This window comes from Microcoleus sp. Pol14D4, assembly GCF_036701245.1.
In the GTDB taxonomy this organism is placed as follows: domain Bacteria; phylum Cyanobacteriota; class Cyanobacteriia; order Cyanobacteriales; family Microcoleaceae; genus Microcoleus.
On sequence record NZ_JAUBQM010000030.1, the window covers coordinates 1 to 57671 of the forward strand.

Genomic DNA, 57671 nt, shown 5'->3' on the forward strand with positions numbered 1-57671 from the left:
TTGGGTCATTACTCAAAACAATTTGAAGGAATATAGCTTCAGCTTATCACCCTTCTCTCAAGAATGAAATAGCCCTGAAGTTGACCTATTTCTCGATTTAGAAAATTATGAATGTATTGTGATGTTTAAAGAAACTTGAATTTATCATGAGTGAGTCTCCAAGCAGAAGCCGACCTCAATCCAGCCTAACAGGAATTACCAGAAACGAGGGAACTGTTATCTCCGCGAATTGCCATCTCCAATAAGCTCGATATAACTCCCTTGGGGGCTGCGATACTTCGCCTCCCCGCAGTAAAAATCTTTTTTCCCCAAACAAAAAGCGCCCCTATTACTAGGAGCGCTTTTTGTTAATCGATAGCTAAAACTTAGCCATTGATAGAAGGAGCAACCATTGCGACTGGAGTGACTTCACTAGCAGCCAAGTCGAGCGGGAAGTTGTGAGCGTTGCGCTCGTGCATGACTTCCATACCCAAGTTAGCGCGGTTGATCACATCAGCCCAAGTATTGATCACACGACCTTGAGAGTCGATAATCGATTGGTTGAAGTTGAAACCGTTCAAGTTGAAAGCCATCGTGGAGATACCCAAAGCGGTAAACCAGATGCCGACTACTGGCCATGCACCTAACAAGAAGTGCAAGGAACGGCTGTTGTTGAAGGAAGCGTATTGGAAAATCAAACGACCGAAGTAGCCGTGGGCTGCCACGATGTTGTAGGTTTCTTCTTCTTGACCGAATTTGTAACCGTAGTTTTGCGATTCGGTTTCGGTTGTTTCGCGAACCAAGGAAGAGGTAACTAGAGAACCGTGCATGGCGGAGAACAAAGAACCACCGAAGACACCAGCAACTCCCAACATGTGGAACGGGTGCATCAGGATGTTGTGCTCTGCTTGGAACACGATCATGAAGTTGAAGGTGCCGGAGATACCCAAGGGCATACCGTCAGAGAAAGAACCTTGACCGATGGGGTAGATCAAGAATACTGCGGTTGCTGCTGCAACAGGTGCAGAGTAAGCGACGCAGATCCAAGGACGCATACCCAAGCGGTAGGACAGTTCCCATTCGCGACCCATGTAGCAGAAAACGCCAATGAGGAAGTGGAAGATTACCAATTGGTAAGGGCCGCCGTTGTACAACCACTCATCGAGGGAAGCTGCTTCCCAGATTGGGTAGAAGTGCAAGCCGATGGCGTTGGATGAGGGAACAACTGCACCTGTGATGATGTTGTTGCCGTACATTAAGGAACCTGCTACTGGTTCGCGGATGCCGTCGATGTCCACTGGTGGGGCTGCGATGAAGGCGATGATGTAGCAAATTGTGGCGCTCAGGAGGGTAGGAATCATCAAGACTCCGAACCAACCTACATAAATGCGGTTGTCGGTTGATGTTACCCACTCGCAAAAGCGTTCCCAGACGTTGGCGCTTTCGCGCTGCTGTAAGGTTGTTGTCATTTGTTTATGATTGCTGTATTTGGTTTTCAATGTTCGGATGATGTTTCTATTATTAACGGTGTTGTTAAGGTTTGTAAAGGGGTTTGACGACAGTTTAGCTGATGACTGCGATTAGGAAAGCTGATGTCAGGAGAGACAGGGCCGATCGCCCGATCGCGAAAAGATATGGCAGCGTGCTCTTCGGCGCACCTCAAGCCTAACGAACGGGAGCTATGGGAGGTGGAGAAGGTAGAGGAACAGGAGCGAGGACAGGTGGAGAGACTGGCCTGCGAGCAGGTGGAGAAATCCTGAACTGCTGGAGTTGTTGCGGGGTGAGCGATCGCAAAATTCTCAGTCCGAGAGTGTCTCTGGAGATGCTTAAAGCGTAGGATGGCTCCAAATACGGGCGGAAATTTGATTTGTTGTTCAAATAGCTTTCCATGAAAGCTAGGGTGAGTCCGCTGAGATAGCGGCGGGCTAAAGCTGGTTCGGGCCCGATGACCTCTGGTGGTGGCAGAAAGAGGCTTTGAGGGGAATCCTCGATCGTTGAGAAGTGAGTCCCGTTGTTCATCAGCACCAGATATTTGTTGGGCGATGTCAGCCATGTGAACGGTTGAATTTGTTCGAGCAAAGCGGGGGCGACGGTATCGGCGCTGCCTGCGATTAGCATGACTGGGATTTGGATCTTGCTGAGGTTTGTTTCTCCCAGAATGCTGCTGACGATCGGGTTAACGGCGATCGCAGCTTTGATGCGCGGGTCGCCGAAATTGTACTGGTTGCGCTCTAGGCCGCGGGCGCGGCACTGCAACAGTAGGGAGAGGTTCCAACTATCGTTTTCGACTCCGCAATCTTTGTCTAGCTGTGCAAAATTAATCCCCGCCCCGGCTAATGCTAAAGCCGTATAGCCCCCGAAAGACTGGCCGATGACACCCACCCGCTGCAAGTCGAGCTGCCCTTTATAGGCAGGATTGGTGGTAGAAAGTTGGGTTAAATAATCGAGCAAGTCTTTGATGTCGAGGGGGCGGTTGATAAATTCTGCTGGTTCTGCTACTTCATTCGCTCTGCCTGTTACTAAGTTTTGGATTTGTTGGGCGTTGCTGCCGGGGTGTTCGGGGACGGCGACCGCAAAGCCGTAGGAGGCTAGGTGTTTGGCTAAATACTCGAAGGAAAGGCGATCGGAACCTAAACCGTGGGAAATTACTACTACTGGAGCCGGTTGCGGGCTGCCCTGTGGCAGGTAAATGTCCATATCAAATGTGCGATCGCGATTTGGACTCGTCAAAGTTACCGATGATTTTTTCCAAGTATAGGGGCCCGGTAGCTGGGGCTGCAGCATTGCGGCAGGCGGTATGGCGGGTTCTAAAGCTGCTTGTGCTTCGGACAACTGGGCGACTCCGGCGATCGTCTGATTGGAACGGTTGATCAGCGATGTCAGCTCGTTGGCGATACCCAAGGCGCGGGCGATGTCAATCCTGATGCCATAGGTGGGGAATTTTCGCAGCACGTTGAGAATTGTCAGGCCTTCTGGATCTGAGGCTGCTAAAATCAGGGCGGCTCGGATGGCATAAAATCCGGGCTGCCGAGCTTTGGTTTGAATTACTCGGCCCAAGCGTCTCAGCAGCACTTCTCCTTGAGGCGTGTAAAGGAATTGGGCGATCGTCACCTGGCTGATTTCAGCTTTCGCTTGCAGGGCGCTGCGAATGTCAGCTAGCTGAGATTCTTTGATGTACTGAGCGAAGCCGTCCAAGTTCGAGTCTATTTTGCCTTGTTTAGCGAAGAGTGCCAGAGATTCGATGGGAACTGATTCTTCTAGCGGCCCGTAAGTTACGTAAATTCGCTCGGCACCCATTGCCGGTGCGGCAGTGCAAACAGCAGTGAATGCAAACAATCCTAGGTATTTTGGGGCGATCGACCGCCGAGCGCGAAGGGCAGCAGTGGAGAGGCTCGAAAACAGACAGTTCATAACTTTCACACCTAGGACTTCTAATAATTAGTCGGTGAAACGATGTAAATTGTTTCGCCACTTTTTAATGCCGAAAATCGCTCTGTTGGTTCGGATGCTTCTGAAATTAGGTTATCTTGGGAAGCATAGCCTTGAGAGCAATTTTCTGATTTGACAAGACTAGCTGAAATTTAAAATTCAACGCCGAGGGGTCAAACCTGTTGGAATGCCCATTGATTATTTTTTCAGCTATCGGGACTTAGACAAAAACTGAAGCCAAAATAGCTTCCAACCCAAATAGAGAAAAACTTTTAGCTCGAATGGGCATGAATCTAGTTATACCAAAGGTTTCAGGCATTTTTAGGCGATCGGCCTCTTTCTATTGCCAGCGAGGGGTTGGGGATCCTAAAGTGGCTCGAAAATGTTTAAGTCCCATTATTATGCAAGATATTTTCGATCGAGTTTGTAAGTACAGCCTGAGTGAGAGAATTTATGATGTTCAATGCAACTGCTATCCTGATTGACGCTTTTGTGCAAGAGCTGCAGGCCGGCTACCGTCGCACCTACGGCAAGTACAAGCCTGACTACCCTGAAATTATCGCCTGGGCAGGGACTATGGCTCTGGAAAATATCGCTAACTGCGATGCTCTGTACCACAATGTGGAACACACCATGCTCGTGGCTTTGGTGGGACAAGAAATTCTCCGGGGCAAGCATATTCGCGAAGGGGGAGTGTCGCCGGAAGATTGGCTGCACTACCTGATTTCGCTGCTGTGCCACGATATCGGCTACGTCAAAGGTGTTTGTCGCCAAGACCAAGAAGCTGTGGGACTCTACGCTACGGGTATTGACGGGGGTATGGTTTCGGTGCCGATCGGCGCAACTTCTGCCAGTTTAACTCCTTATCATGTCGATCGAGGAAAACTCGTAATTGACGAACGCTTCGGCGGCCACACATTAATTGATGCCGAACAAATCAAGCGCAATATTGAATTGACGCGCTTCCCAGTTCCTGCTAGCGAAACTCATCAAGACAGAAACAATTACTCTGGACTCGCTAGGGCCGCCGATTTGATCGGTCAGTTGAGCGATCCCAATTACCTGCGAAAAATAAGTGCCCTGTTCTACGAATTTGAGGAAGTCGGCACTAATAAAATCTTGGGATACAAGTCTCCGGGAGATTTGCGGCAAAATTACGCCAAGTTTTATTGGAATGGAGTTTTTCCTTACATTCCAGCAGCTTTGAACTACTTGGAATTGACCCAGGGAGGCAAACAGATTATTGCCAATCTCTATGCCAACGTATTTCAGGTTGAACACGCTGAACCGATCGCTTTCAACAAGACAAACGCTCATGAATTAATCACATCCCGCGCCGCCGGGAATTTGAACGGCGAAAAAGATAGTGATAACATTCAAGCTCCCTCCGGGGAAAACAAGAAATTTAGCGACTTTTTCGATTTGAATTTGTGATGAATTAACCAGCCTTATGCTGAAGCAAATCAAGCGAGCCAGAATTAGGAGTTTTTTTAATCTAGTTGCTGACTCGTCTTTTTATTAGCTATAATAGAGCTAATAAAGCGATGTGTGTTAAGGAGAGTTACGTCATGGCAAATAACAACATTGAAGTCGTTTTTAGCTTTGATACTACTGGAAGTATGTACCCTTGTTTGACGCAAGTTCGTCGGAAAATTAAAGAGACGGTAACGAGACTGCTAGATGAAATTCCTGGCATTCGCATTGGCATTATAGCTCACGGGGACTATTGCGATGCTGGCAGCACTTACGTAACTAAACACCTTGATTTGTCAGGCGATGTCGGCACAATTTGCAATTTTGTTCAAAATGTAGAGCCAACTGGCGGTGGCGATGCTCCAGAATGTTATGAATTAGTCTTGCACGAAGCTCAGTCACTTTCTTGGACTCCAACTAATTCCAAAACATTGGTACTAATTGGCGACGACATCCCGCACGCACCCGCTCAAACTCCTCAAAAACTTAACTGGCGTCAGGAAGTAGATAAGTTAACACAGATGGGAATTGCCGTTTACGGCATCCAAGCTCTCAACCGTCACCACGCCACTTTATTTTATAAAGAACTAGCCGAAAAATCAGGGGGTTTTCACCTCAATCTCGACCAATTTTCATACATTACAGATTTATTTTTAGCAGTTTGTTACCAACAGTCATCTAACGAACAACTACAAGCTTACGAACAAGAAGTTGTCAGTCAAGGTCGCATGAATCGCGGATTAAACAAGATGTTTGATACCATGCTCAAGCGGGAAGGCATGGCTGTTTACGAATCCGCAGAATTGCGAGCGGTAAAACCGGGGAGATTTCAGATTCTAGAAGTTGACAGCGAGATTTCAATTAAAGCTTTTGTTCTGGAGAATGGTTTGACTTTTAAAACTGGGCGCGGGTTTTATGAATTTACTAAAACAGAAACTATCCAAGGTAAGAAAGAAATTGTGCTAATGGAGCGTTCGACAGGGGATTTGTTTGAAGGAGAAGCAGCGCGAGAAATGTTGGGTTTGCCAATGGGCGAGACAGTCCGCATCAAACCGAGTAATCTAGAAAAGTATGCGGTTTTTGTGCAAAGTACCTCTGCGAATCGCAAGCTGATAGGGGGAACTCGTTTCCTTTATGAAGTTGAAGATTGGGATCGTTAATTAATCTTAAATGTCCAAATAACAACCGCAGATCGATGTAGATAAGGTTAAAATCTGTATTGTCTGAGTTTGTGTTATGGTCTGCGGTTAAAAAATATACACTTTCAAATTAATATGCAACCCGAAATAGAGCAGCAAATTCAACAGTTGAGGCAGCAGCTACAGGAAGCTAGCTATGCTTATTATGTTCTCGATGCGCCGATCGTGCCAGATGAAGTGTACGATCGACTTTACCGCCAGTTGCAAGAATTAGAATCAGATTATCCGGAATTAATTACTGCGGAAAGCCCGACTCAGCGGGTGGGAGAACAGCCTGCTACTCAATTTTTTAGCGTCAAACACAATATTCCTCTCTACAGTTTGGAAAATGCTTTTAATTTTGAAGAATTTGCTAAATGGCAGGAACGCTGGCAAAGAGCAGCACCTCCCGTAACCCCCGGTCAAGAGGGAAATTCACCCCCCCTAACCCCCCCTTATCAAAGGGGGGGACAAGAGGGAATAACATCTTCAATTAGCAATCAGGAAAACAGGGAAACTACTCCCCCCCTTAGCAAGGGGGGGTTGGGGGGGGTTTCCTATGTTTGCGAGTTAAAAATTGACGGTTCTGCTTTAGCGTTAACCTATGAAAATGGAGTTTTAGTTCGCGGTGCGACGCGGGGAGACGGCATTGCGGGAGAGGAAATTACTCAAAATGTTAAGACTATTCGCTCGATTCCTTTAAAGCTCAATTTAGATAATCCGCCGCCTGTTGTGGAAGTGCGGGGAGAGGCTTTTTTGTCTTTAGCTGTGTTTGAGGAAATTAATCGGGAACGGGAAAAAGCGGGGGAACAATTGTTTGCTAATCCTCGCAATGCTGCGGCGGGTACGCTGCGGCAGTTGGATTCTAAAATTGTGGATAAGCGACGGTTGGATTTCTTTGCTTATACTCTGCATTTAGATCGGGGTAACGAGGGTAACACGCAGTGGGATTCGTTGGAATTGTTGCGAAGAATGGGGTTTAAGGTGAATCCCTATCGCAAAATTTGCTATTCTTTGGATGAGGTTCGCGAGTATTACGAATATTGGGATACTGAGCGGCGGAATTTGCCTTACATGACGGATGGGGTTGTTGTTAAGATTAATTCGGTTGTGCTGCAAAAACAATTGGGTTTTACTCAGAGGTTTCCGCGTTGGGCGATCGCCCTGAAGTATCCCGCTGCCGAAGTGCCTACAATAGTAGAAGCTGTCACCGTACAAGTAGGGAGAACCGGGGCTCTGACCCCTGTAGCGGAACTCAAACCGGTGCAGTTGGCTGGAACGACGGTTTCGCGGGCTTCTCTCCACAACAGCGATCGACTTTCCGATCTGAACCTGCACATTGGCGATACTGTAATTGTCAGAAAAGCTGGGGAAATTATACCAGAAGTTGTGCGAGTTTTGCCGGAACTTCGCCCCCAAAATGCTCAACTTTTCCAAATGCCTAGTTGCTGTCCCGAATGCGAACAGCCTGTGGTTCGGGAAAAGGGGGAGGCCGTTACTCGCTGCATCAATACCTCTTGTCCGGCGATTTTGAGGGGTTCGCTGATTCATTTTTGCAGCCGGGATGCTCTGGATATTAACGGTGTTGGGGAAAAGTTGGTGCAGCAGATGGTTGATAGCAATCTGGTGCATTCTGCGGCGGATTTGTACGATTTGACTGCGGAAAGATTGATGAGTTTGGAACGCATGGGTAAGAAGTTAGCAGAAAAGTTGGTAAGTGCGATCGCCCAATCGAAAAATCAACCTTATTCGCGCGTACTTTACGGCTTGGGCATCCGCCACGTCGGCACAGTCAACGCTCAATTGCTGACAGAAAGGTTTGCAAATGTGGAAGAGTTAGCAGCGGTATCGGCGGCCTCGATTGAGGGGGTTTACGGCATCGGCCCGGAAATTGCTCAAGCTGTTTATCAGTGGTTTCGAGTTCCGGCAAATCAAAGTTTAATTGCACGGTTGAAAACTGCGGGCTTGCAATTGCAGTCAGAAGTAAAAAATCAAAATTTAGCTAGCACAAATTTACAATTTGCAGGCAAAACTTTTGTACTGACTGGAACTTTGCCCACTTTGAAACGAGATGAAGCTAAAGATTTGATTCAAAAAGCAGGAGGTAAAGTCACAAGTTCTGTGAGTGCTAAAACAGACTATGTGGTTGTGGGAGAAGATGCGGGTTCTAAGTTAGAAAAAGCTCAATCTTTGGGAATCGAACTACTTTCGGAAGCTGAGTTATTGGAACTTCTTGCAGGTTGAAATGATTGGTGAAAGTCAATATATCTCTCTTTGCTCTTTCTCTGCGCCCTCTGCGGCCTCTGCGGTTCGCAAAAAAACCTGATTCACTTGGGTCGTTTTCAAAGAAAATCCCCAACAATTCTATTACCCTCGGTGTAAAATAGCCGATCGCGAATTGGGCAATACCTCAAAAGGCATAGAAATCGCGGTCGCACTTGCTGAATATACATACTTCCCCGGCGGTGCTGTCCGAATCGGTTGTCGGTACAGGCTAGTTTTGCTAAAATTTGATAAAGTTTGCAATAGCGATGGCAATTGCCAGCTTAGCCAAATCCCAGCAATCATAGGAGATACATTATGTCTGAAATTCCAGCAGAACAAACACAAACAAACTTGACAACTCCAGAAATAACTACCGAAAGCTCAATTTCTGGGGTGGAAAACGTGAAAAATAGTTTGGGAAATGTCCTAAATAGTTGGAAATTGAAAGTAGGATTAGGAGTTGCTGTACTGTTTGCAGTGTCGTTATTTGCATTCTACTGGCAGCATATGATTGCAGTCGTAGGTATGAAGAGTTGGTCGGCGCGATCGGGAGCTAACCCAATCGAATGTATGGTAAGAGATACTAATAACGACGAGTATGTCAGTTGCAGCGCCCTCCTCGACCAGCAGATTGTCCCTCTTGAGTGCAGTTCGAGTTTGTTCAATATCGGCTGTCGAGTCAATTACGGAACTGCAGCACCAAATCCGAGACAAAACAGCCCTAGATCTTAGATAGAGCATCTCCGGGTTTGTGATAATTTTTGACTTGCTCTGACTGAAATACGGATACAATCCCCACAGGAGTCGCGGTGAGAAAAAAAGTTTGGACGTTAGTTCAAGCCCCCAGATTCATCTGTGGGGTTGTATTTAAAATCTAAAATTTAATTAATTGCCTGTAATAACCTATCATAAAACCTCTTCGTATTGAGGACTTTAGTTCTCATAAAACTCGCTGGGACTTTAGTCCTCATTTCAACCTAGAATGGTTAATTTTACCCAAAACGAGCTAAAGTATGGCAGCTTACCAAGGACTTCCAATTAGAGTGAAACTGCTCCAGTAGTAAGGATGAGAAAAATCTTGGTTTTCTTGTTGTAGGTTAGTCGGTAAATTCAAGTTGCCCGCTGTTGTAACTAACTGCCCGTTTGCGAGCCGAACTTTACGAGCAATCATCGCCTGTTGAGCAAGTTGCAGAGTTTCTGCCTTAGTTGTAGCTCCTCGCAACTGGTGGTAAAATTCGCTCATCAGCCCCAAAGTGCCTCCATCGTCAACATACCACAAACTCCCTAAAGCAGATTTTGCGCCGGATTTGACTGCTAAACCTCCAAAACCTAACTCGGCTTCCCGATCGCCCAAAGCAGTTCTACAAGCACTCAATACTAACAAGTCTACCTGCGGATTGCGCCAATTCAAACTCTCCATGCGATCGATCTGCAATTTGGAATTCCATAGTTGAATGTAGGAATTGCTTGGTTTTCCCGGTTTGAATTCAGCGTGAGTTGCTAGGTGAACGATCCGAAATCCTCCCTTGGCGTGTGCCGAGTTGAGATTATCTAAAGTGAAAGTAGAATTGAGGAAAGATGGGCTCTGCCACTGAGCCGAAATCGCCTGCAATTCGATCGGCACACTGGGCAAGGGGTTTTGATCGACAAATTCTGACCTTCCCATTGCTAGCACGGTGGCGTCTCTAACAGCTTTATAATCGGTATTAGTCGAACTAAAACTTGGAATTAGGCTGAAACTGTATTTTTCAATCAAGAACCCTTTACCGTCGTGTAAAGCGGCAAAGGGCAGGCTCCGCAATCCGGGATCGACTGACAGTAATAAAGTTTGAATTCCTAAGTTTTCTAAGTCTTTTTCTAGGGGTGCGATCGCCCATTTATATAATTGCTGGGCGGTGGCTAGATAAGTGGTAGTAGTGCGTTTTGCGGGATTCGTGATTTCATTGCGAAACTCCTGGACGGTGGGGAATAAAGCTGCTCTATTGGCTTCTGGAACGCTGTAGTGAATCGGTCGCCCGACGGGAGGAACTAAAATTAGTTCCAGTCGATCTTCTCGCGACACTATGTAGATAATACCAGACCGCTTGCCGATTTGCCGTTCGATATTTTTTAAAGTTTGTTGAAAGGTCGAAATCAAGACATTTTCATCTGGAAGGTTGGGTTTTACCCCCAAGTATTCTCCAAATTCTTGATTCCTCATTTCTTCAATTCCCCAGATTATATTCTGTATGTCGTTGACTTCAAAAAGTCGATCGGGAGACGGAAGATATCCCAGAACTAAATTAGAAGTAGGGTTGACTGTTCGCGGTTGTTTTGATTCTGGTGGAGATGGTAGGATGTCGGCGGGTAATTGACTGGTGATACTTTGATCGATGGTTAAAACTCGATCGGCTACACTACCGGGCTTGTCTAGCGATGAATTTTTGCCACGGCGTTGCAAGTCTCCTGCATCTAGGGTTGATGGTTGCCGTGCCGGTTTTGTTGTGGCTGCGGGCGATGCTGGTGTTGCTGGTGTGGGGACGGGCGCGATCGAGTTTAAGAACTCTTGTACAGATTCTAGGGCTGACGTTACCTGCTGATTTTCCTGCTGAAATCTCGGCTGATTGATGACCGTTTGCTGATTTTCCTGCTGAAATCTCGGCTGATTGATGACCGTTAGTTGCTGATTTTCCTGCTGAATTGCTTCCGTTACCTGCTGATTTGTTCCAGTTGTCAGGGGAATTGTCGGCGGAATTGTTTGTGGAACGGTTTCCGTTGTCAGCGGAATTGTTGGCGGAATTGTTGGCGGAACAGTTTCCGTTGTCAGGGGAATTGTCGGAGGAATTGTTTGTGGAACAGTTTGCGGAACGGTTTGCGGAATTGTCGGCGGAACTGTTTCCGCTGTCAGGGGAATTGTCGGCGGAATTGTTTGTGGAACGGTTGGCGGAACGGTTTGCGGAATTGTCGGCGGACCTGTTTCCGTTGTCAGGGGAATTGTCGGCGGAATTGTTTGTGGAACGGTTTGCGGAACGGTTTGCGGAACGGTTTGCGGAACGGTTGGCGGAACGGTTGGCGGAACGGTTTGCGGAACGGTTGGCGGAACGGTTTGCGGAACGGTTGGCGGAATTGTCGGCGGAATTGTCGGCGGAATTGTTTGTGGAACGGTTGGCGGAACGGTTGGCGGAATTGTTGGCGGAATTGTTGGCGTCGGGTCGATCGCATCATCAGTCGAAAATGCAATATTACCAACACTACTAGAACGCGGAAACGACTGCGATGTAATGGTAGATTGTCCCGTTGTAATTGCACCCGCCGTACCGTTGCTAGCAGCATCCCCCACCACAAACGGTTGAATCGGCGTCCCTCCATCTCCCCCAGCGTGTGTAATTGCGATATTTCCGCCACCTGTGCCGCCAGCAGTAGAAATGCTAGCAAATCCCGTCGGCGAAAGTGGTGTGGAAAAAGCACCCGTAGCGCGGAAAAAATTGCCTGTTATTGCTGTGACATCGCCACCGGTGCCGCCACTACCGCCTTGGGCATTGATAAACTCTACTTGAATATCGCCGATCGGATCTAAGAACACATTGCCGGCATTTCCGACTATACCGCTAGAGTTAATTTGTGCGGCCGTAATTGAAGTTATCGCCTTAACCGTTATGTTTCCGCCACTGTTGCCCGATGTATTCAAATTGCCTGCGGTGAAATTGTTACCGCTTGTAAAGAGAATTTCTCCGCCATTAGCAGTAATATTTTTAACACTTATATCGCCCTTGGCAGTAATATCGACTTTGGTGGCGGTGACATCTCCCGATAAATTGACTTTTTCCGTGTTTGATGCCGTCAATTGTTGCGCGTTAATTGTCGAGTTTCCTGTCACACTGCCAGCATTGTCGATCGCAAGATTTCCTAACTTGCTGGTGGCGCCCACCGCACCGTTGAAAGTGATGCTGCCGCTACCGGAGGCTAGAGTTAAGTTGCGGGCATTAATGCTGTCACTGTCGATCGCCCCCAAAGTAATATTTCCCCCTGCGGTACTAAATACCGCATCCTTTGTCAAAACCAAAGCATTGCTAATATTAATGTTGCCGTTATTCGTCGTAACATTCCCGCCTAATTTAGTATTTAAAGCCGTAACGTTAAAACCAGAATTGCTTTTAACATTTCCGACAAATTCCGCATTCGATGAAGTAACATTCAAAACGGACAATGGCGTTGTTTCGCCGATATTTCCTTGCAGCAGCACATTACCATTCGTCGCATCTAAGCCCAACAGATGATTGCCGTCGATCGCACCTTTTATATTAATACTACCAACGCTGCTTTTGAGATTAACCTGGTTTCCTAGTTGAACGTTGCCAGTCAAATCTATATTGTTAGTTGTATTGATGCCATAGTTCAAATTAATGCTTGAACCTTGGAGAGCAACACTGCTGTTGTCAAGTCCGGTGATAGTTCCATCAAGTGCGATCGTACCAGTTCCCGTTTGAATATTTACTGCGTCTAAAAATGTGAGATTATAGGGAATACTAATATTGGCGCTGCTATCCGATCGCCCGATGGCGATCGAGCTAAATCCATTTTGAATCAAATTAAGTTCCGATGCAGTCAAATCTAAAGCGCTAGTATTGTTATCAATTCCGCCAACAACAATATTTTGTCCGGCTGTTGCGGGTTGCAGCCTTAACGCGCCAGTACCAGAAACATTCCCAGAAAAATCTATTTCACCTGCCGTTAAAGTCAGCGGGTTACTACCTGCCGATAAACTAGAACCGAAAGCAATAGTTGCATCTCCGAGTGTAAAATTTACGGGCGCTTTTAATGTCACCGGGCCGCTAAAACTAATGTTATCATTAGTTGTGGCGATATTTCCGCTAACCGCAACAGTTCCCCCGCCATTTTGAATAAATGCACCGTCTAAGTTCAGGTTTTTCTCAATATTCAGATTTACCTTATTGGCAATTGTGAGCGTCCCGTCATTGGTGGTTGTTACAGTTCCTTTGAGATTAATATTGTCAGCAGAAATACCGAGATTGCCAGCTACGTCAACTGTCTTGTTGAAAGTAATTTCGCTGCCTGAAAGAACCGATTTTTTGGCAACAGTGACAGCATCGGCATAAGTTTGACTGCCAGTTGTAGTGACATTGCCACCTAAAGATATCTTGCTGTTGGCAGTTAAATTAGTGAGAGGAGTTGTTTCGCCGATCGCACTTGTGAAGGTAAGATTACCGCTAGCCGCCTTCACAGTCAAATCGCTGGTACCATCAACAGTATTATTGAAAGTAATGCTGTCACCTGAAAGAATCGGATTGTTGGCAATTGTCACTGCATCTCCGTAGGTTTGAGCGCCGATTGTAGTGACATTTCCCTTGACTTGAGTTGTGCCGCCAGCATCTGTAGTCAAACTCGCGGCATTGACTGTTTGATTAAATGCGGTTGTTCCTGTAGAATTAGCTGTTAAATTGCCGATCGCCTTTGAACTCCCAACTGCACTATTGAATGTAACATCACCAGTAGTCCCATCCACAGTCAAATCGCTGCCGATGTTATTGGAGTTAACAGTATTGTTGAAAGTAATGCCGTTGCCTGAGAGAGTAGGATTCTTGGCAATTGTCACAGCATCTCCGTAGGTTTGACTGCCGGTTGTCTTGACATCGCCATTGAGTGTCGTTGTGCCGCCAGCATCTGTAGTCAAACTCGCGACATTGACTGTTTGATTAAATGCAGTTGTTCCTGTAGAGTTAGCTGTTAAATTGCCGATCGCCTTTGAACTCCCAACTGCACTATTGAATGTAACATCACCAGTAGTCCCATCCACAGTCAAATCGCTGCCGATGTTATTGGAGTTAACAGTATTGTTGAAAGTAATGCCGTTGCCTGAGAGAGTAGGATTCTTGGCAATTGTCACAGCATCTCCGTAGGTTTGACTGCCGGTTGTCTTGACATCGCCATTGAGTGTCGTTGTGCCGCCAGCATCTGTCGTCAAACTCGCGGCATTGACTGTTTGATTAAATGCAGTTGTTCCTGTAGAGTTAGCGGTAATATTTCCTAATGCTGTGGTATTGCCAACTGCACCGTTGAATGTAATATTACCGCTCACCGCGTTCGCAGTCAAATCGCTGGTGCCGTCCACAGTATTATTGAAAGTAACGTCGCTGGCTGTGAGAGTCGGATTATTGGCAATTGTGACAGCATCTCCATAAGTTTGACTGCCTGTGGTAGTGACATTGGCATTTAGTTCAGTTTTGCCGCCAGCATTGGTAGTGAAACTGGTAGCCGTGACAGCATTAAATGTAGCTGTACCAGAACTATTGACGGTGATATTTCCTAATGGTGCGGTATTGCCTATTGCCGATTTAACTAAAAAGTTTACTGTACCTGTTTCTAAAGTGAGATTGCCGCTGCCATCAATATTATTGTTAAACACAATATTGCCACCTGCTGAATTGCCATTGCTGACTAAGACACTATTTCCAACTAAGGTTTTGCCGTTAATTGTGATATTTTGAGATTGGGTAGTAATATTGCCATTCAGGTTATTAGTTGTAGCATTCAGAGTAATTGAAGCATTATCAGTTCCCGAAATCGATTGATTGGGATTGACAAAAATAGTGCCTTGAGTGTTGAAAGTAACAGGATCTGCAAAAGATACTGGCAAATTCTCTACAGTGATATTGCCTGTAGTAGTGTTCCCTCCGAAAACAATGGCACTAAAGCCATTACGCAATGAGGATAAAAACGGTGTTCCTATATCGATCGCCTGTGGATCGTCACCAAGTCCAGCCTGGAAGCGAATTCCTACATTCGGCGAAAACGGCACAATTGAAAAAGTGCCTTTACTCTGGGCGGAACCTGCTCCCGAAAAGCCAATCTCATTGCCGCTAATACTAATATTTCCAGTACCTGGCAATCCATTAGCATCAATGCTATTTATCCCAACTTCATTGGGAGTTGCGATCGCGATATCTCCGCCGGCACCGGAACTAGAACTAGAATTAACTACTCCTGAGTATGCAAAAATGTTGCCTGTTTTGCCCGTGAGTGTGATGTTTCCACCATTGCCAGCAGTAGAACTGGAGTTAAGATTGCTAGCATTAATATTGTTGGCACTTAGTGTAATTGGCCCACCATTTCCGGTACTGGATGTGGTATCAATTGCCCCTGCCGTCGTATCAATATTGCCATTGTTGCTGGTAAGGGCGATCGCCCGTCCGGGATTCGTAATATCGCCCGTGGAAATATCCCCAGTTGTGGTGATACTTATAGCGCCTGTACTGGTAATATTGGTATTTGCATCTACTGTAAGTGCAGCCAAGGGATTAGTGCCACCTACAGGCCCATTAAAACTTACAGTGCCAGTAGTAATGTTTAATTGATTGTTGCCGTAAATATTGCCATCAACAGTCCCGCCAAAGGTAATCTCTCCACTTTTCGCGGTTCCTGAAGTTGTGATGTTTGTAATGGATTGAGTGAGGATGACTTTTGTTGGGAAACTGATAATGCTACCACTTCCAGTTTGAGCAGAGGCATTAATATTACCACTAAGGGTAATATTGCTCGTACTCGGATTAAAAGTAATTGTTCCTGCTGTACTGCTGCTAGCAGTTGAATTTGTACTGGAATTAATCCCACCTGTTGTAATGCCACCTGGAGCCGTTAGGGAAATTGCTCCTCCATTTCCTGACACAGAAGAGGAATCTAATAATTTGCCAGTGGTGTCAATCGCGCCTATTCCTCCGGTAGAGAGGGTAATATTCCCTCCCGTACCTGCACCTGATGAAGCGGAATTTAGACTAGCCGCAATGTTACCACCAATAGTAGAAAGTGCGATCGCGCCTCCATTTCCTGACTGAGAAGCGGAATTTACATCGGCAGTAATGTTACCACCAGCAGTGGAAAGTGCGATCGCCCCCCCATTTCCTGACTGAGAAGCGGAATTCAGATAGCCATTAGAGGTGTCAATCGCGCCTGTTCCTCCGGTGACAGAGAAGGCGATCTTTCCTGCCGTACCTGCACCAGAGGAAAGGGAACCCACAACACCAGTAGTAATGTTACCACCAGCAGTGGAAAGTGCGATATCACCCCCATTTCCTGATTGGGAAGTGGAATAGAGAGTTCCAGCAGTCGTGTCGATCGCGCCTGTTCCTCCGGTGACAGAGAGGGTGATTTTTCCTGCGGGTTGACCACCGGAAATCATAGAACCAGTAGTAATGTTACCACCAGCAGTGGAAAGTGCGATCGCGCCCCCAGTTCCTAATGATGAAGAGGACTCCACAGATCCAGCAGTCGTGTCGATCGCACCCGTTCCCCCAGTAACAGAAAGGGTGATGTCCCCTCCCGTACCTGCAGTCGAATTGGAAAGAATGCCGCCAGTATTAATGTTACCACCAGCCGTTGAAATGGCGATCGCTCCTCCATTTGCTGCTGAAATGGATTGGGAATTAATGTTTCCCAAAGAGGTGTTGATATCATTGGTACTGGTAAGGGTAATATTTCCGCCCCTAGTAGTAATGTTGGCATTGACTGATATTGCATTACTAGCATTTAACGCGATCGCACCATTGCCCTGATTAGCAATAGGTTGATTAACAGTAATATTATTATTCGCTTGCAGCGTCAGAGAATTACTATTATTCCAAGCAACGGGAGCACTTACTGTAATGTCGCCTAAACTGGCAAAACCCGATGCAGTGGAAATAGTGACATTGCTTAAACCTAGTTGCGTTTGCAGCGTCCCGTTATTGATTGTAGAAGTAGCCCCTGACGGAGTAAATGCTCCCCCTGCTAAAGTTCCGCCTGCATCCGCACCTGCGCTAATAGTGATATCAGTAGGATCTAATAATAAAGTGCCAGCAATCCCAAAGGTCGATCGCAAATCAACTAATCCTTGAAAATCCAGCGATTGCTTTCCCGACACTTCCACAAAGCCGCCATTCCCAGAACCCAAGCCACCTCTGGCGGTAATATTTCCATTAAAGCGAGTAGTTTCATCAGCCCAAACTATAACTCGCCCGCCATTCCCGTTACTAATAGCATCAGCATTAATCGTCGAGTCGCTGCTAACAAAAGTCCGCAAAGCATTGGCTACCGTCCCCAAACCCTGATAATCTCCCCCAATCTGTACATTACCGCCGCCGTTAATCCCAGAAGCATCGATCTTGCCTGCAATAACTCCTACTTTGTCCCCTAAAATATTTACAGTACCGCCAGTGTCGCCAGAGACGTTGAGACTGCCGGATGCGATCGCAGTTCCCGCACTTACCGGCACAGAAACATTCCCTGTCAACACAACTTCGCCATTAGGATTTACCGTCAAACCCGTCGCCTGTGCCACACCTTGTCCAGTCAGCAACTCCGGCAAAGATAACACGGGCTGCGTCCAATTGTTCGGCAACGAACCTTGGTTAGCTGTCGGCTGAATATCCAAGCTCAATAAATTTCCAGCTTGACTAATTCGCACCAAATTGTTACCTGGTACCGCGCTGATGAGAATATTGCCGCTAGGCGCAGTTAGCTGACCCTTATTGACAACCGTACCGCCAATCAAAGTTAGATTTTGACCTGGTGTCACCGTCAGATTGCCTGTATTGACAATACTTCCACCTTGCAAATTTGTAAACGCAAAACTGTTCGGATTCCCGATAAAAGTTGCCCAATTGTTATTGCCGATGGCACTAAACCACTGATTGTTTCCAAAACCAATCCCGGTCGCCGTAGTAGCATTAAAAGAGCCCGGCACGTTCAGACTCGCATTCGGTCCGAAAATCATGCCTGCCGGATTCATCAAAAATAAATTAGAATTGCCACCCGTAACTTGAATTAAGCCATTTATTAAAGAAGGATTACCTCCAGTAATCCTTCCCAAAATATTTTGAATATTGGGATTCGTCAGAAAGTTAGCCGTTTGACCTTCGCTGAGGCCAAACTGAGTAAAACTGTGAAAAAGATTAGCCCCATCTCCGCTGAATGCCCCCCCGGAAATGTCGTAGCGGTTGCCGTTGGGAGTAACAACTGTGTTAGTGCCGTCCGCTGCCGGGGCGATGGGTTGCGCGTTTGCCGAACCCGCCGCTGCACTCAGCCAGCTAACAATGAATAACCATCCGAGCAAATGCAGTCTGTTGGCTGTCATTGTGTTTAAAGATTCTGCTTAAAGTGCGATCGTATTTCTTTATCTTATTTTTACTCATAAAAATTCCTCATGTCAATAGGAGCCACCTATTTTGGGCTGCCGAATAATTAGGATGGGACCAGGAAATGTATGTGTTTAATTACTAGAATTTACGTATAAACAGTTTTTTTACTACAAGTCAGGCGCGGGAAATGAAACTTGGTTTATTGTTTCCACTTTCACTGCTTCCCTCACGCAATTATCTTAAAAAACATGGTTTATGCGTCCGGGACTGTGGGGGAAAATATGGCGCGGAATGCGAGAGTTAGGGGTTTAAAAAAATTGGAAGTTTAGTCAAAACTACGTAAGTTCCGATCGCCTGTTATACAGCTTGCTTAGAGTGGCCAAAAAGTCGCTCAAATTCCTACTCGCAGTCGCCGCCACTTCCTTCTGCATCGGCAGAGCAGCTTGCAGCCCGCTTTCAGGAACAACGAACCCAACAGCCGACTTTCTGTCAAAAACTTTATATTTTATGGATGAACTTTACCAAAACTTTATAAAGGTAGAGTAAAATTTTTATGTATTTTTGATGAAAGCCAATATTTGCAAGTATTGCACTCAACTTTAGACCGTTACCGAAACTAAGTAAATGTAGTAGGTTGGAAGTCTAGGCAGGATGAAAATCTTGCTCTGACAGATTAAACTGTGTCAATCTGGTGTCAGTGAAAACTCTTAGAAGAAGCACTCATTTACTCCAAAACACCCTTAAGTGAGATCTATATGTAGATTCACTGGTGTGGAGCCTCTTCTTTAGGTTTGACGATCGTCCTAAATATAGCAGGCTCGCGATCGTCGATTCGCGTCACGGGAACATGGCATTTTGTGCATTTTGTGCCTTACTACCTAACAATACTGGAGGAATCAGGGTTATGACTACCTTAACGCTAGTCAAAAAAACATCTTTTACAGTCGTCAGCTTGGCAACCACAATGTTGCTCAGCATCTGCACGCCCGTCCGAGCTTTCATGTTTGGCACTGGCGGCATCCAGTTCGATCGAGATACAAAGATCGACTTTAGATTTAACAACTCTCGCAGCCCTTACCAGTCAAGCTTGTGGGTGGCCCAAGCTGAGTCAGGAAACAATGGCTACACCAACATCGCCCGGCTGTTTTACGAGACTAAACCCTCAGATAACGGCTCTGCCAACAACTGGGAAGCAACATTCGGCAACGCAGTCACCTCGGACAACGGCTCCATCACCCAAACCTTCACATTTTTGCAGGATCAAATTTATGCCCTGCTACTGTGGAGCGACACGGGTACCGGCAAGCCTTTCGAGCAATACGTCTCCTCGAGTACCTTCATGAACAGCCCCCAATGGTGGGCCGCCGGCACCCAGTTCCGAAGAGAGGAATGTCTGGTGGCGGGATGTCAGCTTGCTGTGTTTGGTGACTTTATGCTCGACTACAACTCCAGCGACTCATTTGCAAACGTCAACGGCGGTAAAGGGCCAGAGCAATTTTCATCGCTCGCAATGGCCGAACTGGCTAATGGCAAACAAATCTCCTTTGACGATGCCAAACCAGGAACCGAGCTTGACTTCAAAGACTTCACCGTGTCGGCTGAGTTAGTCTCCGAACCTGTCCCCGAACCTCTCACAGTGTTCGGGACTATTGTGGGGATCGGGGCTTTGGCTGCAGCTCGCAGGAAAAAAAAGCGAGGGCAGCAACCATAAAAATGACTATTAACCAGCCCCATACAAATCTAAATAGTGCGTCTGTTCAGTGGTACTCTGAGAAATAGCATTTCTAAATGTTAAGACTTTTTCCATAACGGGAAAAATAGCATCCTAACAAAGGCACTATTCATGGTATCCACCGCAGAAAAAACGAACGTAGGCTACATCACCCAAATCATCGGGCCAGTTGTAGACGTAAAATTCCCAGGCGGCAAACTGCCCCAAATCTATAACGCTCTCACAATTTCCGGCAAAAACGAAGCAGGTCAAGACGTTGCCGTTACCTGCGAAGTTCAACAACTGCTCGGAGACAGCCAAGTGCGCGCCGTTTCCATGAGTACCACCGACGGTTTGGTGCGTGGTATGGAAGTAGTAGATACCGGGGAAGCGATCCAAGTTCCCGTCGGAATCCCAACTCTGGGTCGGATTTTTAACGTCATCGGTCAACCCGTAGACAACCTCGGCCCGGTCAATACTTCCGAAAGTATGCCCATCCACCGCAACCCGCCGGCTTTCACCGAACTGGAAACCAAGCCTTCGGTGTTTGAAACAGGGATCAAGGTGATTGACCTGCTCGCGCCCTACCGTCGGGGTGGCAAAATCGGTTTGTTCGGCGGCGCAGGCGTCGGCAAAACCGTGATTATGATGGAACTCGTGAACAACATCGCCAAGGCTCACGGTGGCGTGTCCGTGTTCGGTGGTGTGGGCGAGCGCACCCGCGAAGGTAATGACCTCTACAAAGAAATGATCGAGTCGGGGGTTATTGACGAAGAAGACCGCAGCAAGTCAAAAATTGCTCTGGTTTACGGTCAAATGAACGAACCGCCTGGTGCTCGGATGCGCGTGGGCCTGTCGGCTCTGGCGATGGCCGAATACTTCCGTGATGTCAGCAAGCAAGACGTGCTGCTGTTCATTGACAATATCTTCCGGTTTGTGCAAGCGGGTTCTGAGGTATCGGCTCTGTTGGGTCGGATGCCTTCGGCTGTGGGATATCAGCCGACTCTCGGTACAGACATGGGCGACTTGCAAGAACGGATTACTTCGACTACCGAAGGTTCGATTACTTCGGTTCAAGCTGTGTACGTACCTGCGGATGACTTGACTGACCCCGCACCGGCTACGACTTTTGCTCACTTGGACGCTACAACTGTGTTGTCTCGCGGTTTGGCTGCGAAAGGGATTTATCCTGCAGTTGACCCGCTGGATTCTACGTCTACGATGTTGCAAGTTAGCGTTGTCGGCGAAGAGCACTATGGTGTTGCTCGTCAGGTGCAGTCTACTCTGCAACGCTACAAGGAATTGCAAGACATTATTGCAATTTTGGGCTTGGACGAGCTGTCGGAAGATGACCGCTTGACAGTTTCTCGCGCTCGCAAAATTGAACGTTTCTTGTCTCAACCGTTCTTTGTGGCTGAAGTGTTCACCGGTTCCCCCGGCAAGTACGTCAAGCTGGCAGACACCATTAAGGGCTTCCAGATGATTTTGGCTGGCGAACTTGATGAATTACCGGAACAAGCTTTCTATTTGGTGGGCGATATCAACGAGGCGATCGCCAAAGCTGAAAAAATGAAAGCTGACGCCAAGTAATTTTAGTCATGAGTCAGTAGTCAGTCGTCATGAGTCATGAGTCAGTAGTTATTAGTTATTTGTTATTAGTTATTGGTTATTGGTAACAACTGACAACTGACAACTGACAACTGACAACTGATAACTGATAACTGACAACTGACAACTGACAACCGACAACTGACAACCGACAACTGACAATTTATGACATTAACTGTGCGCGTAGTGGCCCCAGACAAAACTGTTTGGGATTCTAATGCTGAAGAAGTAATTCTGCCGAGCACCACAGGCCAATTGGGTATCTTGAGCGGTCACGCTCCGATGTTGACAGCTTTGGATACCGGAGTGATGCGCGTCCGTCCCGGCAAGGAATGGGTGTCTATTGCTCTGATGGGCGGCTTTGCAGAAATCCAAGAAAACAAAGTTACTATTCTTGTCAACGGCGCTGAAAAAGGCGAAACCATTGATAAAGAAGCTGCTCGTACTGCTTACACCGAAGCAGAAGCTCGTTTGGAAAAGGCTACTAGCGGCACTTTGCAAGAGCAAATTCAAGCTAAGCAAGCAATCAAACGCGCGAGAGCTCGTTTCCAAGCTGCCGGCGGCACGCTCTAGCTCTCAGGGTAAGGACATAGTGCTTTTGTAGTAGGGACACAACATTGTTGTGTCCCTACTGTTTTTCTCGCGTTGTGTCCCTACTGTTTTCCTAAACTCCCGCCTCGGACAATAGAGATTGCATTGTTTCCCAAGATAACCCCTGCTGAAGATAGCGGGGGTTATTTGGATTGTAGGGACTCTCCACGCGATCGACACTGACAATTTTTGCTTCCTCCGGCAAAACAGGAACCTCTGGATCGAAAGCGGTCGATCGCGTCAAAGAGCTAGAAAAGCCTTTAAAAATAGCAATTTCATCGAATTCGCCGTCTATTTCGGCCTTGACGATTAAAACTTCGTGCGATCGTTTTACCGTGTATTGTTCCAAACGGCGAGCAATAGAGTCAGCCATAGCAAATCTCACTTTCCTGAAATTTGCTACAATATAGCTTAATTTTGCGCCTAATTTCAGCGACAGACAGCTAATTTTTTATTTTTAATTATACCTTTTTTAACAGTAGGAAGTAAGCGGACATAATATAAATCCTGTAAAAAACATCTGCAATGTTTTCATCCGGGAAAACATACTTGTCGGATATTCTATGAGCCACAGAAAGATTGGGTTTCAATTATCGATAGTTGTCCCGTTGAATTTTTATTAAACAGCGTTGGGCTTGGGATATACGCTGCTATTTATGTTATTTTTTTGCTTGGAATTAGCTCCGATCGGTGGCAAGTAAAAGCTAATAAATAACTGTTTACTAGGCTAAAATTCTAGTTAGTGGCTCAATTTTATAGCCTTTGGGAGATCGCGAAAAATATATGTGCTTATTTGTCGTTTGAGTCACAGTAAAATGCAAAAAATCTGCCGTGTCGGTGTTTAAAATTTCTGATGCCGAAACAGAACAAAGCATTGAACTAAAACAGGAAACTGCTGCTGAATTTCAAAAAGGTCTGGAGCTTTATTTCGAGCAAAATTTTCCTTAATCGCAAAAATTATTCAGTAAGATTTGCGAAAGAAATCCTCAAGATAGGTTAGCAGCAATTTACTGCCAGCGCTCTCTAAAGAATGGAATGTATGGAGTGCCTGAAGGATGGTCGGGAATAGAAGCTTTGGATGAAAAGTAGTGATACAGATATATTGTATGTGAACATCGGTAGGGATAGGGCAATACCTTGTCCGGCGCGGAGAGTAGGACAAGGTATTGCCGTGTCCGTATGGTTCGCTTTGACTTTTAATAATTTGGTAAAAGATTAAGGATTGTAGAAACTAGATCGGGTCTTCCTTGGGTAAGTTGTGTTTAAGTACAAAATGGTTTATAATTTTTACCACTGCTCAGCCTTCGCTCCAAGTATTAACTGGGTTTTTCAACCTAAAGTAATGTTATGTCCACTCTTTCTCTCAAGCACTTAGTGGCAAAACTTTCAAGAAAAGCAACGCTGCAAACCGTACTCATAGTTCCGTTTGTCTTGCAAGTATTTGCAGCGGTGGGTATTGTGGGGTATTTATCATTTAGGAACTCTCAAAGAGCAGTAAATGACCTTGCGGATCAGTTGATGGGGGAGGTTAGCAATCGCATCGAGCAAAATTTGAGAACTTATCTGCAAACTCCGCACCAAATCAATCAAAGCAAGCTGGATGCAGTGAAACTGGGTTTTGTGAACATGAAAGACTTGTCAGCTTGGGAAAAGTATCTGTGGCGGCAAGTGCAATTATATCCCTATATCAATTTTACGTCGATCGCTAATCAAGATGGAGAATATCGCACCGGCGAAAAGATGTCGAACGGCACTTTATTGATTAACGCATCGGGCCCTTCTACAAATTTTGATTTTTATTCTTACAATACTAATGATACGGGCGATCGCACCACAGTAGCAGCCTCTGTCAAAAACTTCGACATCCGACAGCACCCTTCCTACGCCTATGCCGCTCTAGCAATTAAACCAACTTGGAGTTCAGTTTATATATCCTTCCTAGAACCCACATTGATCCTCAGCGCGCTGCAACCAGTTTACAACAGCCAGAAACAGCTAGAAGGAGTATTAATTGCTGCGTTGCGTCTCGACAGTATCGGTCAATTTTTAAACAGCCTCAAAATAGGCAAATCTGGTCAAACTTTTATTATCGAAAGAAACGGCACGCTGCTGGCAACTTCCACACCAGAAAAACCTTTCCGCACCAAAAACGGTAAAAAAGAACTATTTAAAGTTACAGAAAGCAGCGACCCAGTAACGCAAACTACAGCTAAATATTTAGAAAATCACTTTCACAACTTGCACCAAATTACAAAATCGCAGCAAATAAATGTTGAGATAAACGGCCAGCAGAAATTTTTAAAAGTCCTGCCCTTCCAAGACGACAAGGGTTTAGATTTGCTGATTGTCGTTGTCGTTCCCGAAGCAGACTTTATGGAACAAATTCAGGCCGGCAACCGAACTACAGTGTTGCTATGTCTTGCAGCTTTGGGCATGGCAAGTGTGTTAGGACTTCTCACTTCTCGCTGGATTATCCAACCTCTTCTAAAATTAAAAAATGCAGCAATAGCTTTGTCTGAAGGACAATTTGACCAAACTGTAAAGCTCGATCGTTCCGACGAGTTGGGCGTACTTGCCGCTGCTTTTAACAGCATGGCAGCACAATTGCAAGCATCATTTACTGCCTTAGAAACTAAAAATACCGAATTGCAGCGACTCGACAAACTGAAAGACGAATTCTTAGCCAATACTTCCCACGAACTCCGCACTCCCCTCAACGGCATTATTGGGATTGCAGAATCTTTAATAGACGGTGCTACGGGACAACTGCCAGAATCTACAAATTTTAACTTAGCTTTGATTTCCTCATCGGGCAAAAGATTGTCTTCTTTAATTAACGATCTTTTAGATTTTTCTCAGCTCAAACACAAAACTATAGAACTGCAAATTAAGTCCGTCGGTCTTCGAGAAATAGTCTCTGTAATTGTTACTCTGTCTCAGCCATTAGTAGGCAAAAAAAACTTGCAATTGATTAACTCAGTTGCTCCTGAATTGCCGCCAATAGCAGCCGACGAGAATCGCTTGCAGCAAATACTTTACAACTTAATCGGCAATGCGATTAAATTTACCGAAAGTGGTCGAATAGAAATTTCCGCAGAATTGGTAACGGGCAGCGCACAATCACCGTCTAATTCCCAATTAGCCATTACTGTATCTGATACGGGCATTGGCATCCCCGAAGATAAATTAGACCGAATTTTTGAATCCTTTGAACAAGCTGACGGTTCTACTGCTAGAGAATATGGCGGCACTGGTTTAGGGTTAACGGTTGCCAAGCAATTAGTTGAATTGCACGGAGGGCAAATAGGGGTATCTTCAACTGTAGGCGTCGGTTCCCAATTCATCTTTACTTTGCCCGTATCTGAGAGTCAGCCAGATTTTAGTAGCATACAGCCGCGTTTAACCGAGGGTTCTCCCATTTTAATCACTCCTGAATTCGCAGGCAAATCCTCTATAATAAATTCTCAGCTATCAGACAATAGCGACTTCCTAGAAAGTGAAAAGCTCAAAGTTTTGGTGGTCGATGATGAACCCATTAATATTCAGGTCATTATCAACAGTCTTTCTCTAGCAAACTATGAGATAACTCAAGCGAGCAATGGCTTAGAAGCTTTAAATCTGATTGAATCAGGATTTAAGCCAGACTTAATTTTACTCGACGTAATGATGCCGCAGATGACGGGCTATGAAGTGTGTCGAGAAGTTCGCAAAAAATACTCACCTTTAGAAATGCCGATTCTGATGTTGACGGCTAAAAATCAAACTACTGACTTGGTAGAAGCTTTTAACTTAGAAGCCAATGATTATGTAACTAAACCTTTTATAAAAAAGGAATTGTTGGCGAGAATTAACACGCAAATCCGCCTAGCGAAACTGAATGCAGCCTACGGCAGGTTTGTGCCACACGATTTTCTAAACTTGCTGGAAAAGCCGAGTATTATTGAAGTAAAATTAGGCGAAAATCAGGAAAGAGATATGACCGTGCTGTTTGCTGATATTCGTTCGTTTACGGCGCTTTCAGAAAATATGACACCGCCGGAAAATTTTGCATTTATTAACACTTACTTGGGAAGGGTTAGCCCTGCAATCAGGAAAAATAACGGGTTTATTGACAAATACATTGGGGATGCAGTCATGGCACTGTTTCCTACATCTCCATCTGATGGCGTGCGAGCAGCAATTGATATGCAAAAAGAAGTGAATATTTACAACCAGCAGCGAGAAAAAAATGGTCTGTGTCCGATCGCGATCGGCGTCGGTTTACACGCGGGGAATTTGATGTTGGGTACAATTGGCGAGCGAGAACGGATGGAAAGTACGGTGATTGCTGATGCGGTGAATCTCGCGTCTCGTTTGGAAGGATTGACTAAGGTTTACGGCGCGGGCATTCTAGTTAGCGGTGCAATTATCGATCGCCTAGACGATCCAGAAAAATATAAGTACAGATTTGTCGATCGAGTAACGGTGAAAGGAAAGACAAATGCTGTGTCGGTGTTTGAAATTTACGAAACAGAAACAGAGCAGAGCATTGTACTTAAGCAGCAAACGGCGGAGGTTTTTCAAGAAGCTCTCAATTTTTACTACGACCAAAAATTTGTTGTCGCCCAAAAAGTATTTCAGAATATTTTACAAATCAATCCGGACGATCGGGTAGCAATGCTGTATTTCAAACGAGCTCGCAAGTATCGAATGTACGGAGTGCCGGAGGGGTGGTGCGGGGTGGAAACTTCGACGGAGAAATAGGGCGCGCACTGCACGCCCTAATCTCTTTAAAAGATGCTTGCACCAACTTTAAAATATAGTTGTACAAACTCCTAATTTATTCCAAGTTTTGGGGCCGACAATGCCGTCCGCAACGATTTTTTGTTGCTTTTGAAAATTGATGACTGCTTGTTCGGTTTTCGGGCCGAATCCTCCATCAGTATTTACAGAAAATCCGCTGGTGTGCAAGAGCCGCTGGAGGTAGCGAACGTCCTCATTTTGGGTGACGCCATCGTTGCGTTTGAGTAGGGGAAAATAACGGCAGGGAGGTAATTCCATGTGAATTGCATTTGTGGTTTGCATAGTTTGAGTCTCCATTGGTTGTTTGCAAGTTGTTTAAAAGCAGGGCAGCGGGGAAAAGATGTTAATTAATAGTCCTGAAGGCACTTTTGACGGGCATAAACGAGGTTTCGGCTTCGCTCAATCACCAGATTTTTTAGCGTTTCTGGGGGCGTAAAGGAAGTATTGCTGTGAAAAAACCCAGTTTCTTGCTACCCGTGCACCTAGGATTAGTTAACTTGGATTTAACATCCCGGTTCACCTGTATAACAAGCGCCTAATAGACTCCAAGTTTGAGGGCCGACAATGCCATCAACAGCAATCTTATTTTCCTTTTGAAATTTGATGACTGCTTGTTCAGTTTTTGGGCCAAAGAATCCATCAGTTGCGACGGGATATCCGTTTTTAACTAAGGATTGTTGGAGATAGCGCACGTTTTGATTGGCAGTGGTGCTATTATTGCGTTGCAGTGTGGGCAGTGAATAGCAAAGAGGCAATTGAGCGTAAATTGAATTTGTGGTTTGCATGGTTTGATTGGGGATTAGTGGTTTGCAAGTCCTTTGAACTTGCTATTCCCCAGTTGTAGCTGTGGGGGGAAGTGCTTTAACAGTCACTTTTTATAGTGACGCTTATCTGGGGTAGCTCAGATGAGTGACAGGCAGCTATCAAATCCGTTTTGTATAAAATAATTGTCAAAGGCAAACAGCAGCGACTTTCGATTTTTTATCAACTTTTAGCATCTTTGCCATCAGCCCCAGACCATAAGTAAGGCGGGGCCGAAAAACGCCCCTATGTAAACGAGGGCAAAGTCTCCAAAGGCTCTCTACTGGCTGACTTAAAGCTGTTTACATAGTGTTGCATTATGCTGTTTAATTCCGTATACCTACTTACCTGTACGGCTGTTGGTGTCGGGATGGATAGGCAGATTGAGGTAGAGAAAGCGAGTCAATCAATCCTGTCACGGTGTAATCGCTGCACTCTTATATAAGCTGAGTAAGGGTATTTTATATAGAGAAGGCAAAAATACTGTATTTAAAGCTAGTTAACTATTTGATCGGAAATGGCGATCGGGAAAATTGCTCTGGGGTTTGGACTTTAACTTAGAAGTGATATCGTAGTATCGGTAGATAGTAGATTTCCGGCTGTCAAACAACTTGAGAATTGAATCAATGACAATTTCTGTAACTATCGGGTTAAAGTCGGAAATAAAGTCCTCGGCATTTAGATTTTCTTGAAAAAATTCCTTGGCTCGATCGCACTGATAGCGCATTTCGTCAAAGCCAACCATTTTTACCACAAACGTTGTCAGGGGCGAACTCTCCAAATCGGTATTAGAGGTGCTTTTAGCCCGCCCATTTTCTAATAAATTCAATACTTCGGCTTCTAAACTAATTTTAGGTTGATAAGGTTTGTCTATTTCTGGAAAAAAGCTTTCTAGGCGCACGCAGTTAGGAGCCTGATCCGGAATTCCTCCCATCATCATCGCCAGAGAAACCTCAATCCCCAAATCCGAAGAAAGAGCTTCTAGTAGGGCTAGGGCAGACAGTTTGCACCCCAAATAAAGCTTCGCAATTTCGAGATTGTACTTAGCAGTCATTTCCCAACGCTGATATGTGCGATCGTCTGGATATCCCTCAAACTGCCGGAAAATTATTTCTGGCTTGAGATAATTCAGAAAACCTTCCATCTTGAGCAAAGCAACTCGGTAGTCGCGAATCGTGTAAAAACCGCAGCAGATGAGATTGTGATTGGTTTCCGGCAGTAAATTCCAGGTATTTGCCAAAAAATGGGCTGAACTATGGTGAGCAAAACTCATCACATCCCGGTTAGAAATTCGCACAGCTTTTTTGACCGTTTCCCGCATTTCCTCATCATTCAAACTGAGGTTAAATCGGCTATTTATTGCTTGCAAGCGGTCATAAAGGCGCTGGCTTACCGTTACTCCGGACTCGGCTGCGCGAAACGGAATGGTTGCTTCAATGCAGCCTGCAATTTGAAGCAATTGCTCGCGTTTGAGAAATGGTTCTAGAGCTTTTGCGGCTACGACAGCGCTGAGAAATTCGTTTTGTCCGGCGAAAGGATTGAGGACTTCGCCCGGTACAAAATTGAATACCAGCATTACCATCTCGAAGATAGCATCCGCTGGCAGTTCCGATCGATCCCTAATTTGTAGTTGTTTGTTAACCTCTTTTGCAACAGGAGTGATGTAGTAGCTGACGTTAAAGTTAATGCTGCGATCGACTTGCACGTAGACAGTATCGTGAAATAAAGCTGCCAAAACCTCGATCGCGTCTTCATCTCCCCCCACCTCAAAAATATGTTCGGGAGTGTGAAAAAACCGCCAGGGCCCCACCATCGGCTGAACAATCAGTTCGGCAATCCGAGCGAGTTCACTGGGTTCGACATTTGCTTCCAGGCGATCGAGCGCCCAAATCAGCCTTTCTAAGCACTGTAAGTAGGCTTGTTTGCTATCCATCACAGTCTTTCCCCATAACATTGCTGTCAGTCGATTTTAGATTTTAGATTTTAGATTTTAGATTTTCTCGACAGATGAATCTGGAAGCTGGAACCTTAGTCTAAAATTTTTAGATCTCCACGACTGGAGTCCACGGCTTATATCCGTTTTTGGGGGGTTACGTCAGCCACCCTGCTGTTAGTTTGATTTTGTCCTAGATGCGCCCCGGCTGTTTTTATTTGAGATTTATGAGCTTTTTGTGGAATACTTTAGCTGCAATTGAGAAGCGAAACACTAACTTAAACTACACTTAATTTCCGGTAGCTGACCTCCCCTGTTTTCCTAATCTAATTAGCACAAAGTATGACAAGTAAATTACATAGATTACTAAACCTATCAGACCCAACAATCCCAAAAACTGAGGGGTTGCCGTAGGGTGAAACATTTGTTTGTAGAGCCAAGGTGGGTCTAACCAAATGCGGCAAAAAGGCTCGTCAATTACCTGAGTTTGAGATTTAAAAGCACAGCTTAAGAAGGGAAGTTGAGCTAGAGCGCCCAAACCGCTGTAAACAGTAATCGCCCACCTCCAAGCTGTAAAAGCCAGTTTCAGGGGCGACTGCGGTCGATCGGCAATTTCTTCGTTTAAATCCTCCCAAAACCACAGACTAGCAGGAATTAAGGCCCTCCCAATCACCGACGATACAAAGCTCACAGGCAGCGCCGCCATCATCAGGTAAAGTGTAATTGCCAGCAAACTCGCCACCCGCCAATAAATAATCGACAAACGGACGATCGCATCAGCTTTTGCCACAACAGCCCAAATCAGCACTACCAGCGGGATAGAAATTGTTAATAACACAGACAACCGATAATCCATCCAGACTAGCGGTTGAAACCAAGGCCCGGTGGCTGCCAATAAAAGACTCAACATCTTTGGGAAAATATACTCACTTATTTGTCACAAATTTTACTACAAAAATGCTAAAAAATCAGCAACCAGAACACGGCCTTAATGTTTTAGTTACTACTACCTTTTCTAAGGTGCTTGGCGCGCTTTAAAACGTACTTGATACACGATAGACGGCAATATACTGGGATTAAAACTGTTTATTCCTCGAATCTCGCCTTCCCATCCCCCGAACCAAGGGGGGACGCCAGAGTAAATTATTGTCTCCCTTGCTTCAGGGAGTGGAGAGAAGCTGGCCGATTTGAACCATTGGGATAGAAGCCAAATCTCGCCACTATTTCAAGGCTCAACCCCTCAAATAAAATTCTCCCGCGCCAAAAGTTAGATTTCGGCGCGGGAGGGCAGGGATAGAGCTAAATGGCTCGTTTATTCCTCGTAGATGCGGCACTCAGCAGCGTCAGGATTGTCGTCGCAAAATTTTTCAAAAGAATTCTTAGGTTTGACTTGCTTTTGGTGGGAAGCTTCTGCTTGCAGTTCTTCAACTGCGTCCCACGCCGCCGCGCATTCCCCGGAAGTGGCGCCCTTGAGGTCACAGACTGTACGAGCGCTTTCTAGTTCTTCTTCAATTTTTTCTTGGATGTTGCCTGCGGGTGTTGTTGTCATAAAGCTTGTTGGTATGAATGTGTAGGAGAATATGGTGGTCCCCGACCTATTTCTAGGTAATGTTAGCACGCCCCTGGGTTTAGTGAGCTGGTTCGGCTAACGGCACATCCTTAACCCAAATAAAGATGTTTAACCGTTAACGACAGAGCAAGGGACTAGCTAAGCAGCCACTTGGTGTCATCACTCAAAAAACGTAGACCTCTAAAGTCTTAGGCTAGTCAAGAGTGGTTTAAGTCTTAGGCTAGAAGCCCAGTGTCTTTAGACCTGGGTCGTTGACCTTATTAAGTAAGAAAGGTTTTCTTTTTGGATGTTAGTTTGGGTTTGATTTGCTGTTTCGGTCTGGCGACCCCAGCTAATAATAGCTTGAGATGCGCTGCTGTTGCAGCAGCCCAGATAGAAACCATCCATAACTGCAACTGCGATCGCAGCAGCCGTCTCTACTTCCTGCTTTACTCTACCCCGTCGGCGGGGGAAGGGTCCACAGGCATCAATGTAGGTCGAGCTGACCTTACTTTTGATGAAAACATTACACGATGTTCGTGTGTCAAACTGTATTGAGCTTTATCTTTTAAGATTTAGCTGAATACGGCATTTAACACTAAACAGATTAGTCGGACACTCATGTTAACTTATGTTAACACAAGAACGGCAATCGAGGGGGAATCGATCGCCGAAGAATAGGGTCTCCCCAGTGGCAAGTTCCGGTTAGCGTAATGTATAGAGATAGTTTTATAGAGAAGTTTGCCTTATGTACACCCAAAACCAAATGCAGTGGGTCAGCGCTTTATCAACCCGTCCCTCTTTGGAATCAGCGCTCAAAGAAGTTATAGAACAAGCCGATCGCGACCTAGAAGGCCAGGCTGATTTAGCGCTGATATTTATCTCGTCTGCCTTTGCCAGCGAGTATTCTCGGCTGATGCCTTTACTCCGAGAACTGCTGCCAGTGCCCGCGATCCTGGGCTGCGGCGGGGGAGGAGTCATCGGCACGAACCGGGGCGGCCTCACCGAAGAAGTCGAGGGATCTCCCGCAGTCAGCCTCAGTCTGGCGCGCTTGCCGGGAGTGAATGTCAGAACTTTTCACGTCGGTGCAGAAGAACTGCCGGACTTAGACAGCCCCCCGGATACTTGGGTGGATCTCTTGGGCGTGCCGGCCCAGGAACAACCGCAGTTCATCATCTTCGCCGACCCCTTTTCGGCAAAAATTAACGATTTGCTGCAAGGGCTAGATTATGCCTATCCGGGTGCGGCGAAGGTAGGGGGACTCGCCGGGGGGGACGGTGCGGGCAGGGGCGCGGCACTGTTTTGCGACTATCAGCTTTACCGAGAAGGGACGGTTGGGGTAGCTTTGAGCGGCAATATAGTTTTGGAAACGATCGTCGCTCAAGGCTGCAGGCCGATCGGGCATCCTTATCGGGTGACGGAAGGAGATCGCAATATTTTGCTGAAACTCGAAGAACAAACCGACGATACTGGCAGCGGAGGCATCGAGCGATCGCCCTTAGAGGCCTTGCGAGAGTTAGTTCAAACTTTGAGCGAAGAAGACCGAGAATTAGCTCAGCACTCGTTATTTGTAGGCTTAGTCAGCGATGAATTCAAGCTGACATTAGAGCCGGGAGATTTTTTAATCCGCAATCTGTTGGGAGTAGATCCGAAAGTGGGGGCAATTGCGATCGGCGATCGAGTCCGTCCCGGACAGCGCATCCAATTTCACCTGCGGGACGCCCGCACCTCCGCAGAAGACCTAGAAATGCTGCTCGATCGCTATCAGCGGGCTGCCGAGTACAGCGGTACATCTAGCGCCGGCGCCTTAATGTTCTCTTGTCTGGGGCGCGGCGAAGGGCTTTACGGTCAGTCGAACTTTGACTCCCGACTGTTTGGTCGATACCTCAAAAACATCCCCCTGAGCGGCTTTTTCTGCAACGGCGAAATCGGCCCCGTCGGCGGCAGCACATTTTTGCACGGCTACACATCCGTATTCGGGATTTGCCGCCAAAATTCATAATTTGTGAACTGTTGACTGTTGACTGTTGACTGATGACTGATGACTGATGACTGACGAGTGTTGACAATCTAAAATCTAAAATCTAAAATCTAAAATCTAAAATCGACTGATGACCAATAAATAAAAGCGGCAGTCGCCTGCCGCTTTTAGCTGTAACTAGATGTCTGGAAACCTTAGAAACTAAAGGTAGTACGGAGGAGTCCGACCCAGATATCCTCGTTGTTGTTGTTGTGTTCCGGATTCAGAATCACGTAAACGCCCGGTGTCACCGAAATAAAGTCATTGACTTGGAAGCGATAGAAACCCTCTAAGTGATAAGAGGTGTTGCGATTTCTGGCGACATCGCTCTCGGTAACTTTTGGCGGTACACCAAAGACGAAGCCTAGGACGTTGCCTTGTCGGGCAAAATCTCCCAGGGCCACAGTGATAGCACCATTCTGGATGGTAGCGTCATTGTTGCCACCCCGCAGTTGTTCAGCCTTCGTATAACCGTACCAACCGCCAATCTGAAAGCGACTGCTGGGTTTGAAGTTAACTTGCACGCCATAGTTATCTGATGCGGTGGGTGATTGATCGAAGGGCCGGTTAGCCAACAAACTGCCGACGCCGCCCATGAGGTTAACATCGCCTGCCCGATTGTATTTCCGGGTGTAAGTCAAGCCCAAGTCAAACGGTCTGCTAAAAAAGCCGATCTGACCCAGAGCGCTGAAAGAACCGTCGAAAACGCCCCTGCCGTCTGCGGGGTTGGGAGCATCGCCGTCGCCTGCGAGATAGCCCGCGGTAGCTCGGAAGCTGCCCAAGTTGAAACTCACACTTGCGCCTGCTCCCTGCGGGCCGCGGAATACGGCCGGGTTGCGAACTCCAAATCTGGAAAGTGAACCGTTACTCGTAGAGTTACCAAAGGTAGAAGCCTGGTCTGCAATTTCATCGAGGTCAAGTCCTTTAGGACCGACAAAGACTGTAGCTTTACCCATCGGGAACCGATAGTACAACTCGTCTAGTGTGAAATTGCTGTTCTCAGCTCCATCAAACGCTAGGCGAGCCATGTTAGTGCCCGTAGCTGTTGCTGCTGAGTAGTTCGCGACGTTGAGGGCTTGCAAGCGAGTTCTGAGCAAGTCTCGACCGGTGAAGCTGGTGTTGAAGTTCAAGCGCACCCGGTAGCCGAGGTTGGTAGACGTTTTGTCGTCGTCAAGACCAACACCATCTCCGAAGGTGTCGCTGACGGCAAAAATGGCTTCTCCAGCCAATTTGGTGGTGGTGGAGAACTGGTTGGCTTCGAGTTCAGCGGTGCGGGCTTCTAGGCCGTCTACTCGTCCGCGCAGGGTAGCAAGTTCGGCTGCAAATTCTTCTTGCAGGCGTTGCAGGATAGCTAAGTCGTCTCGGGTAACTAAGTTACCTGTTGACCCAATTAGCTGGGTGATCTGGTCTAAGCAAGCGTTGACGCCGGCTGCAAATTCGTAGCGAGTCAGGGCGCGGTTGCCACGGTAGGTGCCGTCGGGATAACCTACGATACAACTGTAGCGTTCGACTAGGGATTGCAGGGCTTGGAATGCCCAATCTGTCGGTCGCACGTCGGAGAGCTGAGTGACTGATGTCACCTGGGACATGGTTCCGGACGGTTGGGCCGGCAGCGCTTGGGGAGCGACAGGGACGATGGGACCGCCCATTCCGGCGGCTGGTGTCTGAGCAATTTCTACCTTAGTAGCTGGGGTGCTGGCGACTGCTGGCACTTCAATTGTCCCAGGGGCGTCTGTCTGGCTGCTTTGCACTGCCAAGTCTGATGCTTGGGGCGAGGATTCGGCTGTGCCTGCTGCTGCTAGGGGTTCAGTTGTTGCTGCGGCGCTGACCGGAGCGATTGGGGCTGCTAAGTCGATGTCGCTCCCGGTTGTTTGCAGTGTTGTTTGCACTGCTGCTTCGCTGCTGGTTTCAGGTTTGATTGAGGCGAGTTTTTCAGCGTCTGCTTCGTTAACGATCGGGGTTTGGGCCGCTTCGACGCTGCTGTTTAAAGCCAGGTTTTCTGGGGCAGCAGGGGCTGCTGCAACTGGTTCTGCAACTATTTCTCCAACTATTTCTGCAATTTTTGACTCAGATGACTGAGCTGTAGCTAGCTGGTTGGCTTCAGCGGTTGCGGTCACTTCTGCGGCGATCGCAGCGGTACTCATGACTGATGATAGCCCCAGAATTGCCGGGGATACTAGCAGTAAATTCCAAAAAGTTCTGTTCATTTTCCTCACACCTTCACACTCTATTCAACTCGACGAGCAGCAATTCCCAACTGCTAATTTTTGTGGTTGCTTGCCTGTTGACAATAAATGCCAAAATAGAACATATCCATAACTGTTGATTCACAGTAGGCGTGTCTACTTCTGCTTGAACTTAGGGGGCTGAGCCCTTATACCGCCCAGGCATCAATTCAGGTCAAGCCCACATTACATTACAGTTGATTATACCATCACGTGCTAATTTCATCTCTCGATCGCCCGACTTGCTTGAGTTGCTCTGCGGGCGATCGACAACTGGTTCTACGGGTTCGACAACAATCTGCCTCTAACTGAGCAACTGCCCAGAGTCCTCGGTTACGCCAGACTTAACAGACAGTTATAGGTAGGATTGTGGCTGCTTGTCGCATCCCTTATACAGCTTTATATCCTATAATGTCAAGCTTTTTAACCTAACTTTAAACCTCGCGACCCGGCAGGGGCTATTTTCCCGCCATGAGTGGGGAACTGAAACTTAAAGGCTGGTAGATAGACCCGATCTAAACCAAAGTTCAGGCTTGACCAATTTGGGTTTTTTGATGCCCGCTGCCGTCGGGACTTGCCAGGACGATCGCCTTTTTTGAGACTAACCGCCGGCGGGTTTAATTTCCCGCTATTTTAACACAACTTTTTTGTTGTTTGAGTACGACTGCAACTGGTGGTGCTTGACCCGCTGTTGGCCCAGGGAAAGCTCACTTGCTTGACAGACCAACTATGCCCAAGATTCCTAGCGGTTTTAACGATGTTTTTACCTACGGACGATCGCAGGAGTTTAGTGTTAAGCTGGCGAAAATGCAGAAGTCTAAAAGAGAGCTGCTGTCAGAACAAAAAAACCAAACGCTGGGGGCGAGCAAGTTATACCATTTTCGATTAAAAAATTGGCAATAACTGATGACATAAACGTTTGGAGCTTGCCTGCAGTCGCATTATTTTGGGTAACTGGTATTAGTATAAAGAGTGAGGGTTTATGGAAGATTTTGGTATTATTATTGCCTGCTGCGACCAAGATTATCTGTTTGCTAAGGGTTGCTGTGCTAGCATCCGCTATTTCCTCGGAGATGTGCCGATTTGTCTGTTGATTGACGGTACGTTTTCTGTGAGTGCTTTGGAAAAGTCATATGGGGTGCGAGTTATCAACCGCACAACTGTTTCTCAAGAAGTTCTAAGAAAAAGAAGTTTTGGTTGGGGCAAAACTAAAATGATTGCTTTTTGGGAAAGTCCTTGGTCAAATTTTATGGTTTTGGATGCCGATACGATCGTCTGGGGCGATGTTCTCAAATTGGCTAACTTTCAAGACTTTGATTTTATTGTAGACAAGCCTTGTTACGATTACCCGGATGCTGATGTTTCGGAATTTTTCTTTGACATTCCAGGCGTTGAGAAGCATTTCCCGAATTTTCGTTGGTCGGAATCGCGATCGAACTATTTCTGCACAGGCACTTTCTTTGCTAAACGCGGCGTTTTTAGCTTGGAAGAATACGTGGAAATTTTAGATTTTACGGCGGCAAATCCGGGGATATTTAAGTACGGAGAAATGGGGTTTTTGAACTTTATGATTTTCCGGGCTGCACAAGAAAATCGACTGCGGGTGCAGAATGTGGATATGCAGTTGTTGGTGCCGGATTTTGACCAGGATTTGCTGAGAAAGCGGTTTCCAGTGGAAGAAAGCGGGCCTGGGGGCGATCGCACTGAGGCAACTGTGATTCACTGGTGCGGGCCGAAGCCAACTTTATCGAGTGGGAAAGTTTACTCGGAACCGATGAATTTTTGTCGCCGCAAGTGTGAGGAGGATGTTTGGAACCGCAGGGGTTTGGCTGCCGAGATGTCGCTGCAAGTTGAGGATTTACAGCGATCGATCTACGTGTATAAGAATAAGTTTAAGAAGAAGTTTCGGCAGTTGACCGGTAAGTAGATTCAGAGTTGCGCGCGGGCGAGAAACCGGGAATCTTCCTCGATTTCTCGCCCCCCAATCCCGATTTTTTAATAGTCTTTTGTCAAGAGGCTTTTTTTAACCGCAGATGTCAGCCGATGAACCGGGATGCACGCGGATTTTGGCTTACCCATCAAGGGGTAAAGTTGGCCCGGCTGGGGGCAAAACTTGGCGGTGAACGCTTACTTTGTGGCTTTCCCGCTGAGTTTGCATTTCGACTGCGATAGCCTCAAACTCGACTTCCATGCAGCCGTAGGGAATCTCTAACTCGACACTTGCTCGAACATTTCCCAAGCCGTTAGCTTTAAATTCGGTAATCCAGCGCGGCCCGTCAAGAATCAGGTAGGTTTGTCGATCGTACACCCAAACTTTCACATAAATCCGGGGCATTAATTCCGGCAGTTGCACTTGCACTTTTACAGCCTGGCCCGCGATAATTTCGGCGCGCGGCAATTCCAAAATCGGCATCGGTACTAACTCGTCTTCTGGCAAAACGTAGGGAGTCGGGGGAGTGTCTTCTGCAGCGACAGTTCTGGTTTTTTGAGCAACTTGTTTCGGTTGCGGCGGTTCGTCAAAAACCACAAATTCTCTGGCTTCCGGGCTAGTGGATTTGGGGTCGGAAATTGTTTGGCTGGTTTCGGGTTGCTGCTGGGTTGCGCTGCTTTCTTCCACAACGGCAATAGCGTCGCTACTATTTGCGGCGGCTGTTGGAGTTGGTGACAGGGTGGTTGCTTTGAGCCAGTCGGGGGATTCACCGTTGCTGGCTAAGGAACTCAGTCGCGACCAAAATCGCCTTTCGACGTTTAAGGTTTGAAATGCCTGTTTTGTGGGTGCTGGCTGGGTTTCTGGGGCTTTTTTTTCTAATTCGACGTTGTTTTCTGGTTTTTGGTCGATCGCTCCGGTTTCCGCTGTTTGAGGGGGAGTTGGGATGTCTGAGGGTTTGGTTTGTGGGTCGCTCGATTCTGCGACCGTTCGAGGCGAATTGGAGATTTCCGACAGCAATTGCGATCGGCTGCTGTCGGGCAGTTTGTTACCAAATGCGGGCAGTTCTAGACCGCCTGCACTTGGAGTGTGACGCGAAGCCAGTAGGGGGGGTAAGGCTTCAGTAGTTGGGGCTTCGGCGGGGGAGGGAGGGTCTAAGGATTTTTCTACTAGCTTGAGAAAGGATATATTTTTGGCGCTTCCAGAAGGTTTTGAGGCTGTTGGGGAAGGTTCGGCTTGATGCTTTTCTTCGATGAAATTGTCTTTAATTTCCTGTAGAAGGTGTTCTAAACGAGCTGTAATTGTGAATAGTTTGGTGGCTAGGGTGACGCCGCCGCTGCTGAGAATTGCTTCTCCTAAAATGAGGCGGCTTTTGCATTCGGTTGGGATGTAGGTGACGCAGGCAAAGATGCAGGGGGGAACTTGTTCTGGCATCGGCTGCTGGATTTCTGCGAGAATTTTTGAGGTTTGGGGGTCGCGGAGGTAAATTTGCAGTTGTGCTGAACCGATAAGTTGTTTGAGTTCTAGCGCTTCGGATTCGGGGATGAGACTTGCTGTTTTTCTGCTTTGTTGGGGGGGTTGGGGAATGTCGATTTTGCCGGAAATGATTAAGGGGCGACCGAGTTGGGTAACGAAGGTTTCTCGATCGAGGACGAGTTCGAGTTTGACGCCCGGTTTGGGTTCGGGGGTTTGGGGAATTGGGAATTGGTAAATTTTGGTTTGCTGCGGTGCTGAATCGGCTGCTGCGATTTGGGTTGGTGCGGGGCGATCGACCGGTGCTGGAATTTGTGTGGCTGGGCGATCGACCGGTGCTGCTATTTGTGGGGTTCGGCGATCGACCGGTGCTGCGATTTGTGGCGCTGCGGGGGAAGCTGCGGGTTCGGTTTGGTCGATCGGCGGTAGGGGTTCGGAGGTTTCAGATTCTGCGGGCAATACTTCCAACTGAACGCCGTACTGCCAAGGTTTTAATGGTGTTGCTTTGGGATCTGGCAAGCAGGAGAGTTCCCACAGTCCGGGTTTGAGCCTGGTGTAGGGAATGATCACGACTAATCCTTCGGGGTTGGTGCGGGCCGATCGGCTTTGGACTTTCCGCTGCGCCCCTGGGTCGAAGGAGGTATGGGTAACGCGAATTTCGATGTCGGTGTTGGGGTGCTGAATGCGAGCAACAACACGGTATTTACCTTCTAGAATTTCCACGTCGGAGGTTTCTAGGGGCAACCAGGCGCGATCGCCTTCTTTTTGTAGCAAAAATTCTAATTTTTTCATTTTAGTTTCCCCTTGAAGGCTCCCGCTTGATTCGTCACAGCTTGGCAGCGGGCTGTTGAGCGACAGCTACAGGCATTGAATTACTTTATGTTTTATAGCCTATCATCACTCTCGGTCAAGAGGCCCACTTACCAAGGACTGCCGATAATGCTGAAAGCTGCCCAGTAGTAAGGATGGGACAAATCTTTGCTGTCGAGTTTCGAGATAGACGAGGGCAAGGGAGTTTCGCCCCGGGAACTTAGCAGTTGACCGCGTTCGATCGTCACTTTGCCTTCGATCGCACCAATTTGTGCTTGCCTGAGAGCTTCAGCTTTAATGATTGGAGGGTCTTGTGGCCTGCTGATTTTTAACTGCTGGTAAAACTCTGTCATCAGGGCGAGGGTCCCCGCATCGCTGACGTACCACAGGCTGGCGAGGGCTGATTTTGCTCCCGATTGCAGCGCTAAACCTGCAAATCCGAGTTCTGCTTCTTTGTCTCCCAAGGCGGTTCTACAGGCGCTTAATACTAACAGTTCAAGAGGGGGATTGTTCCATTTTAACTCTCTCATTTGATCTAGTCTAAGTTGCGTGTCCCAAAATTGAATGTAGGAGTTATTTGGGGTTCCGGGGCGGAATTCGGCGTGGGTGGCAAGGTGGATGATTCCGTATTTTTGTTGCAGTCGCTGGGATTGCAAGTTTACTATGGTGAAGTCTTGGTTGAGAAAGGATTGACCGGGCCACTGTCGGGCGATCGCGCCCAATTCTAACGGCACTGCTGGCAGCGGTTCTTTGTTCGCCGTTTCTGCGAAATCTGATGCGCCCATTGCTAGAACTTGCACGTTTCTGAGGTCGGTGTAATTGCTGTCTGTGAGTTTGAATGCGGGGATGCGGGCAAGGCTGTATTTTTGGATCAGAAATTGCTGTCCGTCGTGCATTGCTGCTAGGGGTACGGTTCGCAAACCTTCGCCGACGCAGAACAGCAAGGTTTCAATTTTTGCTGTTTGCAAATCTGTTTCTAGGGGTGCAACTATCCATTTGTAGAGTTGTTGGGCTGGTTCTAGATAGGTGGTGGTGTTGAGTTTTACGGGGTTGGTGATTTCGCTGCTGAATTCTTTGACTACTGAGATCAGTTTTTCTTGTTTGGCTTCCGGGACGCTGCGGTGAATAGGCGGGCGATCGGGCAATATTAAGATTAATTCTAGTTGGTCGGTGCGGGGGATAGCGTAAATTAAAGCAGGTTTTTTCTTTGTTTGAACTGCTAGGCGGGAGAGAGTTTTTGATATTGCTTCGGCGGTTTTTGCACGGGTTCCAAAGTCTTGTTCAAAGTATGTTTGATAGTCTTCTTCCCAGCTTTCTTCGATTCTGGTTACGGCTTCGGTGAGGTTGCCCCGATCGAGTAAATTTCTCATTTCTTGCCCGTTAAGCCCGCCCTCGCCGGTGTTTTGGGCAATTGTAGCGAGGTTCGCGGTACTCCAGCAGAAAAATATTGCTATCAAACAGTAAAAAATAGCTTTTTTAATTTTTTTCTGAGTCGTGTGTTTTTGGCGTTGCTGCTGGGATTGGTAGTGCATGATTTTGGGGCGGTTAAGGGCGCCGTTGGCGGCAGCAGTTGGCAAAAATTGGGATGTGGGTGGGAATTTTGACTGTGCTGGCGATCGCCGCACGATTATAGCATTCAAGAGCAGCCGCAAATATCTACCGTAGGGTGTGGGCACCAGCACTAACTGAGTCCCCGCACCAAGAAATTCGCGATTTATGTAAAAGTTTGTAAATTATGCAGGGGTTTTGCATAAACAAGACTTACACAAAAACCCGGTTTCTTCAAATAAGTCCTGTTTTTTACCTAGCAGCCAGGTGCATTTAACTGAGATGTTGCACCATTCTCAATAATCCTTTTATGAACAGACTTTCCCGCCTGTTCGACAAAAAATTGATATCTTGTGGAATGGGCCCCAGATCCCGTTCTTAAGAATGGTGCAAGATGTGAGTTTAACCGGCATTAGCTCTACGGGCGTCTTTGACTTTTTGCGGCACATCCGCACTTCTCAAGTTGAATCGGGTTTGCTCTTGGTGTTGAATGAGGAATATCATGAACCGATCGACCCTATATTGAGTGATTTCAGTAGATATATTCTCTGTATTTACTGGTTTTAACATAGTTAAGTCTTTTCGCGCCAACTTACTTAAACATCGACTGATTTATTGTTTAGCCTCGGAGATATTTCCAGTTATTTCGTACAATTAGTCGAGACTGCCTTTTGCCTAAGATTTTGCCTGAAAATCTCCTAGTTTTTTAGCATCATTCGCGGCGGTTGCCAAGAGTTGAGCAACATAAATAAAAACACTTAATTATTTAGAGGATTTTACGCTCTGGGGTCGATCGCTTTTTCCTTTTTGATTCTTGGTTCTCTGCGAGATAACTAAAGCCTGCCTCCTTCCACTATACATTGTGTGCGATCGCACTTGACCGAAAGCATCCAGGATACAAGCCCCCGGATTCATCCGTGGAGAAATAAAAAATTTGTATCCGATGAAACTTGCCCCCCGAATTTATCCGTGAAGTCAAGGCTTCAATTCTAAAATCTAAAATCTAAAATCTAAAATCTAAAATCGATTGACACGGTGCGATCGCGATCGGACTGAGGAATGTGTCTTAGTATTTCTTCACACATCCTGCTTTCAGTCTATGATATATGCCTTATGGCGTATTTGTGTTTAAAGCCCGTTACCGCGTACCGCTGATGAGTCAATCAACCAATTCACCGCTATCCCAACCAGTTTCTCGACGCACCGCCCTCAAATTCCTCGGAGTTGGTGCCGCCGGCGGGCTGCTGGGCTACTCTCGATTTTCCAAGCCAGAGCCCACCATTTTTGTGCAAGATTCTCTTGACTTGCCGCGAATGCTGAATAACCGCAAAACCGTTGCAGTTGTGGGGGCAGGCTTGGCCGGGCTCGCCTGTGCTTACGAACTCTCCCAGCGAGGTTTCGCCGTAACATTGCTCGAAAAATCGCCCCAACTCGGTGGCAAAATTGCTAGTTGGCCGATTCAAGTCGGGAACGAAACTTTTATGATGGAACACGGTTTCCACGGTTTTTTTCCGCAATACTACAACCTCAAAAGTGTGGTTGAAGAACTAGAAATTACTGATAACTTTGTATCTTTAGAATCCTACGCCGTTCTGTTTCGAGACGGCAAATACAAACCCGAAGTTTTTCGTCCCAACCATTCAGCTTTTCCCTGGAATATAGTTGACTTGGGGATATCTTCTCCCAATCGGCTTAAGTGGGGAATCAATCTGACAAAACCCGCTCACTGGCAAGTATTTCGGGAAATTGGCGGTTTTCAGACTCAAAAAAGTTTTGAGAGACTAGACAATATATCCGTTGCCGACTGGGTAAAAGGTGAATTCCCGCGCGGACTTTATGACTTGTATTTTCTGCCTTTTGCAAAATCCAGCCTCAACGCTCCCGACGAATTGAGTGCGGGAGAATTAATGCAATTTTTCCACTTTTACTTTTTCGGAAATCCAGAGGGTTTGGCTTTCAACGGCACGCGGCAAGATATGGGCACGAGTTTGGTGCAGCCTATTGCCAGAGCCATTGAAAGCAAAGGCGGCAAAGTATTGACAGATGTCGCAGTCAGTCAGATTCGCTGGGAAAAGGGTCAGATTGATTCTTTGACTTACCAATCGGGAGACGTGCAAAGTAAAATACCTTTTTGGGTGAAGCGGAATGCACTGTTAACTGACAGCAACTCCACCGAATATTTCGGCGCTGGGGACAGCGTATTTGCCGCCGCGCCGTCGGGAAAAGAGGCAATTTCTCTGAGCTGCACTCACCAAGGTTGCACTGTTCAGAAACAGAACGACGGTCAATTTCACTGTCCTTGTCACGGGGCTGTTTTTGATGCCGAAGGACGAGTTGTCAGCGGGCCTGCTCAGCGGGATTTGCCTCGATTTAAGGTAGTCGATGAAAAAGCAGATGAAATACAGTTAGCAGCGGTTAACCAATCGCAGCCTCCAAATTTGGGAGAAACATTGAAGGCTGATTACTATGTTTTGGCGGCAGATGTTCCGGGGATGCAGCATTTGTTTAGTTTGGCCAGCGGTGAGGTGAATCCGCAGGTGCAGAAGCGGATCGAGAGCTTGAACACAGCCGATCCTTTTGCGGTGGGCCGTTTTTGGTTCGATCGCGAATTTCCATGGGAACACAGCAATTTCAGTTCGCTTTCCGGCTACAAACTGACTGACAGCATTACGCTTTACCACCGAATTCAGGATCAGTTCATCGAGTGGAATCAGAAAACTGGCGGTAGTGTAGTGGAACTGCACGCTTATTGTTACAAGGAGAAGGAGTTTCCGAACCAAGAAGTTTTACTGGCTACTTTTGAGCAAGAATTGTACGAAATTGTACCGGAATTAAAAGAGGCAAATATGCTGCACCGGGAATTGGTAAATCAAAAGAATTTCTCTGGATACCCGCCCGGTAGCTATGCAGAACGACCAGAAACTTGCTGCGCTGTTCCCAATCTTTTGTTTGCGGGAGATTGGGTAAAAATGCCGTTTCCTTGCGGTTTAATGGAAAGGGCAGTGAGCAGCGGTTTGTTGGCAGCTAATGCTATTTTATATCAGGAGGGTTTGCAAAGGCGATCGCTCTTGACGGTGAATCCCGAAGGCGTGTTAAAAATCTAAGGTTTGCAGCGGGGGCGGGTTTTATAAATCGTCAATTATCGGCTGCTCTCCTCGGTGAAACCCGCCCCAGCCATACGATTTTAGATTTTAGATTTTACGCAATGAGAATGACTGATTTAATAAGGGCTTGAAGGTTTCCTACAGTTATATTCTTTTGTTAAAATGAGTTATGGTTTGTGGGTGTGGTTTACCTGAAGAGAAAAGGCAGAGCTTGCGAACAAAAAAATATCTGCGTTGAGGGGGGTGGATATACGGTTAAAATATTATTGAATGAGTACAAAGCAATAATAGATGCTGAAGAGTAACTGCACAATTCGCAATAAATCTGTAATGTTTGATGCTTTTGCAACAGAATACGATTTCGTCGCCACCTTGCAAAGCCAGAACGATTTCTTTACTAAAAATCTATCGACAAGCAAAGGTGCAGTATTAGATATTGGCTGCGGTTCGGGAATTCTTGCTTTTGAATTAGCCCAGTATTACGATAATGTAGTGGCAGTCGATTTATCAGCAAAAATGCTGGACATCGCCCGTCAAAAACGCTCAGCACCCAATATCGAATACATCCAAATGGATGCTAGTCAATTAGCACTCGATCGCAAATTTGATTTAATAGTTAGTGCTACTACTTTTCACCACCTGCCCAACCTCCCTGCCTCCCTCGCTGCAATTAAAAAATTGTTAAATCCGCACGGAAAAATCGTTTTTTTAGATAATATATCGGAAGTCGAAACACCTGCGACAATAGGCTACATATTAGGTGCGGCGAGAGATTTTAGACCCGACTGTTCCACCTACGGATTTCGCAATGCTTTAAGATTATTAAGATTTAGACTGTCGCCAAGTTGGTTGAAACATTTAGCTAGCGACAGGTATTTGTCAGAACGGAGATTTAGAAAAATTTACGGTCGTTGCTTTCCAGGCTGTTATTTTGTAAAATTGGGTTGTTTTATGGGCGTAATTTGGGAACATTTGTAATGCAAAACAACGCGATAAAATCGGTATCTGCAAGGGGAGAAAAAACTCACATCCGCCAGTTGGGCATTAATCTCGATCGCTGGTATGCCATCGCCCGCAGCACCGAGGTGCAAACTGGGCCGCTAGCTGCAAAAATCTGGAATCGGGCGATCGTACTATTCCGCGACAGTGCAGGCCAAATCAACGCTTTAGAAGATAGATGTCCGCACCGGCAAGTTAAACTCAGCCACGGCAAAGTTAAAGGCGATTTGATCGAATGTGCTTACCACGGATGGCGGTTAAATGCAAGGGGAGAATGCGCCGAAGTCGATTATTTAGCAGAAAATCAAAAGCTACCTAACTGCAAAATTCGCTCCTACCCAATCCAAGAAAAAAACGGTTTTATCTGGCTGTTTCCCGGCGACGAAACCCAAGCCGAAAAAATAGATTTATTGGAGTTGCCAGAGTGGGAACATCTAAATTATATTGCCACAGTTTCAGTCATCGACTGTGAGGCACACTATTCATTTTTAATTGAAAACTTGATGGATATGTACCACGGACACTTGCACGACGATTGGCAAGCTTGGGCAAATCCAGTGTTAGATAATTTAGAAGAAAACGAGCATCAAGTAACTGCTCGCTATCAGGCACAAAGTTATTACAAAATAGATAAAATTTGGTCAATTTCTCAGTTGTTTTTTAAATCTCTGCGCCGACTGCACCCGGAACCGCTAGAGGTGAGTTATGTTTACCCGCACTGGGTTTCAACTTTGGGGAGCGACTTTAAGATTTACTGCTTGGTTTGTCCGGTGAGCGAGACAGCAACTCGGGCTTATTTAATTCACTTTACCTCATTAAATGCGTTTTGGCGGCTGCACAAATTGCCTGTATGGTTTCGCAAGTTTATCAAAGATAGTTGTTTCGGCGCGGCTCAAAAGTTATTAGATGGTTTGGTGCGGCAGGATGTGTTAATGATTGAAGAAGAACAGCAGGCTTTTTTGCAGAATTCAGAAAGAAAGAATTATGAATTAAATCGGGCTTTAACCAGCGTGCAAAAGTTGATGAGAAGTCAGGCAGAAAATGGGTAATTCAGGATCGGATTGAAACCTGCGGCGGGACGAATGAACCAGCCTGCACAGGCTAAGTTGAGGGTTCGCCTTTCCAAGCTTGAGCATGGTATTATACCAACAGGAAAAATTGACTTTCGGGAAGCAATTACCAATCACACCTAACACAGGAACCAAGCATGAACCGTGTCAGCATCAAGGGTGAGGAACACCCCATTAGGAAAATCTTTAGCGATGACTTTATGTTCACCATTCCCCTCTACCAGCGTCCCTATGCTTGGACAAATGAGCAAGCTGGGGAACTGCTCGAAGACCTGTTAACATTCTTGGGAGATGGTAACGACACGATTGATAAACTCAACCCGTACTTTCTAGGCAGCATTGTTTTGATCAAATCGGAGCAGCCAGCCGCTGAAATTGTAGATGGTCAGCAACGTCTAACAACTCTCACCATACTACTAGCTGCTCTCAGGGAATCATTGCCAACACAACACGCCAATGACTTGACCACTTATCTATACCAAAGAGGCAGCTTAATCGCGGGTATAGATAATCGTTACCGTCTGACTTTGCGCGAGCGAGATGCAGAATTTTTCAAGGAATATATTCAAAATGAAGGTGGTATTAACAAGCTCCAAAAATTAAACAATGCTGAGCTGATGGATACTCAGAAGCTTATTAAAGAAAATGCACATTTATTCTTGCAACGTTTGCAGACTATCGCGGAATCCCACCGTATACGTCTTGCCCAGTTCATCATTACCCAGTGCTTCTTGGTAGTGGTTTCTACGCCTGACTTTGACTCTGCTTATCGGATATTTTCTGTGTTGAACAACAGGGGATTGGATCTCTCCATAACTGATATCTTGAAAGCGGACATTATTGGAAAAATACCCGAAAGCCAACAAGAAAAATATACTAAAAAGTGGGAAGATACCGAGGAGGAGCTGGGACGCGAGTTATTCAAAGACTTGTTTTCTCATATTCGGATGATTAAGGAAAAGAAAAAACTTAGCAAGAGTATCCTTAAAGAGTTTCAGGAAAACATCAATCCTGCTGCAGGGTCTCAGCAATTCATTGATGAAATTTTAGATCCTTATGCTAAGGCTTTTTCGGAAATTCACAACTCAACCTATGAAAGCGAGCGGCGTGCCGAGGAAATTAATCAACTATTTAAATGGTTAAACAAAATTGAGAATGTTGACTGGATACCGCCTGCCATTTTCTACCTATCGCGTAACCGTAATAACCCCGAGAATTTGGTGCGTTTTTTTACAGATTTAGACCGCCTTGCGGCAGGTTTAATGATTGTCCGCGCCAATATTAATAAACGGATTGAACGTTACAGCAGATTGCTTACTGCTATTGAACAAGAGGAAGATTTATTCAATTCCAATTCACCGCTCCAGTTTACTCCTGAAGAGTCAAACAATATCCTTAGAGTCCTCGATAGTGACCTTTATCTAATCCAAAAAATTCGTCTTTATGTTTTGCTGCGCTTAGATGCTGCTCTGTCAGAAGGTGAAGCATCTTACAACTTCTCCAAAATTACTGTCGAGCACGTACTTCCCCAAAATCCAGGGGCTAATAGTGAGTGGATGAAGTGGTTTCCTAGTCAGGAAGAGCGCGATCAATATGTACATCGTCTTGGCAACTTAGTTTTGCTATCTGGTGCGAAAAACACTCAGGCAAAAAATTATGATTTTGATGTGAAAAAGCAGAAGTATTTCACTACTAAAACGGGCGTTTCACCCTTTGTGCTTACTACCCAAGTGCTGCGGGAACAGGAATGGACGCCAGAAGTAATCGCTCGACGACAGAAAGAGCTGATTAATGTTCTCAAGAATCTTTGGCGCTTATAGGATAATTGAATTTGATATCAAATCGCTCTTATCTGTCCATCAGCACAAAACCATCTGCGTCCATCTGCGTCCATCTGCGGTCAAAAAAATCTAAATTCCGCCAGCACAAACCTTACTTTTTAGGCCGCTGCTGCTGGTAAACGCTGATAACTTTATCGGCATAAGTAGCAGTTGCCCCACTTTTACAAGCTGCGGAATCCCCTGTCATCCACCAGCAAGCGGCGCGGCGTACAGCGGTTAATTCATTGTTGCTGCTAGCTTTGTATTCGTCGCGCAGCAAATCCCCCACGATACAGGTAACAATTGATTTGGCTTTTGTAGCGTCGGCCTCAAATTGTTGAGGTGTTAAATCTTGTTTGGTACAGAATTTGGCCCAGCGGGAAATATTATTGGGTAAAACTTGCCACTGACTGTACATTCCGTCATTTGTGGCTTGTGGCGGGGCGGCTTGTCGCAGCGCTTCTACGAGGGCGGAAACTTGCGCGTCGGTGACTGATTGCGCTGCCGCTGGAAGTGATTGCAATCCGAGGCTAATTATCAGGCTGCCGAATAGTAGATTGGTTTTTGCGATCGATTTAAAATTCATTCACAATGCCCTGTTTGATTTCAACTTTGTTCCCTCAAACAAGGTTTACTATTTTGTCGATCGAATGCCTCTGTCTTAAGTATGATTTGCTTGCCCACTTAATGCACTGTCATCGCGCTTACGATAGGAATTGTTAATCAATTCGGATAAAATTATGGAAGTACAACCCAGGGAAATTACAAGTTACGGTACATCAGATGGCAAATTTCCTTTCGACGAGTGGCTTGATTCCGTCCGCGATCGGAATGTCAGAGTTAGAATCAAGTCTAGGCTTGACCGAGTTCAACAAGGCAATCTCGGAGATATCAAGTCAGTAGGAGAAGGAGTTTTTGAACTCAGAATTAATTATGGCCCGGGCTACCGCGTCTACTTCGGACAAGTTGGGTTTACAGTGGTGGTCATCCTGGTAGCCGGAGATAAAAGCACTCAAGAACAAGATATTCTACAAGCCATAGCATACTGGAAAGATTATGAAAGACGTGAAAGCACCGACAAGTCATAGCTACCGCGAGTACCTAATTGAATCTCTCAAAGAGGCTGAAGAAGCTGCTGGTTACATCGGGGCTATTTTGGAAGAAAAAGACCCTGAACCCGCACTTTTGAGAAATGCCATCAGAAATGTGATTGAGGCTAAAATCAGGATGAATGCTCTTTCGGAGTCAGCAAAAGAACATCACGAAAAACTCGATAAGATGCTGACTGAAAGCGGCGGTTCGGAAATTTACAGTTTGGTAGAACTGCTCGAAGCATTAGGATTTAAACTAGAAATTACTGTCGCAGATATTGAGTTGCCCGCTGACTCGGAATCAACGGATTTTGGGGAATCAGAATTATCGCCCGAACCAGTAGTTAATCCCAGTTAATGAGTAAATCGCGCCCTCACCCTTCCATCACAAAATCAAACAATCGGTGAGCCATTTCTAGCTTGCTGCAAGGTGCGATTTCTACTTGCTTGCCGGCGGCATTAATTAATATTGCTTGATTGGTACTGCTGCCGAAACCTGCACCTATTCGATCGATCGGGTTTGCGGCAATTACATCGAGTTTCTTCGCCCGCAATTTCTCCAAAGCTGGCTTGACAATATCCCCAGTTTGTGCTGCAAAGCCGATTAATTTTTGGTGCGGCTGTTTTAATTTTCCCAACTCTGCCACAATATCCGCTACCGGTGCCAAAGGCAAACAATTCGGGAGCGATCGCTTCGGCAATTTTTCACTGCTGTACTCCGCAGGCTTCACATCCGCTACCGCCGCCGCCATCACCGTCAAATCCGCATCGTGAAAGCATTGCAGCATCGCCTGCCGCATTTCTTCTGCACTCGCAACTGCGATCGCCCGCACACCTGAGAGCGGCAATTCGCCAGTTATACTGTGTACCAGCGTCACTGTAGCGCCGCGGTGCTCTGCAGCTTGCGCCAAAGCTATACCCATTTTGCCAGTGGAAGGATTGCCGATAAACCGCACCGGATCGAGGTGTTCCCGCGTTCCTCCCGCACCGATCAACACCCGAATGCCTGCTAAATCTCGATCGCCCTTCGTATACAACAGCGATTCAATATGAGGCAAAATCTCATAAGGTTCTGCCATCCGACCGACACCCGCGCGATCGCACGCCAACATACCCGCCCCCGGATTCGCAGCATGATAGCGCCGATAACTCAACACTTCCCGCCAATTCCGCTGCACCGCCGGCTGTTCCCACATATCCGTATTCATCGCCGGTGCCAGCAAAATAGGGCAAGTAGAAGCTAAGACAGTATTAGTTAACAAATTATCAGCAAAACCCCCCGCCAACTTAGCCAAAGTATTAGCTGTCAAAGGAGCAATCACAAAAACTTCCGCCCATTCTCCCAATTGAATGTGCAGGGGGCGGCCGTGACTTGGTTGCCAAAAATCTTTGTCCGTAAAAGCAGGATGGCGGCACAGAGTAGCAAAAGTCAAAGGCGTTACAAACTCCCCTGCCGCATTAGTAAGAATAACTTTAACTTCCGCTCCCGCTTTGGCTAAAGTGGAAACTACTTCGCAAACTTTGTAAGCCGCAATCCCGCCACTAACGCCGATTAAAATTCGTCTGCCTTTCATGTCATACCATTTTAGATTTTAAATTTTAGATTTTAGATTTTAAATGGGGAATGACTGATGAATACCAGGGTTGAGAGCTGGCCTACATTCACATTCTTTTTTGAAACGGGTGTCATTTTTTCATAAAAAAGAATCAAGAAAGAAATTAAGATAAAAACAGACTAAAATCCCTCACTCATCTGTTTAATCTGCAACAAAATATGCTGCTAACTTCTTCCTCAATTCCGTCGAAATTTTTGAGCTAGATTTTTCAGTCTATGCTTCGTCGTAGGCTTCCATATCTAGAAGGTGGAGATAAGGTTCAACCAGCTCCGGCCGCTGAAAAGCAAGCGATCGCAACAAATGCCAATCATTCAATCCCTCAAAAGGATCTGTATAATCGTCAACTTCCAAACGGACAGCCAATTCTGCCACGTCCTGAGAAGTAAGTACAGCAATATCGCGCGATGCTTTGGTTAAAGTTTTCATTTTTTTCCCCTGCCCGAGACTTCCGCCATACTATATACTAAACCTTTAATCAGATTTCGACACAGTTTCTACAACAAAACTTCGCATTACATCTATAACTTCCGGCAGAATCTCGTGTCCCATGTTAAATTCTCGATACTGCACCGCAGCTCCCCAAGCCGTCAAACTCTCGCGCGATCGCACAGCAGCACTAACGGGAACAATAGTATCTTGAGTACCGTGCACGATTAAAACAGGTGGCAAAGCACTCCCAGCAACTGGCGAAATCGGGTGTAAATAACCGCTCAGACAAATTAAACCGGCTACGGGCAAAGTCAATCCCACATCTAGAGTCATCGCTCCGCCTTGAGAAAAGCCACCTAAAATCGTGCGAGACAAAGGCACGCCCGTGCTGCTTTCCAAAGACAGCAAAAATTCCCTCAGCAATTGCCGGCTTTCTACCAATCCCTGAGCATCTTTGCTTTGAAGGTTATACCACGCTTTGCCACTGCTTACTTGCGGATGGGGAAAGGGGGCATCGGGAAACACAAACTGATAATCCGGCAAATTGAAAGCCGGTGCTAAGGGAGTCAAATCCCGAGCATTAGCACCCCATCCATGCAAAGCGACAATTAAAGCGACAGGTTTGCGATCGGTTGTGGGCGGAATGCTAATAGATTGTAAAGACATCGTAGTTAATAATTGGTAATCTGGGCTTGCTACAATTATAAATTGTCACGACGGGTAAAACCCCAGATATTTGTTTTCGGCAATATTCCGCTGAAAATTAGCACGCGCTTGCCAATAACTATAACTGTTGACTGTTGACTGTTAACTGTTGAAAGGAGAGTGCGAAATCCGAAAGTTTTCCAATTCGAGTGCGGATAGTTCACCTTTTCTAAACAGGAATTAGGGAGCATCTCATATTTGTAAAAACACTTCTTCTGGCTCCTTCCGTCTTGCTATTTCCTATTTCCTCCTGCCTCCAAACTCTAATTTCTAGCTTGGCTGCAAAAGTGATATCGTTTCCGGTTGCATCGGAATAATAAAATCGAGTCAACAGTTAACACTCAACCATTGAGTTTTTCCACCCCTCCTTCTACAGTCAACAGTCAACAGTCAACAATCACGGACGGTGAAACCGGAATTGATATGAGATGCTCTCAAGTAAGACTCATACCAATTCACTATGAAGCTGCATTTAATATAACGCTAAGGATATAGTTCCAACCAGAAAGACATCAGCCTCATTTAGTGTATCTTCATAGTGAATTGGTATCAGCTAGAAGCGAGATTTCTCCCGCTAATTCCAAGTGGCACCTACCGCAGGCGAAACCTTAGAAACAGATTGCTTAGACTGTTGTCGCACAGGCACCTCAATCCAAAATTCAGTTCCCTCTCCCGGAGCCGATAGACACCTGAGCGAACCTTGATGTTTGTCCACTATTTGATAGCCGATCGACAATCCCAAGCCAGTACCTTTGCCTACAGGTTTGGTAGTAAAAAACGGATCGAACAAACATTTTTTTACATTGTCCGTCATGCCCGCTCCATTGTCAGCAATTCGCACGCATACACAATTAGAACTTAAAAGTTCAGTACGAATCCGAATCATAGGTAAAAAAGCCGCATCATAGGAATTTTTACCCTTTGGTAAAATGTGACTCCTTTCTTCATGTAAAACATCAATGGCATTGCTCAAAATATTCATAAATACCTGATTCAATTGTCCCGGCCAGCACTCCACTAAGGGCAAATTTCCGTATTCTTTGATGACTTGAATGCCCGGAAAACCAGGTTGGGGTTTCAGCCGACTATCCAAAATCATCAAGGTGCTGTCAATGCCTTGGTGAATGTCAACAGACTTCATTTCAGCTTCATCCAAGCGCGAAAAATTCCGCAGAGAAAGGACGATTTGGCGGATGCGTTCAGCTCCCATATTCATAGATTTTAGGATTTTAGGCAAGTCTTCACTGATAAACTCCAAATCGATCTCTTTTAGTTTGGCTTGCACTTCTGGTGTTGGGTTTGGATATTGCTGCTGGTATATTTCCACAAGTTCCAGCAAGCTTCGAGTATATTCGCCTGTATGGATCAGGTTGCCAGAGATGAAGTTGACAGGATTGTTAATTTCGTGGGCAACTCCAGCCACCAATTGCCCCAAGCTGGACATTTTTTCAGTTTGGATGAGTTGAAATTGAGTTTCCTGCAAATTTTTTAGTGCCGTTTCTAGTTCAGCGGTGCGCTGTTTTAGTTGAATTGTGCGATCGTACACTTGCTGTTCTACTTTTGCAGTACGTTCTAGAGACATCAACAGGTAAATCGTCAAGCTGCCAGTCATCAATAGCCCGATCGCGCCAATTGCCAGGGAACCCTGATGCGTCGTCAGACTGTTGTACCCCTTTCCGGGCAAAACTAGCAGCCTCCACTGGCGGTCTGCTACGTTAAATAAGCGAGTGCAAGCACTAGGATTTTCACAGATTTTTCCCCGCAAATTAGCTAACTCTGGCTTTTCGTATTTTGGGTTATCTATCAACTGCTTAGCTTGTGAGTCGTAGCGCACCAGAAAGCGTTCTTTCTCTATAGCAGAGTTGTCATAGAGGTAAAAATTAATGTTGTCTAAATTTAGCGATTCTAAAGAGGAATCGACCATACTGGTGATCTGAAACAGACCCGCAATAACTCCCCTTAGGTTTTGGCGGCCCTTGACCGAGTTATCGGGAGAATTTGTGGTCTGGGGTACTGGTAGAAATACTTGCAATCCCGGTTGATTGTTGCTGACTAATCTAATCCGCGCGGAAGCAGCTATTTTCCCGGTATTCACCGATTTCTCTAAAGCTGCTTTGCGATCTGGGCTGGAGGCAACATCAAAACCGATCACTTTGTTATCTTCTTCTAGTGCTTCTCTGTAAATAATTGGAAAGTATTCCGATCGCACTTTTGCTTTGACCGGCTTTTTGTCAGGAGTTCGCTCGTAAATTTGAAATGCCGGAAAACCTTGGGCTCTAATTGTCCGTTCGCAAGCGGCTTTTTGAGCAGCCGGCACGCGCCGAATCCAGTTAACAGAATGTATAGCAGTATTTCGGGCAAGTGCAGGTTGAGCGAATTGCTTAAAATCTTCTCTGGTAACTTCAGTAGATGCCCTGTAGAATCCTTCAAGTGAGTACAGAACTTCTAAATTTTTATTGATGCTTTGCTGCAATGTCACATTCAGGCGATCGGCTTGCTGATGAAATTCCGCTTGCATTCGTTGGTTTTCCGAATGCCACACGACGGCGGAGGCTGCCAATGACAAACTCGTACCGGTGCAAATAGTCAAGGCTGCTGGAATGTAACGACGATGCGACAGTAAACTTTCGGTCAGCGAATTAAACCAATTGCTCGAAAAATTCATATTTCCACACCTTCTGCTACCGAAGTGCAATTTTTTAAAGACTTGTAAAATTCCTTGATAGCACGAAGGACAGCGCAGAAACGAGATTGTCTAAAAACTTACGATCGCAGGAATAGAATTTCGCCTGAGAAACCCACTTTCTACAAAAATTTTGGTGTGGTAACGAGAAACTGGGGAAGAAACCGGCTGTTTATGAATAGTGCATCCACGACTGAGGAATGGAAACCAATTGTAACTAAGTGTAACGAAGCCAGTGCCCATCTGGGTGCTCCCAAGTTCCTGCCCCGCAAGAACCGGGGAACGACAAAAAACCTTAATCTGGTGGGGCGGGTACTCAATACCCGCCCCACAAAGCCAACTTAAATTTGGAACAGCTTACAAAACAGTCCCTATTTCCTTCAAATAAACCCGTGTAAACGGTTCATCATCCCCCAGAGTATACTGTTCGATCAATCCCTGGCGGCGAATAGAAATACTACTTCCTTCCCTCACCACCACAGTATCGTCATCAGTGCTTTCTCTGACCAACATCATCTCAGTTTCTCCCGGATTGTCCAGCACCACCATATTGCTGCCCCGATAAAACATTCCCTCAGCTTCCAAAATATCTTCTGGATATTCAGCAATTAACAAATCGAGCTTGGGATTCCGCAGCAAACTTTGCAAGTTCAGATGGTAATTCTTATTCAAGACTTTTTGAGAACGGTTAACAAAAAGTCCACCCCGACAAACAGCACCGATTGTCCAATCGGGATGCTGCAACAGAATATGGTCGATAGTTTCTTGTAGGTCGTGTACCGAAATTCTGTTGAAAGTAATAATCGGGATTCGGGCAGATTTTCCGGAGTCAAAGAAAGTTTCGATAATATGGGAAGGCACATCAACCCCTTCGCCGACAGCGGGGTTTAGGTGCATAAAAATTCCCGGCGCGGCATTGATCTCGATAATCCCAAAATTGCCGGTTTTCCAAGATTTGGCGAGAGTTTCTGTTATCACATCAATCCCCAAACAAGTTAACCGAAAATGTAGGGCGATATCTTGAGCCAAAACAATGTTATCCGGGTGAATAGTGCGGGTAGCGTCGATGCTGACGCCGCCTGCGGAAAGATTAGCGACTTTGCGTAGATACACAGTGCGATCGCGCTCTAGCACACTATCCAATGACAGCCCTTGTTCTTCCAGATACATTTCCATCGCTTCGTCGGACTGAATTTTGCTCATTGCCGAAGTTGGCGTATCCAAACGTTCTGGTTTGCGGTTTTCACGGCGGATCAATTCGCGAATTGTTGAGTCGCCATCACCTGTTACCGACGCGGGCCGGCGTTCAGTTGCAGACACAAACTTGCCGTCAACGCACAGCAGCCTAAAATCAGATCCTTTGATGCTGTTTTCCACAATTACTCGCACCGGGTCTGCTTCGGGAATTGCCTTAACTGCTCTTTTAAAAGCTGCCTGCAATTCCTCACCATCTCGGACATCTGCTGTTACGCCAATTCCTTTATGACCGACTACTGGTTTGATAGCAACTGGGTAGCCAATTTCTCTAGCAACTGCCAGAGCTCCGTTTTCTGTGGAGACAATATCGCCTTTGGGAACAGGGAATCCTAATGTAGCGAGAAAAGCTTTACAATCGTCTTTGCGCGTGGTAAAATCTGAGTCTAAGTGGCTGTCAGAATCAAAGGTAGTTGCAGAGCCGCGAACAAGTTTTTTGCCGTACCCATATTGCATTAGTCCTTCATCCCACAAATAAAATGCGGGAATGCCTTTTTGGGATGCCGATCGCATTAACGAATAAACTGTCGGCCCTCCGTAGACTGACTGCCGGAACATATTTTGCAGCGCGCCCATTTGTGCTTCTAAGGGAAAGTCTTGATTTTGATTGATGGCTTCAAACCAATCCCAAACTGCGTAAACTACGGCTCTGGCGGTGCGGGCGTGAAGTGCTTCTATGCTGATTCTGTTAAAGCGAGAAAATGGCTTGACGTTCCAGTGTTGGAAGTGCAAACCCATGTCGAGTTTTGCTACTTCTGAGGCGGTACGGCCGAACAGTTGGGCATGGTTCGAGAAAGTTTCGTGCAGCAGTTGCGGGTAGCGATCGCTAATAATTTCCTGGTAATGTGCGATCGGCAAAGGTTCGCTCGCGCCCGTCACTGCGAAATCAAAAACTAAAGCCGCAATGTCTAAATAAGGGTTTGGCCCCATATAGTGTTTGAAGTTGAAAACATCAAAAATATCGGTTTTTCGAGCATTGACGCGGGCTATTTCGGTACTTTTTTCTTGCAGCATTTTCTAACCTCCTTTGAGCTAATTTTTTACGGTAACTTTATAGTCGGTGCATGGGGTACTACCTGCGGGCATAGATATTCCAGCACTCAGACAAATACTTCGACCACTTCTGCCTTCAGTATTGCCAGAGAGGGGGAGTGGGAGAGTAGGGGATATGGGGGAGAGGGGGAGAGGGTGAGAGTGGGAAAATATTCCTTCTTCCTTCAATATCTGACTAAGTATTGATGAGTAAGCATTGATAACTAAGCACTTATGACTAATGACTACTTCCTTCCCCCCTCCCCAAAAAAGCTATAACTTTTGAGAGGTACACTCTGTACTTATAATTGTTTATGACAGTGAAAGAAAATTTAAGAGGCAGCAAATTATGAAGATCGCACAAACTGCTCTCAGGGACAAAGTTCACCAATTAGCTGAGGAAGCATTTCACCGGAAGCTAATTTCTGGCTACGGCGATGGTCAAAACAGCAACGAA

37 protein-coding genes (1 of these 37 running past the window's edge) are annotated in these 57671 nt (G+C 46.2%); 19 read left to right on the forward strand and 18 right to left on the reverse strand.

The features are described 5' to 3' along the window. Window positions 1–365: 365 nt before the first annotated feature. Both psbA and QUA33_RS13175 read right to left on the reverse strand, forming a co-directional pair. Window positions 366–1448: a photosystem II q(b) protein gene (gene psbA, locus QUA33_RS13170; protein WP_333148960.1), complete on the reverse strand. Its 1083-nt coding sequence runs from the start codon at window positions 1446–1448 to the stop codon at window positions 366–368. A gap of 196 nt (window positions 1449–1644) precedes the next feature. Further along, window positions 1645–3390, reverse strand: coding sequence for an alpha/beta hydrolase (locus QUA33_RS13175; protein WP_333148991.1), 1746 nt, complete (start codon window positions 3388–3390; stop codon window positions 1645–1647). Window positions 3391–3864: 474 nt separating this feature from the next. Here QUA33_RS13175 and QUA33_RS13180 point away from each other — a divergent pair, with 474 nt between their 5' ends. The 4 genes from QUA33_RS13180 (at window position 3865) to QUA33_RS13195 (ending at window position 9056) form a co-directional block, all read left to right on the forward strand. Further along, entirely contained in the window at window positions 3865–4842 is a 978-nt protein-coding gene (locus tag QUA33_RS13180) for an Npun_R2479 family HD domain-containing metalloprotein (RefSeq protein WP_333100453.1), read from the forward strand. A gap of 134 nt (window positions 4843–4976) precedes the next feature. Next, window positions 4977–6041 carry a vWA domain-containing protein gene (locus tag QUA33_RS13185; protein ID WP_333148961.1) on the forward strand — a complete coding sequence of 355 codons (1065 nt, stop codon included), beginning with the start codon at window positions 4977–4979 and terminating at the stop codon, window positions 6039–6041. A 114-nt stretch (window positions 6042–6155) separates the two neighbouring features. Beyond that, window positions 6156–8303: an NAD-dependent DNA ligase LigA gene (gene ligA / locus QUA33_RS13190; RefSeq protein ID WP_333148962.1), complete on the forward strand. Its 2148-nt coding sequence runs from the start codon at window positions 6156–6158 to the stop codon at window positions 8301–8303. A gap of 336 nt (window positions 8304–8639) precedes the next feature. Then, complete coding sequence (locus tag QUA33_RS13195) at window positions 8640–9056, forward strand: hypothetical protein (RefSeq protein ID WP_333100448.1); 417 nt, start codon at window positions 8640–8642, stop codon at window positions 9054–9056. A gap of 289 nt (window positions 9057–9345) precedes the next feature. Here the strand turns inward: QUA33_RS13195 and QUA33_RS13200 are convergent, their stop codons facing one another. After that, window positions 9346–18429, reverse strand: a complete 9084-nt coding sequence (locus QUA33_RS13200) for a CHAT domain-containing protein (RefSeq protein ID WP_333148963.1) — start codon at window positions 18427–18429, stop codon at window positions 9346–9348. A 908-nt stretch (window positions 18430–19337) separates the two neighbouring features. Here QUA33_RS13200 and QUA33_RS13205 point away from each other — a divergent pair. The 3 genes from QUA33_RS13205 to atpC all read left to right on the forward strand — a co-directional run bounded on the left by QUA33_RS13205 (window position 19338) and on the right by atpC (window position 22325). After that, window positions 19338–20144 carry a PEP-CTERM sorting domain-containing protein gene (locus QUA33_RS13205; RefSeq protein WP_333148964.1) on the forward strand — a complete coding sequence of 269 codons (807 nt, stop codon included), beginning with the start codon at window positions 19338–19340 and terminating at the stop codon, window positions 20142–20144. Window positions 20145–20276: 132 nt separating this feature from the next. After that, window positions 20277–21734, forward strand: coding sequence for a F0F1 ATP synthase subunit beta (atpD, locus tag QUA33_RS13210; RefSeq protein ID WP_006635884.1), 1458 nt, complete (start codon window positions 20277–20279; stop codon window positions 21732–21734). Between the two features lie 183 nt (window positions 21735–21917). Then, on the forward strand, window positions 21918–22325 hold the full coding sequence (atpC, locus tag QUA33_RS13215; RefSeq protein ID WP_006635885.1) for an ATP synthase F1 subunit epsilon: 408 nt from the start codon (window positions 21918–21920) through the stop codon (window positions 22323–22325). A gap of 91 nt (window positions 22326–22416) precedes the next feature. Here the strand turns inward: atpC and QUA33_RS13220 are convergent, their stop codons facing one another. Next, window positions 22417–22716: a DUF7734 family protein gene (locus QUA33_RS13220; protein ID WP_190743481.1), complete on the reverse strand. Its 300-nt coding sequence runs from the start codon at window positions 22714–22716 to the stop codon at window positions 22417–22419. A gap of 974 nt (window positions 22717–23690) precedes the next feature. Between QUA33_RS13220 and QUA33_RS13225 the strand changes: the two genes are divergently transcribed. Then, window positions 23691–27086 (forward strand): ATP-binding protein, encoded by a 3396-nt coding sequence (locus QUA33_RS13225; protein WP_333148965.1) that lies wholly within the window; start codon window positions 23691–23693, stop codon window positions 27084–27086. A gap of 48 nt (window positions 27087–27134) precedes the next feature. Here the strand turns inward: QUA33_RS13225 and QUA33_RS13230 are convergent, their stop codons facing one another. The 5 genes from QUA33_RS13230 to QUA33_RS13250 all read right to left on the reverse strand — a co-directional run bounded on the left by QUA33_RS13230 (window position 27135) and on the right by QUA33_RS13250 (window position 31408). After that, the gene (locus QUA33_RS13230; protein ID WP_333063504.1) at window positions 27135–27407 is read right to left on the reverse strand and encodes a peptidoglycan-binding domain-containing protein; all 273 of its coding nucleotides are present in this window, start codon (window positions 27405–27407) and stop codon (window positions 27135–27137) included. A 221-nt stretch (window positions 27408–27628) separates the two neighbouring features. Next, complete coding sequence (locus tag QUA33_RS13235) at window positions 27629–27910, reverse strand: peptidoglycan-binding domain-containing protein (protein ID WP_333100436.1); 282 nt, start codon at window positions 27908–27910, stop codon at window positions 27629–27631. A 515-nt stretch (window positions 27911–28425) separates the two neighbouring features. Then, window positions 28426–29880 (reverse strand): hypothetical protein, encoded by a 1455-nt coding sequence (locus tag QUA33_RS13240; protein WP_333148966.1) that lies wholly within the window; start codon window positions 29878–29880, stop codon window positions 28426–28428. Between the two features lie 268 nt (window positions 29881–30148). Continuing rightward, on the reverse strand, window positions 30149–30769 hold the full coding sequence (locus QUA33_RS13245; RefSeq protein WP_333148967.1) for a DUF3177 family protein: 621 nt from the start codon (window positions 30767–30769) through the stop codon (window positions 30149–30151). Window positions 30770–31171: 402 nt separating this feature from the next. Continuing rightward, complete coding sequence (locus QUA33_RS13250; RefSeq protein ID WP_190662788.1) at window positions 31172–31408, reverse strand: Calvin cycle protein CP12; 237 nt, start codon at window positions 31406–31408, stop codon at window positions 31172–31174. Between the two features lie 748 nt (window positions 31409–32156). Here QUA33_RS13250 and QUA33_RS13255 point away from each other — a divergent pair. Continuing rightward, window positions 32157–33410 (forward strand): FIST N-terminal domain-containing protein, encoded by a 1254-nt coding sequence (locus QUA33_RS13255; RefSeq protein ID WP_333148968.1) that lies wholly within the window; start codon window positions 32157–32159, stop codon window positions 33408–33410. Window positions 33411–33583: 173 nt separating this feature from the next. Here the strand turns inward: QUA33_RS13255 and QUA33_RS13260 are convergent, their stop codons facing one another. Then, window positions 33584–35635, reverse strand: a complete 2052-nt coding sequence (locus QUA33_RS13260; protein ID WP_333148969.1) for an iron uptake porin — start codon at window positions 35633–35635, stop codon at window positions 33584–33586. A 747-nt stretch (window positions 35636–36382) separates the two neighbouring features. On the opposite strand from QUA33_RS13260, the gene QUA33_RS13265 reads away from it, so the two are divergent. After that, window positions 36383–36556 (forward strand): hypothetical protein, encoded by a 174-nt coding sequence (locus QUA33_RS13265; RefSeq protein ID WP_333148970.1) that lies wholly within the window; start codon window positions 36383–36385, stop codon window positions 36554–36556. Between the two features lie 79 nt (window positions 36557–36635). Next, window positions 36636–37580 carry a hypothetical protein gene (locus QUA33_RS13270; RefSeq protein WP_333148971.1) on the forward strand — a complete coding sequence of 315 codons (945 nt, stop codon included), beginning with the start codon at window positions 36636–36638 and terminating at the stop codon, window positions 37578–37580. Between the two features lie 144 nt (window positions 37581–37724). On the opposite strand, the gene QUA33_RS13275 is transcribed toward QUA33_RS13270, so the two are convergent. Further along, window positions 37725–39845 (reverse strand): hypothetical protein, encoded by a 2121-nt coding sequence (locus QUA33_RS13275; protein WP_333148972.1) that lies wholly within the window; start codon window positions 39843–39845, stop codon window positions 37725–37727. Window positions 39846–39973: 128 nt separating this feature from the next. Next, a complete protein-coding gene (locus tag QUA33_RS13280) occupies window positions 39974–41545 on the reverse strand; it encodes a CHAT domain-containing protein (protein ID WP_333148973.1) in 1572 nt (523 codons plus the stop codon). A 250-nt stretch (window positions 41546–41795) separates the two neighbouring features. Here QUA33_RS13280 and QUA33_RS13285 point away from each other — a divergent pair, with 250 nt between their 5' ends. From QUA33_RS13285 to QUA33_RS13305, 5 genes are all read left to right on the forward strand, one after another. Further along, window positions 41796–41978, forward strand: coding sequence for a hypothetical protein (locus tag QUA33_RS13285; protein WP_333148974.1), 183 nt, complete (start codon window positions 41796–41798; stop codon window positions 41976–41978). Window positions 41979–42517: 539 nt separating this feature from the next. Beyond that, on the forward strand, window positions 42518–44515 hold the full coding sequence (locus QUA33_RS13290) for an FAD-dependent oxidoreductase (RefSeq protein ID WP_445251071.1): 1998 nt from the start codon (window positions 42518–42520) through the stop codon (window positions 44513–44515). Between the two features lie 291 nt (window positions 44516–44806). Continuing rightward, on the forward strand, window positions 44807–45493 hold the full coding sequence (locus QUA33_RS13295) for a methyltransferase domain-containing protein (RefSeq protein WP_333148975.1): 687 nt from the start codon (window positions 44807–44809) through the stop codon (window positions 45491–45493). Next, on the forward strand, window positions 45493–46563 hold the full coding sequence (locus tag QUA33_RS13300) for an aromatic ring-hydroxylating dioxygenase subunit alpha (protein WP_333148976.1): 1071 nt from the start codon (window positions 45493–45495) through the stop codon (window positions 46561–46563). The genes QUA33_RS13295 and QUA33_RS13300 overlap by 1 nt, the downstream gene beginning before the upstream one ends. A 158-nt stretch (window positions 46564–46721) precedes the next feature. After that, window positions 46722–48404, forward strand: a complete 1683-nt coding sequence (locus QUA33_RS13305; RefSeq protein WP_333148977.1) for a DUF262 domain-containing HNH endonuclease family protein — start codon at window positions 46722–46724, stop codon at window positions 48402–48404. Between the two features lie 112 nt (window positions 48405–48516). Here the strand turns inward: QUA33_RS13305 and QUA33_RS13310 are convergent, their stop codons facing one another. Further along, window positions 48517–48990 carry a hypothetical protein gene (locus QUA33_RS13310; RefSeq protein WP_333148978.1) on the reverse strand — a complete coding sequence of 158 codons (474 nt, stop codon included), beginning with the start codon at window positions 48988–48990 and terminating at the stop codon, window positions 48517–48519. 154 nt (window positions 48991–49144) lie between these two features. On the opposite strand from QUA33_RS13310, the gene QUA33_RS13315 reads away from it, so the two are divergent. Continuing rightward, window positions 49145–49492 carry a type II toxin-antitoxin system RelE/ParE family toxin gene (locus QUA33_RS13315; RefSeq protein WP_333148979.1) on the forward strand — a complete coding sequence of 116 codons (348 nt, stop codon included), beginning with the start codon at window positions 49145–49147 and terminating at the stop codon, window positions 49490–49492. Then, window positions 49461–49853, forward strand: a complete 393-nt coding sequence (locus QUA33_RS13320; protein WP_333148980.1) for a transcriptional regulator — start codon at window positions 49461–49463, stop codon at window positions 49851–49853. Before QUA33_RS13315 ends, QUA33_RS13320 begins: the two co-directional genes overlap by 32 nt. Window positions 49854–49869: 16 nt before the next feature. Here the strand turns inward: QUA33_RS13320 and coaBC are convergent, their stop codons facing one another. The 5 genes from coaBC to QUA33_RS13345 all read right to left on the reverse strand — a co-directional run bounded on the left by coaBC (window position 49870) and on the right by QUA33_RS13345 (window position 57196). Then, a complete protein-coding gene (gene coaBC, locus QUA33_RS13325; protein ID WP_333148981.1) occupies window positions 49870–51069 on the reverse strand; it encodes a bifunctional phosphopantothenoylcysteine decarboxylase/phosphopantothenate--cysteine ligase CoaBC in 1200 nt (399 codons plus the stop codon). A gap of 255 nt (window positions 51070–51324) precedes the next feature. Beyond that, complete coding sequence (isiD, locus tag QUA33_RS13330) at window positions 51325–51537, reverse strand: protein IsiD (RefSeq protein ID WP_006632739.1); 213 nt, start codon at window positions 51535–51537, stop codon at window positions 51325–51327. A gap of 45 nt (window positions 51538–51582) precedes the next feature. Further along, window positions 51583–52206 carry an alpha/beta hydrolase gene (locus tag QUA33_RS13335; RefSeq protein ID WP_333148982.1) on the reverse strand — a complete coding sequence of 208 codons (624 nt, stop codon included), beginning with the start codon at window positions 52204–52206 and terminating at the stop codon, window positions 51583–51585. Window positions 52207–52819: 613 nt separating this feature from the next. Next, complete coding sequence (locus QUA33_RS13340) at window positions 52820–54910, reverse strand: CHASE domain-containing protein (RefSeq protein WP_333148983.1); 2091 nt, start codon at window positions 54908–54910, stop codon at window positions 52820–52822. Window positions 54911–55285: 375 nt separating this feature from the next. Further along, window positions 55286–57196, reverse strand: coding sequence for an ATP-binding protein (locus QUA33_RS13345; protein WP_333148985.1), 1911 nt, complete (start codon window positions 57194–57196; stop codon window positions 55286–55288). Window positions 57197–57563: 367 nt separating this feature from the next. On the opposite strand from QUA33_RS13345, the gene QUA33_RS13350 reads away from it, so the two are divergent. After that, window positions 57564–57671 carry the 5' portion of a hypothetical protein gene (locus QUA33_RS13350; RefSeq protein ID WP_333070153.1) on the forward strand. It continues 90 nt past the right edge of the window, so 108 of the gene's 198 nt are visible here — the first part of the coding sequence; it begins with the start codon at window positions 57564–57566; its stop codon lies beyond the right edge, outside the window.

Coding starts and splice junctions, on each gene's coding strand:
- psbA (WP_333148960.1), bottom strand. CDS start 1,448: ATGACAACAACCTTACAGCAGCGCGAAAGCGCCAACGTCTGGGAACGC.
- QUA33_RS13175 (WP_333148991.1), bottom strand. CDS start 3,390: ATGAACTGTCTGTTTTCGAGCCTCTCCACTGCTGCCCTTCGCGCTCGG.
- QUA33_RS13180 (WP_333100453.1), top strand. CDS start 3,865: ATGTTCAATGCAACTGCTATCCTGATTGACGCTTTTGTGCAAGAGCTG.
- QUA33_RS13185 (WP_333148961.1), top strand. CDS start 4,977: ATGGCAAATAACAACATTGAAGTCGTTTTTAGCTTTGATACTACTGGA.
- ligA (WP_333148962.1), top strand. CDS start 6,156: ATGCAACCCGAAATAGAGCAGCAAATTCAACAGTTGAGGCAGCAGCTA.
- QUA33_RS13195 (WP_333100448.1), top strand. CDS start 8,640: ATGTCTGAAATTCCAGCAGAACAAACACAAACAAACTTGACAACTCCA.
- QUA33_RS13200 (WP_333148963.1), bottom strand. CDS start 18,429: ATGACAGCCAACAGACTGCATTTGCTCGGATGGTTATTCATTGTTAGC.
- QUA33_RS13205 (WP_333148964.1), top strand. CDS start 19,338: ATGACTACCTTAACGCTAGTCAAAAAAACATCTTTTACAGTCGTCAGC.
- atpD (WP_006635884.1), top strand. CDS start 20,277: ATGGTATCCACCGCAGAAAAAACGAACGTAGGCTACATCACCCAAATC.
- atpC (WP_006635885.1), top strand. CDS start 21,918: ATGACATTAACTGTGCGCGTAGTGGCCCCAGACAAAACTGTTTGGGAT.
- QUA33_RS13220 (WP_190743481.1), bottom strand. CDS start 22,716: ATGGCTGACTCTATTGCTCGCCGTTTGGAACAATACACGGTAAAACGA.
- QUA33_RS13225 (WP_333148965.1), top strand. CDS start 23,691: ATGTCCACTCTTTCTCTCAAGCACTTAGTGGCAAAACTTTCAAGAAAA.
- QUA33_RS13230 (WP_333063504.1), bottom strand. CDS start 27,407: ATGCAAACCACAAATGCAATTCACATGGAATTACCTCCCTGCCGTTAT.
- QUA33_RS13235 (WP_333100436.1), bottom strand. CDS start 27,910: ATGCAAACCACAAATTCAATTTACGCTCAATTGCCTCTTTGCTATTCA.
- QUA33_RS13240 (WP_333148966.1), bottom strand. CDS start 29,880: ATGTTATGGGGAAAGACTGTGATGGATAGCAAACAAGCCTACTTACAG.
- QUA33_RS13245 (WP_333148967.1), bottom strand. CDS start 30,769: ATGTTGAGTCTTTTATTGGCAGCCACCGGGCCTTGGTTTCAACCGCTA.
- QUA33_RS13250 (WP_190662788.1), bottom strand. CDS start 31,408: ATGACAACAACACCCGCAGGCAACATCCAAGAAAAAATTGAAGAAGAA.
- QUA33_RS13255 (WP_333148968.1), top strand. CDS start 32,157: ATGTACACCCAAAACCAAATGCAGTGGGTCAGCGCTTTATCAACCCGT.
- QUA33_RS13260 (WP_333148969.1), bottom strand. CDS start 35,635: ATGAACAGAACTTTTTGGAATTTACTGCTAGTATCCCCGGCAATTCTG.
- QUA33_RS13265 (WP_333148970.1), top strand. CDS start 36,383: ATGCCCAAGATTCCTAGCGGTTTTAACGATGTTTTTACCTACGGACGA.
- QUA33_RS13270 (WP_333148971.1), top strand. CDS start 36,636: ATGGAAGATTTTGGTATTATTATTGCCTGCTGCGACCAAGATTATCTG.
- QUA33_RS13275 (WP_333148972.1), bottom strand. CDS start 39,845: ATGAAAAAATTAGAATTTTTGCTACAAAAAGAAGGCGATCGCGCCTGG.
- QUA33_RS13285 (WP_333148974.1), top strand. CDS start 41,796: ATGGTGCAAGATGTGAGTTTAACCGGCATTAGCTCTACGGGCGTCTTT.
- QUA33_RS13290 (WP_445251071.1), top strand. CDS start 42,518: ATGCCTTATGGCGTATTTGTGTTTAAAGCCCGTTACCGCGTACCGCTG.
- QUA33_RS13295 (WP_333148975.1), top strand. CDS start 44,807: ATGCTGAAGAGTAACTGCACAATTCGCAATAAATCTGTAATGTTTGAT.
- QUA33_RS13300 (WP_333148976.1), top strand. CDS start 45,493: ATGCAAAACAACGCGATAAAATCGGTATCTGCAAGGGGAGAAAAAACT.
- QUA33_RS13305 (WP_333148977.1), top strand. CDS start 46,722: ATGAACCGTGTCAGCATCAAGGGTGAGGAACACCCCATTAGGAAAATC.
- QUA33_RS13310 (WP_333148978.1), bottom strand. CDS start 48,990: ATGAATTTTAAATCGATCGCAAAAACCAATCTACTATTCGGCAGCCTG.
- QUA33_RS13315 (WP_333148979.1), top strand. CDS start 49,145: ATGGAAGTACAACCCAGGGAAATTACAAGTTACGGTACATCAGATGGC.
- QUA33_RS13320 (WP_333148980.1), top strand. CDS start 49,461: ATGAAAGACGTGAAAGCACCGACAAGTCATAGCTACCGCGAGTACCTA.
- coaBC (WP_333148981.1), bottom strand. CDS start 51,069: ATGAAAGGCAGACGAATTTTAATCGGCGTTAGTGGCGGGATTGCGGCT.
- isiD (WP_006632739.1), bottom strand. CDS start 51,537: ATGAAAACTTTAACCAAAGCATCGCGCGATATTGCTGTACTTACTTCT.
- QUA33_RS13335 (WP_333148982.1), bottom strand. CDS start 52,206: ATGTCTTTACAATCTATTAGCATTCCGCCCACAACCGATCGCAAACCT.
- QUA33_RS13340 (WP_333148983.1), bottom strand. CDS start 54,910: ATGAATTTTTCGAGCAATTGGTTTAATTCGCTGACCGAAAGTTTACTG.
- QUA33_RS13345 (WP_333148985.1), bottom strand. CDS start 57,196: ATGCTGCAAGAAAAAAGTACCGAAATAGCCCGCGTCAATGCTCGAAAA.